Annotated in this window: 43 protein-coding genes, 3 tRNA genes, 1 other RNA gene and 1 pseudogene (2 of these 48 only partly in view); 35 read left to right on the top strand and 13 right to left on the bottom strand. The window is 41.1% G+C overall.

Going from position 1 to position 57,671, the window contains the following annotated elements:
• Nucleotides 1-118 (bottom strand): annotated as a pseudogene (locus HCR01_RS08825) (hypothetical protein) (its annotated part extends 128 nt beyond the left edge of the window); the annotation flags it as partial.
• Nucleotides 119-1,363: 1,245 nt separating this feature from the next.
• On the opposite strand from HCR01_RS08825, the gene HCR01_RS08820 reads away from it, so the two are divergent.
• The 4 genes from HCR01_RS08820 (at nt 1,364) to HCR01_RS08805 (ending at nt 5,532) form a co-directional block, all read left to right on the top strand.
• Nucleotides 1,364-1,687 carry a hypothetical protein gene (locus tag HCR01_RS08820; RefSeq protein ID WP_191759107.1) on the top strand — a complete coding sequence of 108 codons (324 nt, stop codon included), beginning with the start codon at nt 1,364-1,366 and terminating at the stop codon, nt 1,685-1,687.
• Between the two features lie 482 nt (nt 1,688-2,169).
• On the top strand, nt 2,170-3,363 hold the full coding sequence (locus tag HCR01_RS08815; RefSeq protein WP_193195840.1) for an ABC exporter membrane fusion protein: 1,194 nt from the start codon (nt 2,170-2,172) through the stop codon (nt 3,361-3,363).
• A 282-nt stretch (nt 3,364-3,645) separates the two neighbouring features.
• Entirely contained in the window at nt 3,646-4,818 is a 1,173-nt protein-coding gene (devC, locus tag HCR01_RS08810) for an ABC transporter permease DevC (RefSeq protein ID WP_193195839.1), read from the top strand.
• A 24-nt stretch (nt 4,819-4,842) separates the two neighbouring features.
• On the top strand, nt 4,843-5,532 hold the full coding sequence (locus HCR01_RS08805) for a DevA family ABC transporter ATP-binding protein (protein WP_226889210.1): 690 nt from the start codon (nt 4,843-4,845) through the stop codon (nt 5,530-5,532).
• 597 nt (nt 5,533-6,129) lie between these two features.
• Here the strand turns inward: HCR01_RS08805 and HCR01_RS08800 are convergent.
• Nucleotides 6,130-6,903 (bottom strand): glucosamine-6-phosphate deaminase, encoded by a 774-nt coding sequence (locus HCR01_RS08800; RefSeq protein WP_193195838.1) that lies wholly within the window; start codon nt 6,901-6,903, stop codon nt 6,130-6,132.
• A 378-nt stretch (nt 6,904-7,281) separates the two neighbouring features.
• Nucleotides 7,282-7,354: transfer RNA gene (locus HCR01_RS08795), tRNA-Ala, on the bottom strand.
• Between the two features lie 68 nt (nt 7,355-7,422).
• Here HCR01_RS08795 and HCR01_RS08790 point away from each other — a divergent pair.
• Nucleotides 7,423-8,340, top strand: coding sequence for a rhodanese-related sulfurtransferase (locus HCR01_RS08790; protein ID WP_193195837.1), 918 nt, complete (start codon nt 7,423-7,425; stop codon nt 8,338-8,340).
• A gap of 298 nt (nt 8,341-8,638) precedes the next feature.
• Here the strand turns inward: HCR01_RS08790 and HCR01_RS08785 are convergent, their stop codons facing one another.
• Nucleotides 8,639-9,301 (bottom strand): class I SAM-dependent methyltransferase, encoded by a 663-nt coding sequence (locus HCR01_RS08785; protein WP_193195836.1) that lies wholly within the window; start codon nt 9,299-9,301, stop codon nt 8,639-8,641.
• Nucleotides 9,302-9,548: 247 nt separating this feature from the next.
• Between HCR01_RS08785 and HCR01_RS08780 the strand changes: the two genes are divergently transcribed.
• On the top strand, nt 9,549-10,490 hold the full coding sequence (locus HCR01_RS08780) for a phosphoribulokinase (protein ID WP_193195835.1): 942 nt from the start codon (nt 9,549-9,551) through the stop codon (nt 10,488-10,490).
• A gap of 421 nt (nt 10,491-10,911) precedes the next feature.
• Here HCR01_RS08780 and HCR01_RS08775 read toward each other — a convergent pair whose 3' ends face one another.
• A complete protein-coding gene (locus HCR01_RS08775) occupies nt 10,912-11,445 on the bottom strand; it encodes a GNAT family N-acetyltransferase (protein WP_193195834.1) in 534 nt (177 codons plus the stop codon).
• A gap of 402 nt (nt 11,446-11,847) precedes the next feature.
• On the opposite strand from HCR01_RS08775, the gene radC reads away from it, so the two are divergent.
• Entirely contained in the window at nt 11,848-12,579 is a 732-nt protein-coding gene (radC, locus tag HCR01_RS08770) for a RadC family protein (protein WP_193195833.1), read from the top strand.
• Between the two features lie 94 nt (nt 12,580-12,673).
• Nucleotides 12,674-12,745 (top strand) — tRNA-Val (locus HCR01_RS08765).
• A 153-nt stretch (nt 12,746-12,898) separates the two neighbouring features.
• Here the strand turns inward: HCR01_RS08765 and HCR01_RS38565 are convergent.
• Genes HCR01_RS38565 through HCR01_RS08745 form a run of 3 tightly spaced genes read right to left on the bottom strand, consistent with a single transcriptional unit; the run spans nt 12,899 to nt 20,656 of the window.
• Complete coding sequence (locus HCR01_RS38565) at nt 12,899-15,871, bottom strand: RNaseH domain-containing protein (RefSeq protein ID WP_226889209.1); 2,973 nt, start codon at nt 15,869-15,871, stop codon at nt 12,899-12,901.
• A gap of 24 nt (nt 15,872-15,895) precedes the next feature.
• Nucleotides 15,896-19,522: a hypothetical protein gene (locus HCR01_RS08750; protein WP_193195832.1), complete on the bottom strand. Its 3,627-nt coding sequence runs from the start codon at nt 19,520-19,522 to the stop codon at nt 15,896-15,898.
• A gap of 3 nt (nt 19,523-19,525) precedes the next feature.
• The gene (locus HCR01_RS08745) at nt 19,526-20,656 is read right to left on the bottom strand and encodes a hypothetical protein (protein ID WP_193195831.1); all 1,131 of its coding nucleotides are present in this window, start codon (nt 20,654-20,656) and stop codon (nt 19,526-19,528) included.
• A gap of 141 nt (nt 20,657-20,797) precedes the next feature.
• Between HCR01_RS08745 and HCR01_RS08740 the strand changes: the two genes are divergently transcribed.
• Together HCR01_RS08740 and HCR01_RS08735 are read left to right on the top strand one after the other, a co-directional pair.
• Nucleotides 20,798-21,163, top strand: coding sequence for a helix-turn-helix domain-containing protein (locus tag HCR01_RS08740; RefSeq protein WP_193195830.1), 366 nt, complete (start codon nt 20,798-20,800; stop codon nt 21,161-21,163).
• A gap of 4 nt (nt 21,164-21,167) precedes the next feature.
• Nucleotides 21,168-21,713 (top strand): ImmA/IrrE family metallo-endopeptidase, encoded by a 546-nt coding sequence (locus tag HCR01_RS08735; protein WP_193195829.1) that lies wholly within the window; start codon nt 21,168-21,170, stop codon nt 21,711-21,713.
• Between the two features lie 302 nt (nt 21,714-22,015).
• Here the strand turns inward: HCR01_RS08735 and HCR01_RS08730 are convergent, their stop codons facing one another.
• Nucleotides 22,016-22,339 (bottom strand): hypothetical protein, encoded by a 324-nt coding sequence (locus HCR01_RS08730; protein WP_193195828.1) that lies wholly within the window; start codon nt 22,337-22,339, stop codon nt 22,016-22,018.
• Between the two features lie 470 nt (nt 22,340-22,809).
• On the opposite strand from HCR01_RS08730, the gene HCR01_RS08725 reads away from it, so the two are divergent.
• The 7 genes from HCR01_RS08725 (at nt 22,810) to HCR01_RS08695 (ending at nt 29,854) form a co-directional block, all read left to right on the top strand.
• The gene (locus HCR01_RS08725; protein ID WP_193195915.1) at nt 22,810-23,301 is read left to right on the top strand and encodes a pentapeptide repeat-containing protein; all 492 of its coding nucleotides are present in this window, start codon (nt 22,810-22,812) and stop codon (nt 23,299-23,301) included.
• Nucleotides 23,298-24,476: a 5-(carboxyamino)imidazole ribonucleotide synthase gene (locus HCR01_RS08720; protein WP_193195827.1), complete on the top strand. Its 1,179-nt coding sequence runs from the start codon at nt 23,298-23,300 to the stop codon at nt 24,474-24,476. The genes HCR01_RS08725 and HCR01_RS08720 overlap by 4 nt, the downstream gene beginning before the upstream one ends.
• Nucleotides 24,477-24,536: 60 nt before the next feature.
• A non-coding RNA gene (gene ssrS, locus HCR01_RS08715) (6S RNA) lies at nt 24,537-24,719 on the top strand.
• 302 nt (nt 24,720-25,021) lie between these two features.
• Complete coding sequence (locus HCR01_RS08710) at nt 25,022-26,263, top strand: M16 family metallopeptidase (protein ID WP_193195914.1); 1,242 nt, start codon at nt 25,022-25,024, stop codon at nt 26,261-26,263.
• A 109-nt stretch (nt 26,264-26,372) separates the two neighbouring features.
• Nucleotides 26,373-27,644 carry a M16 family metallopeptidase gene (locus HCR01_RS08705; RefSeq protein ID WP_193195826.1) on the top strand — a complete coding sequence of 424 codons (1,272 nt, stop codon included), beginning with the start codon at nt 26,373-26,375 and terminating at the stop codon, nt 27,642-27,644.
• A gap of 90 nt (nt 27,645-27,734) precedes the next feature.
• Nucleotides 27,735-28,895: a peptidoglycan-binding domain-containing protein gene (locus HCR01_RS08700; RefSeq protein WP_193195825.1), complete on the top strand. Its 1,161-nt coding sequence runs from the start codon at nt 27,735-27,737 to the stop codon at nt 28,893-28,895.
• 605 nt (nt 28,896-29,500) lie between these two features.
• Complete coding sequence (locus tag HCR01_RS08695) at nt 29,501-29,854, top strand: phage holin family protein (RefSeq protein ID WP_193195824.1); 354 nt, start codon at nt 29,501-29,503, stop codon at nt 29,852-29,854.
• A gap of 53 nt (nt 29,855-29,907) precedes the next feature.
• Here HCR01_RS08695 and HCR01_RS08690 read toward each other — a convergent pair whose 3' ends face one another.
• The 3 genes from HCR01_RS08690 to HCR01_RS08680 all read right to left on the bottom strand — a co-directional run bounded on the left by HCR01_RS08690 (nt 29,908) and on the right by HCR01_RS08680 (nt 33,235).
• Nucleotides 29,908-30,402 (bottom strand): cobalamin biosynthesis protein, encoded by a 495-nt coding sequence (locus tag HCR01_RS08690; RefSeq protein WP_193195823.1) that lies wholly within the window; start codon nt 30,400-30,402, stop codon nt 29,908-29,910.
• A 718-nt stretch (nt 30,403-31,120) separates the two neighbouring features.
• Nucleotides 31,121-32,236 carry an ABC transporter permease gene (locus HCR01_RS08685; RefSeq protein ID WP_193195822.1) on the bottom strand — a complete coding sequence of 372 codons (1,116 nt, stop codon included), beginning with the start codon at nt 32,234-32,236 and terminating at the stop codon, nt 31,121-31,123.
• A 123-nt stretch (nt 32,237-32,359) separates the two neighbouring features.
• Nucleotides 32,360-33,235 (bottom strand): Npun_R2479 family HD domain-containing metalloprotein, encoded by an 876-nt coding sequence (locus HCR01_RS08680; RefSeq protein WP_162397896.1) that lies wholly within the window; start codon nt 33,233-33,235, stop codon nt 32,360-32,362.
• 741 nt (nt 33,236-33,976) lie between these two features.
• Here HCR01_RS08680 and HCR01_RS08675 point away from each other — a divergent pair.
• A tRNA-Gly gene (locus HCR01_RS08675) sits at nt 33,977-34,048 on the top strand.
• 58 nt (nt 34,049-34,106) lie between these two features.
• Here HCR01_RS08675 and HCR01_RS08670 read toward each other — a convergent pair.
• Nucleotides 34,107-36,269, bottom strand: a complete 2,163-nt coding sequence (locus HCR01_RS08670) for a GumC family protein (protein ID WP_193195913.1) — start codon at nt 36,267-36,269, stop codon at nt 34,107-34,109.
• Nucleotides 36,270-38,313: 2,044 nt separating this feature from the next.
• Between HCR01_RS08670 and HCR01_RS08665 the strand changes: the two genes are divergently transcribed.
• The 17 genes from HCR01_RS08665 to HCR01_RS08585 all read left to right on the top strand — a co-directional run.
• Entirely contained in the window at nt 38,314-39,663 is a 1,350-nt protein-coding gene (locus HCR01_RS08665; RefSeq protein WP_193195821.1) for a glycosyltransferase family 4 protein, read from the top strand.
• Nucleotides 39,664-40,369: 706 nt separating this feature from the next.
• On the top strand, nt 40,370-40,804 hold the full coding sequence (locus HCR01_RS08660; RefSeq protein WP_193195820.1) for a hypothetical protein: 435 nt from the start codon (nt 40,370-40,372) through the stop codon (nt 40,802-40,804).
• A 32-nt stretch (nt 40,805-40,836) separates the two neighbouring features.
• On the top strand, nt 40,837-41,667 hold the full coding sequence (locus HCR01_RS08655; RefSeq protein ID WP_226889207.1) for an ABC transporter permease: 831 nt from the start codon (nt 40,837-40,839) through the stop codon (nt 41,665-41,667).
• Between the two features lie 15 nt (nt 41,668-41,682).
• Complete coding sequence (locus tag HCR01_RS08650) at nt 41,683-42,963, top strand: polysaccharide ABC transporter ATP-binding protein (protein WP_193195819.1); 1,281 nt, start codon at nt 41,683-41,685, stop codon at nt 42,961-42,963.
• A gap of 85 nt (nt 42,964-43,048) precedes the next feature.
• Nucleotides 43,049-43,588: an acyltransferase gene (locus HCR01_RS08645; protein ID WP_193195818.1), complete on the top strand. Its 540-nt coding sequence runs from the start codon at nt 43,049-43,051 to the stop codon at nt 43,586-43,588.
• A 228-nt stretch (nt 43,589-43,816) separates the two neighbouring features.
• Nucleotides 43,817-44,854 carry a Gfo/Idh/MocA family protein gene (locus HCR01_RS08640; RefSeq protein WP_193195817.1) on the top strand — a complete coding sequence of 346 codons (1,038 nt, stop codon included), beginning with the start codon at nt 43,817-43,819 and terminating at the stop codon, nt 44,852-44,854.
• A complete protein-coding gene (locus HCR01_RS08635; RefSeq protein ID WP_193195816.1) occupies nt 44,851-45,951 on the top strand; it encodes a DegT/DnrJ/EryC1/StrS family aminotransferase in 1,101 nt (366 codons plus the stop codon). Before HCR01_RS08640 ends, HCR01_RS08635 begins: the two co-directional genes overlap by 4 nt.
• Before the next feature lie 15 nt (nt 45,952-45,966).
• Nucleotides 45,967-46,662: an acyltransferase gene (locus HCR01_RS08630; RefSeq protein ID WP_193195815.1), complete on the top strand. Its 696-nt coding sequence runs from the start codon at nt 45,967-45,969 to the stop codon at nt 46,660-46,662.
• A gap of 5 nt (nt 46,663-46,667) precedes the next feature.
• Nucleotides 46,668-47,642 carry an NAD-dependent epimerase/dehydratase family protein gene (locus HCR01_RS08625; protein WP_193195814.1) on the top strand — a complete coding sequence of 325 codons (975 nt, stop codon included), beginning with the start codon at nt 46,668-46,670 and terminating at the stop codon, nt 47,640-47,642.
• The gene (locus HCR01_RS08620) at nt 47,635-48,831 is read left to right on the top strand and encodes a DegT/DnrJ/EryC1/StrS family aminotransferase (RefSeq protein WP_193195813.1); all 1,197 of its coding nucleotides are present in this window, start codon (nt 47,635-47,637) and stop codon (nt 48,829-48,831) included. Before HCR01_RS08625 ends, HCR01_RS08620 begins: the two co-directional genes overlap by 8 nt.
• A 146-nt stretch (nt 48,832-48,977) precedes the next feature.
• The gene (locus HCR01_RS08615) at nt 48,978-51,998 is read left to right on the top strand and encodes a N,N-dimethylformamidase beta subunit family domain-containing protein (protein WP_193195812.1); all 3,021 of its coding nucleotides are present in this window, start codon (nt 48,978-48,980) and stop codon (nt 51,996-51,998) included.
• A gap of 23 nt (nt 51,999-52,021) precedes the next feature.
• A complete protein-coding gene (locus HCR01_RS08610; protein ID WP_193195811.1) occupies nt 52,022-53,014 on the top strand; it encodes a hypothetical protein in 993 nt (330 codons plus the stop codon).
• A gap of 107 nt (nt 53,015-53,121) precedes the next feature.
• On the top strand, nt 53,122-55,053 hold the full coding sequence (locus HCR01_RS08605) for a glycosyltransferase (protein ID WP_226889206.1): 1,932 nt from the start codon (nt 53,122-53,124) through the stop codon (nt 55,051-55,053).
• A gap of 26 nt (nt 55,054-55,079) precedes the next feature.
• Entirely contained in the window at nt 55,080-55,808 is a 729-nt protein-coding gene (locus tag HCR01_RS08600) for a hypothetical protein (protein ID WP_226889205.1), read from the top strand.
• A gap of 71 nt (nt 55,809-55,879) precedes the next feature.
• Nucleotides 55,880-56,755 carry a hypothetical protein gene (locus HCR01_RS08595; protein ID WP_193195809.1) on the top strand — a complete coding sequence of 292 codons (876 nt, stop codon included), beginning with the start codon at nt 55,880-55,882 and terminating at the stop codon, nt 56,753-56,755.
• Nucleotides 56,752-57,612, top strand: coding sequence for a glycosyltransferase family 2 protein (locus HCR01_RS08590; protein ID WP_193195808.1), 861 nt, complete (start codon nt 56,752-56,754; stop codon nt 57,610-57,612). The genes HCR01_RS08595 and HCR01_RS08590 overlap by 4 nt, the downstream gene beginning before the upstream one ends.
• Before the next feature lie 51 nt (nt 57,613-57,663).
• A protein-coding gene (locus HCR01_RS08585) for a class I SAM-dependent methyltransferase (RefSeq protein WP_193195807.1) crosses the window boundary here: on the top strand, nt 57,664-57,671 show its beginning. It continues 805 nt past the right edge of the window; 8 of the gene's 813 nt are visible here — the first part of the coding sequence; the start codon lies at nt 57,664-57,666; its stop codon lies beyond the right edge, outside the window.

Raw genomic sequence — 57,671 nt, 5'->3', positions numbered from 1 at the left:
AATCATGATAATTGAGCCATTCATGCACTGCAAGGCGGGCCATCTCAGCTTTGCGAAGAGTCTGGCGGGCTGCATGAAAAATGAGCCGCTGGTTATCAAAGCTTGGCAATGAGAGCATGAATCGCTGTAGTTTCATTTTCTCTGAGGTCTTGGGGGCGATCGCTGTCACTCACATAGCTATAAAACTCTTAGTTATTAGTATGCCATACAGTAGTAATTAATCACAAAAGTTGCATACAAATTGCATCTATCTTAATTTATATCCTTATTATTAACTGTTGAAACTGCTAAGAAAATAATTCATGTCAAAGTAAGCTGATACTGCACATAATTTCTGTCACTCATCGGTGAACTACATAACTTATTTCTTAATCCATAAATGAAATTACGAGGTTCATCAGCTTAGTTTTGTTTAAATTGGCATTTTCAAACATTAGACCTCACGCATAAATGCTTAAATTGTCATGTTGAGCATTCGCGTAGCGTCTCGCAGAGAAGCGAAACATCTCGGAGATTCTTTCTTGCGGAACCAAGATGCTTTTGCGTTGGGGTACCCCCCATTACGTTCTGGTCAGAATGACACTAATAATTTTCAGATTTTTGCAAGAGGTCTATTCCCTAGCGATCCTTTATCTAAACTGCAACTGCTTGACTATTAAAAGTGTAATGTATAACAAGTTACACAAACTAAACTTTCATAAGCAGCTTTCGTAGAATATTAGACAAGTTGTATCTGATAATTAACTGTGTATAAGAAAGTATTAAGCAATAAAATGTCTCCTATTTACATCTATCCAAAAGTTGATTTATTTTAAACTTACATATATAGCAATCAATTGATTATTTTTTTTGGTAAAATTTTTATTTATAAAGAATACGATTTTGCAGCAATGTAAAGTTAGCCACTGGTAACTATATCTAAAGAATGACAAATAATATGACAAATCAAGTATGCATCATATCCTTTGTAGTCCAGATCAATCCTTTTGAGATGTTGGTTAATAGCGCGGACAAAATACGGTTAATTCCAATAGTATAAACTGATAAGCTATCATCACTAATTTAGAGAATTTACATCAATCATACTATTAGTTATTTGGCATCAAACTTGTTGCATATGGGTTGCAATTGAGTATCAAGCAGTTTATCGTATGTGATTAAATCAAGGAATTTCATACTGTTCGATTAGTATAGTGGAAAGATGCAAAGGTTAGAAGAATAAAAATCTTAAATTCATCTGATTACTTCATCACTTCCTACATTATTAACCGCACAGTATGCGATACGAACTAATGCGATAAACCGTCTTGTAGAAAGCGTTCTGCATCATTTGATTTAAACGAAACTATAAGGGCTTGCTGGCATGAGACTATCTGAGCTAGATCCACTCATCCCGCTAACTGAGTTAAGAAATGAACTCCTTAAGTTGCCAAAAGGCTACTCGTTTTATGAAGAAGAACTGGTAGACTTTTTATCTCGACGAAGATGGCCTGAGAGCAATCGCCGCATTGACCGGACAACTTTCTGGCGGTGGAGAAATGACAATGGAATTGAGCATCAAAAAGTATTCAGCAGATTAGATATCTTGAAACTCTGCCAAATTTGCGATCACTATCGCATAGATGGAACTCGCAATGAATACTTAGCGATCATGAAAAAGAGCAAAGAGGTAGTATTAAACAAGTAAAGATACATCTGATTGGATGGATAAAGTACCAAATGGCTCTACTAAAAGCTGATTTTGCTAACGGATTGATGGATACTTTTGCGATAGTTCCATCTTCCTAGCTTTTTCTTTGCTAACAATTTAGACCCGACGTTATCAGGCAATGCTATAAAGTGTACTTTATCTTCTGTCTTACTTGAAACTCTACTTTCATCCTGCGTTGTCAAAGCAGTTTATAGGCATCTCATGCATAAAGTGAGAGATCCCCCCTTATCAGTGTCATTCAAGTTGCTTTAAATCATTCAAACAACGCAGTCAGTAATTCAAAACTCCCGCTTCAAAATACAAAAACCTAATGGTGAGCAGTATTCTGGCTGCTTGCTGCATGTAAATTAAATGCACGAGTGGCGTAGATGCAAAAAGAAGTCTAATCGCTAGGAATTGGTGATTAAAACTTTAAAAGCAGCTTGTTGTTAGACATCGCTAACTTGGAAGACATGATTATGGTACACAAACAAAAGCAATCATTTATAAAACCAGCAGGTTGGCCGTCGATAATTTTGGCAGTTGCGCTGGCTGTAGCAACTGGTGCAGTTTCTATTTATAGCTTTTCACGATTTCAAAACTCTATATTGAACCCTCCGGCACCTACCCCAAGCAGTCTTCCTACTATGGCTGCTGTTGCTGCTTTAGGACGTTTAGAACCGCAAGGGGAAGTTATTCGTCTTTCAGCCCCCGATTCCCAAGCGGGCGTTCGAGTTGCAAAACTCCTGGTAAATAAAGGCGACAGAGTACGTCGAGGGCAAATAGTTGCAATTCTTGATAGTTACGAGACTCGGCTTGCAGCCTTAGAAAAAGCCCGAAAACAAGTCTTAGTTGCCCAAGCTAATCTCAACCAAGTAAAAGCGGGAGCAAAAGCTGGAGATATCTCTGCACAACAAGCAACAATTGCTCGTTTAGAAGCTGAGTTAAATGGTGAAATTTCTGCACAACAAGCAACCATCGCTCGTATAGCGGCGGAATTGCGTAATGCTGAAAGCGAAAATCAGCGATATCAGCAGTTATATAAAGAAGGTGCAATTTCATCTTCCGACTCAGACACTAGGCGTTTGCGAGTCGAGACTGTTCAACAACAACTCAATGAAGCTAAAGCTTCCCTCAACCGTACCGTTGAAACTATTCAAAAGCAGTTAAGCGAAGCCAAAGCCAAGCTTAAGAGTATTGCTGAAATCCGTCCTACAGATATACAAGCAGCACAAGCTGATGTAGACAGTGCGATCGCCTCAGTGAAACAGGCTCAAGCAGACTGGGATTTAAGTGTTGTGCGATCGCCTCTAGCAGGACAAATCTTAAAAATTAACTCTTGGCCCGGAGAAATTATTGGTAGTACGGGAATAGCTAACTTAGGTCGCACACAGCAGATGTATGTAGTAGCAGAAGTCTATGAAACTGATATCCAAAAAGTGCGTATAGGTCAGTCTGCTACCATTACTAGCGATGCTTTTTCAGGAAAATTAAAAGGAACAGTCACAGATATCGGCTTACAAGTTGGTAAACAAAATATCTTCAGTAACAATCTACAATCAGACACAGATAATAAAGTTGTTGACGTAAAAATTCGCATCAACAACTTAGCAGATAACGAACAAGTTGCTGCTCTTACTGAATTACAGGTACAGGTACTCATTGATATATAAACTCCTGGAATAACTTTATAGTGTGGGAAAAAGCTAAAGGATAAATTTCAGCCTTTCCCCTTTTCCTTTTCCCCCTCAACCCAAATGTGGGTAATGACATTCAACTTTACTCAACATAACAATTCAAGTATTTTGACTCGCTCTCCCTAGCGCTATCAAACCCCGTACTCTTGTGGTCGGGGTCAATCCAAAATCGTTCGACTGAGCGTAGTCGAAGTCCAAAATTTAAAATCCAAAATCGATTGGCCAACAGTCTAATCTGCATCACTTGAGGTTTACAAGATGATTCTCAATATACCTCTAGCTTGGCTACAACTATCACAACAAAAAGCTCGCTTTCTTGTAGCTTTAGCTGGTATCGCTTTTGTCGCAGTTTTGATGTTTATGCAAATTGGTTTCCAAGATGCCCTTTATGCTAGTGCTACAAAGCTGCATAAAAATCTTCAAGGAGATTTATTTATTATCAGCGCCCAATATAAATCTTTGACATCTAATCAAAGCTTTCCTCGTTGGCGTTTGTATCAGGCGTTAGGTGTTGATGGCGTAGAATCAGTTAGCCCTTTATACATGCAATTTGCTAAGCTGAAAAATCCAGTTAGTGGTCTAAAGTTTCCACTATATGTGATTGGGTTTGATCCAGTTAAATCAGTTTTTAACTCTCCAGATGTTCAGCAAAATTATAAGTTATTACAAAACCCTAGGATAGTTTTATTCGACCGTGCTTCTAGACCTGAATTTGGAGCGATCACTCAAGATTTTGAGCAGGGAAAAAATGTAAATATTGAAATATTCAGCTATGCTGCATTAGTTGGCTATAAAGTTAAAGTTGGAGGCTTATTCAGCCTAGGGCCTTCCTTTGGGGTTGATGGCAATTTGATTGTTAGTTCCTCAGCTTTCCTCCGAATATTCCAAGATCGTTCGGTACAAAATATAGATATAGGATTAATTCAACTAAAACCTGATGCTGATCCCAAAAAAGTTTTAGCAACTTTATCAGCTAGCTTACCCAAAGATGTTATGGTTGTGACTCGCAAGGATTTTATTACATTTGAAAAAAACTATTGGACTCTCAGAACGCCTATTGGATTTGTATTTAATCTAATGGTAATTATGGGGTTTGTTGTTGGTGTAATAGTCGTCTATCAAATCCTTTATAGTAATATTTCTACTCACTTAGCTGAATATGCAACATTAAAAGCAATGGGCTTTAAAAACAAATATCTACTGAGTGTAGTTTTTCAACAAGCTTTAATCTTAGCATCTCTAGGTTATATTCCAGGTTTTGCTATATCTATAGCTCTGTATGATGTGGCCAAAAATGCTACTCAATTGCCAGTTAGCATGAGTTCAGACAAAGCAGCTATAGTATTGATTTCTGCAATTACAATGTGCTTAACTTCGGGATTTTTATCTACAAATAAACTCCGAAAGGTAGACCCAGCAGATATTTTCTAACTTAATGTTTATCTTCATAAAATAATGAAACCAAAATTTATTGTTGACATCAAAAATCTTAATCAATACTTTGGCAAAAGAACATTACGCAGTCAGATCCTCTTTGATATTAATTTTAGGATCAAATATGGAGAAATTGTAATTATGACTGGGCCATCAGGCTCAGGAAAAACGACTTTACTAACTTTAATTGGCGGGTTACGTTCTGTCCAAGAGGGAAGTCTAGAATTTTTAGGTCAGGAGCTTTATGGAGCCAGTGATGAGCAATTAGTAAAAGTACGCCGCCATATCGGTTATATTTTCCAAGCTCACAACTTGCTGGATTTCTTAACAGCCCGACAGAATGTCCAAATGTCTCTTGAATTACATAAAGGTATTTCCGAATTGGAAGCTTGTAGTAAGTCAGAAGCGATGCTTAATGCTGTTAAATTGGATAATCGAGTTAATTACTACCCACATGATCTCTCAGGAGGACAAAAGCAACGGGTAGCTATTGCCCGTGCCTTAGTAAGTCATCCTAAGTTAGTATTAGCTGATGAACCTACTGCTGCTTTAGATAGCAAGTCAGGTCGAGATGTTGTTAACTTAATGCAGCAATTAGCTAAAGAACAGAATTGCGCCATTTTAATGGTTACTCACGACAACCGAATTTTAGATGTTGCCGATCGCATAATTCACATGGAAGATGGCCATCTGATTAAAGAAGTTTTGTAATGTCTAAATAGGATGATACTAGAATGTGTATTACACTTGTATCTAGGGTAACAACCTAATTATAATAAGGAGCCAGAGAAAAGTCTAAGGGTCGGCTATCACGGTAGACGCGGCTCAAGATTTTCTTGGCAATGCACTGGCTCCTGCTAACTTCTGAATTTATCTTTTTCAATAAAAATATTCCTTAAGTCTAAGGTAGAACACATCTGGAGTATGAGGCTATGTCTTCACGGGTAATAGAAAATATAAAAATGTTAATACGCAATTTCAATATAGAAATCTAGTTAAATCAAGCGATCGCTCATGTTTATCAATAATTCAAACCCCGTAAATATCGTATAATATGGTAAAAGATTTTGTTTTCTGCCTCCAAGAAGCAGCTTTATCTCTGATATTTAAAAAGTCTTGGATACCTAAAGAACCTTCAGAATGTTATGTGAATCCTCCCTGTGGATGTAATAATCCAGGAAAAAACCTCAAGTGTGAGGATTGTCCCTATCTTGAGGCTTGCCTATCTAATTGCAGGCTTGAAACAATTTATAGAAAGTAATTTTCAAGCATCCCTGTGAGTTTCTTGTTTAAGTAATTGGGAGTACTTTAAGACAGCAGTCCGGCAGAATTAACATCCAGAAATAACGTTGCTTGGGGTTGCTGACGCAAAATAGAAGCTGGATAATCTGTGCTTATAGACCTCTGTAATATCTCCTTGACCACATGTGCTTTACGTTTTTCTGGCGCTAAGCAGATAATTTTTTTTGCTGAACAAATCATCGGGATTGTTAGAGTAAAAGCGTATTGCGGCACAGTTTCTAGATTCGGGAAATGACCTGTACTTACCTGTTGCTGACGATTCACAGTATCCAGTTTCACTAGCTTTACGCTATAAGGATCTTGAAAATTCGCTACAGATGGATCGTTAAAAGCCAAATGCCCATTTTCGCCAATACCGAGACAGCATAAGTCAATTGGTTGTGCTTGTAATAGCTTAGTGTAGCGATCGCATTCTGCCACAGGTTGCAATGTATCACCTTCTATATAGTGAAATTGCTTCGGATCAACTCGCTTCTCCACACGTTCTCGCATATATCGCCGGAAACTTGCAGAATGTTCAGCAGCAATTCCTAAATATTCATCTAGATGAAACAAGGTAATCCGTGACCAATCTACACCACCCAATGCAATCAAAGCATCAAGGAATTTGAGTTGAGAGTTACCTGTTGCTAACAATACGGCGGCTGTATCCTGTTGCGTGAGAACGTCCTTTAAATAACTTTGGGCAATTTCGGCAACGTTCTGCGCCATTTCGACTTCAGAGTTGTAAATCTGCACAAATAGATCATCGACGCGAAAAAAGTTTGTGGCGGCTAGCATGTGCTTACACAGAAGGTTGTCAACTTAATTCGTAATTCGTAATTACTACTTTTACAAGGAAATAACTTGAGGATCGGTACTTGTCCGCTCATCAACTCACTATTTACTAGAGGTTTTAGGATTTAGCAGTTTCAGTTAACCTATGACCAGTTTAAAACAATCTCCTGTTCTTTAGCAGGTTCGTTTAATTCTCATGTTTGACTGCTTACACTATCATCTGTCCCCGCGTCCGCCAGAGATTAAAATCTCAGGCTAATAGCTAAAGTCGTCTCAAGACGACTAGTCAGGAGTTTGAGTCCACTGGAGTAGACTTCTGCTACTAGCCTGGAAATTTATTTCCAAGCGATCGAGGATACTAATTCAGTGTGTACAGGAGAATGGAGGTTAGCGGACTCGAACCGCTGACATCCTGCTTGCAAAGCAGGCGCTCTACCAACTGAGCTAAACCCCCATAAAATTAAAAAGGCAGACTTTGTTTGCCCTCGTTATTTTAACTTATATTGTTCCTTTGTCAAAGAGATGAAGTCAGAAAACACCCAAGTTGTTGCAGCACTGTATAAATTTGTTAAATTGCCAGATTTTGCCCAAAAACGAGATTCTTTGTTGTCTTACTGCCAAGCGCAAGGTGTTAAGGGAACAATTTTGCTTGCAGCAGAAGGCATTAACGGGACGATCGCAGGTTCGCGTCAAGCGGTTGACTCTGTTATCTGTTTTCTGCGTTCTGACCTCCGTTTTGCAGACCTAGAATACAAAGAATCCTATACTGATACCCCGCCATTTGAGCGGATGAAAGTACGGTTGAAACCAGAAATTGTCACTCTGGGATTGCCTGAAGTTGACCCGAATGAGCAAGTTGGTACTTATGTCAATCCCCAAGAATGGAATGATTTAATTTCCGATCCAGAAGTAACCGTGATTGACACCCGCAATGATTATGAAGTGAATATCGGCACTTTCCAAGGAGCGCAAAATCCGCAGACTGACTCATTTAAGGAATTTCCAGAATACGTTCGCCAGCATCTTGATCCAACTAAACACAAAAAGGTTGCCCTCTTTTGTACTGGGGGCATTCGCTGTGAAAAAGCTTCATCCTTTATGCTTGCCCAAGGATTTGCAGAAGTCTATCACCTCAAAGGCGGCATTCTCAAGTATTTGGAAGAAGTCTCAGCAGCAGAAAGTTTGTGGCAAGGGGAATGTTTTGTTTTTGATGAGCGAGTAGCCGTCAGTCATGGGTTAGAAGAAGGGAGTTATGAATTGTGTCTCAGTTGTGGACGTCCAATTTCTGAAGAAGATAAGATGTCTGCCAAGTATGAAGAAGGCATTTCCTGTGCCTATTGTTTTGATAGTTTAACCGAGGAGAAAAGAGCGCGTCAGCAAGAAAAATGGCGACAGATACAGTTAAAGGGCAATACAGTTCAGTTAAGCCCAAAAAATTAAATTATGTAGGTTGGGTTGAGGAACGAAACCCAACGTTTGCAGGCCTTTGTTGGGTTTCACTGCGTTCAACCCAACCTACAATTATTCTTAACTGAACCGTATTGAGTTAAAGGGGACTGGGGACTAGGGACACTTCGACATATCTCGACTATGCTCGATAACCAAGCTCAGTGCATCGCTGGGGACTGGGGGCTAGAAACTCTCTAGAGGGAGAAAGCTTAAAGAGTAAGGGGATGATTTTTCCCTTTCCCCTTTACCCCTTTCCCTTTGCCCAATCCCATACCCTATGCCAAAAAATCTAATTCTTTAACGCTAGGGTTAAACCATCTGCAATAGGTATCAAGCTAAGACTAACTCTCACGTCTTGGTGCAACTTCTGATTGAAAGCGCGGATCTTTTTGGTTCGATTGTCCTGCACTTGAGGATCTGCAACTCTTCCTGACCAAAGAACATTATCGATCGCAATCAGTCCACCCGGACGCACTAGTTGCAGCGATCGCTCATAGTAGTCATCATACTTGCTCTTATCGGCATCGATGAAAGCAAAATCAAAAGTTTCTGCTTCTCCGGCGACTAGCAATTTATCTAAAGTTTCCATTGCTGGGGCGATGCACAGATGAATTTTATCAGCCACTCCTGCTTGCTGCCAATATCGCCGAGCGATCGCTGTAAACTCCTCACTCACATCACAGGCTACAACTTTCCCTTCTGGCGGTAACGCTAATGCTATCACCAAGGAACTATAACCTGTAAATACTCCCAATTCCAAAGTTTTCTTGGCTTCTAACAACTGCACTAGCAATGCTAAAAACTGCCCCTGTTCGGGAGCAATCTGCATTTTCCCCATTGGATGCTGCGCTGTTTCTTGCCTCAATTGGGTTAAGATGTCCGACTCCCGCAGAGAAACTGACAGTAAATACTCATATAAGTTTTGTTTGAGTCCTAGTGTTTGAGTTGTCATAACCTCGTGCATGTCTCTTTTGACTATAGCTATTTCATAGAAAGCAACAGGAGAACCTTCCTTGATACTTATCAACGAGGATAATCAAGTAGGGAGCTAGTTTTACAACACGCGATCGCTTAGATAATATATGTGTAGAGATGTTGCAGACAAACACTTAGTTTGAGTTACTTGCCTAATCCCTTTTAATATTAAAAAATATTGTCTGAAAAATTTATTACTATTGCTTATATCAGGGGGAGTATCAATGAGCCGTCCAATAATTCTTGGTATTGTCGGTGATAGCGCCGCTGGAAAAACAACACTAACTAAAGGCATCGCTCAGGTACTTGGCCCTGAAAACGTTACGCTCATCTGCACAGATGATTACCACCGCTACGATCGCCAACAACGTGCAGAAATCGGCATCACTGCCCTCCACCCCGACTGCAACCATCTAGATATTATGCAGCAGCACCTATCGCTGCTACGCACAGGACAGGCAATCCTCAAGCCAGTTTACAGCCACAAAACCGGCACCTTTGAGCCGCCGCAGTACATCAAACCCAATAAATTCGTGATTATTGAGGGATTACTCGGTTATTCTACCCGTGCCGCCCGCGAAGCTTATGATGTTAAAGTTTATCTTGCGCCTCCTGAAGAATTACGCGCCAAGTGGAAGGTCAAACGGGATACACAAAAGCGGGGTTATACGGCTGAGCAAGTGCTGGCGGAACTAGAAAAGCGCGAACCAGACTCAGAGCAATTTATCCGTCCACAGCGACAGTGGTCTGATATAGTAATTAGTTTCTACCCGCCTACAGAAGAAGAGGATGAAACCAATGGACACTTGAATGTCCGCCTGGTACTGCGTCCAACAATTCCCCACCCAGATTTTACCCAGATTGTCCAATCCTACGATATTAATTCCCTGTCAGCGATCCGCCTTGGGCTAGACCGGGATATGAGTAAACCCGTAGATGTCTTAGAAGTTGACGGTCATGCCACCTTGGAACAGGTAAACAAGCTAGAGCATATTATATGTTCCGATATGCCGCATTTACGAAATATATGCGATCGCGAAAGTAACCCAGAACTAGGCAAAATTGCTGGTACAACTGGGGAAACACTCCAAAGTTACCCTCTTGCCCTGACTCAGTTGATCATTACCTACCACATGCTCAAAGCAACGCAAATGTACCAGTTATAAGCCAATACAGTTCAGTTAAGCCCAAAAAATTAAATTATGTAGGTTGGGTTGAGGAACGAAACCCAACGTTTGCAGGCCTGGGGAAACACTCCAAAGTTACCCTCTTGCCCTGACTCAGTTGATCATTACCTACCACATGCTCAAAGTAACGCAAATGTACCAGTTATAAGCCAAGGTGAATGAGTTTAACTTGTGATCAATGCATCCGGTAAAGTGCAGTTTTGAGCTAGTGTTTATGCGATACACATTTTGCTGACACCGACTTAACCCGTCGGGACTGATTCTGTGTTCGTTCACTTCAAAGCATTGACTTCACTGATAAACTTGCAGTCTGGCGGTGGAGTTCAGTTACCACATATCTCACCAAAATGAAGCAGAAAGGTCATCAGCCCGTCCGCTGCACCGAGATTTTAGGCTGCTGTCACTCGCCTTTAAGCAAACCATAAGCGAGAGTATTGAAAATACCGTTTCGAGTTCTCGTATGTTGCCTTAAGCACCCTTCTAGCTTAAATATGTTTCTCTCTAAAACCTTCGCTGAAGCAGTATTGAAATCAAGAACATGAGCAGTTAGGCGAGTCACTTCGAGATTATCAAACGCATACTGAACAAAAATACGTAGCGCATCAGTAGCTAATCCTTGCCCACGATATGCTTTAGCTAGCCAGTAGCCAATCTCTGCTCTATGCACTCTCCCAACTTTTAAGTCATCAATACCAAATGAACCAATTAAATAACCTTCAGAATTGCGAAGTGCAAAAGATATTTCTCTTCCAGTTTCTCTCAAAAACTCAAGCCTACGCTGTATCCACCAATCGGCGGTAGCTTCTGTATATGGATAAGGGATGACAGGAATTGCATCGGAAATACTTCTATCGTTGAGATGTTTCAAGTAAGCAGTTTTATCTGTGAGGTAAATACTGGTCAAATGAAAACCGTCACGAACGTCTAGTTTCATATCGGAGATATATGACAAATTATTGAACTACATCGAGTAAACTAACACTGAATCTAATCTCAATTACCACACTTATAACGCCACATTATAGCTAGCTTCACAGATAACCTCATACTAACTTGACGCTAAACACCAATAGCTAACCTTCAGATTGCCGTCCTGATGAGAAATAAAGCTGCTTAACCGTAGATGTAATACCAATTTAAAAAAGAATGTGACAGATAGACCATGTAGAGACGTTGCATTGCAACGTCTCTACTATTATTTCTCTGACAGCAAGATGTGTAAAAAAGAGAAAATTTGCCAAGATTAAAGATTTTCGTAAATAAAGATGATTATGAGAGCAAACAAGGGATAACTAAAGATAGTTCCAGCTAAGGTGACTATTCTCTTAGTTCTTCTATGACTTATTGCCTCAGAATTGCCGATATACCCACAAATGAGCGTCCGCGTGAGCGGCTAATGACTCATGGCCCCAAAATTTTAGCTACAGCAGAATTAATTGCAATTCTTCTAGGTACTGGTCAAGGGCCAGGAAAACTGTCAGCGGTAGGTTTGGGACAATATATCTTAACCGAATTAGGTAAACACCAACGTGATCCCTTGGCAGTTCTCCGAGAAGTTACCCCCGCCGAGTTAATGCAAATACCTGGTATTGGCCCAGCCAAGGCGACAACTATCCTAGCGGCTATTGAATTAGGCAAACGCGCCTTTCAATCCCGTCCCTTAGACCGCACAGCAATTGATAGCCCAGTTGTGGCTGCTGCTGCTCTCAGCCAAGATTTAATGTGGCAGACACAAGAACGTTTTGCAGTGCTGCTGTTAGATATCAAAAATCGCTTGCTAGGCACACAAGTGATTACTATTGGCACAGCTACCGAAACCCTAGCTTCCCCTCGTGAAATTTTTCGGGAAGTTATTCGTCAAGGCGCAACGCGGGCAATAGTTGCCCACAACCATCCTTCTGGTAATATTGAACCCAGCCCGCAAGATATAGAATTGACGCGCCAGTTGTTAGCAGGGGCGCAGTTTTTAGATATTCCGCTGCTAGATCACCTCATTTTGGGGAATGGCAATCACCAGAGTTTGCGGGAGACGACAACCTTATGGAATGAGTATCCCCAAGGTGATTAATACAATTTTCGTTTGGGAATTCTCCTAGATACCTTATTCTTCCTGTTCTTGATTGTTACTGTTGTGCGTTAACCGTGATATAATCAGGAGCCTTGGGCGATTAGCACAGTGGTAGCGCACATCCTTCACACGGATGGGGTCACTGGTTCAAATCCAGTATCGCCCATTTTATATTTTTTAATGGGTTAATTACTCAGACTGCGAGAACAAGGATAAGTTGTCAATTGTCGCTTAGGGATGAAAAGCAAGAAGAAAGAGACCCTAATTCTGAAGATTCAACGCAATATATCGAATTTTCTTACCGATGGTTCTCATTGATTCAGGCTTCTACACCAAGGATGCATAAGTGATCGTTTATTAGTTGTTTGCCTAAATGCATTGGATATGGTAAGAGAATATTACCCATAGACCATGCTGGCGAGAGTCGTAAGTAGTGTGGTACTCGGCAAAGCGCTTTTAGGCTTTCTTCTGTTTTTTGAAAATCTGGATGAACGAAAAAGGGTACGATTTCTAACATCTGCTGGTGCTTGAATGCAGTATTGGCACCGTATTCGTCATTTTGTGAGTCGAGCATGTAAAGTTCGCGTGCTGTTGAGCTATCTTGTGCTTTCTGTGTTTCCGGTAATCTTCCAATAGAAAAATAATGTAGTAACTCAGGTATCGAGGTATCGTAAAAGCCACTTAAGCGAATTAGATCTCGTGCTGGAGAATTCTCATTCCAAGTTTGTCGATTGGTGATGTATTGGGTTGTTTCGTCGCCAGTGCGGAAGCGAATGATTCCAAGCAAGTTCCTAAGTTGGTTATGGTCACGAGGATATACACAAGCATGACCTGGAACATGTTGAAAGTCTAAGATATCCCGTTTTGCAAGGAGATTTTCATTTTTTAACTGGAACCAAGCTTGACCTCCATTTTCCTCGCCACGTTCATTACGCCATACATCTGCTTCAATTAAAACAAGAGTAGGATGATCGCCCACTTGTGTTAGTACATCCGCCGCAAATTTTGCAAGTTCTATTCCTTTTAACTGAACTGTTTTAAGAGAATTGCGATCGCAGCGTACCCGTGAGAAAATCTGTCCCAGTTCAATCCCCGCCTGTGCATAAGGAATCCAATAGTTGCGATCGGGAAATAACACATCGACTGCACCCGTTGCCCGCAGACGAACAGCCAAGGCATAGTGAATATTATCTTGACCTTGATTGGTTTTTCGGCGACAAAGGGCAATTACATCTAAATTCTGTGCAATTTCCTTCGGTATCCCTGTTTGCTCGTAGACTTCTGAAGGCAGTCCATAAAGTGCCCCAACCTGGCGTAGCGTTATATCCAGTACAGCATTTAGAATACGTCCTTGTGTCTTCTTGCTGTAAGATAGCGATGTATCTGTGCTTTGATTTTCTTTGTCAGATGATTTTGGTTTAACCGTTTGCACCATTTGAGAACTGATTTTTTCTAACACGCAAGCTTCACGAACTGCTCTATAAATACTTTGTTTAGGATGAACTCCTTTCTTTTTTGTTTGTCCAATCTCAACGATCGCAAAACAGTAAGGCTTAGTAGTAGAGTCAATTGAAGCAATAACCTTATGTTTCAAAAAATCGCGCCATGCATCAAGTTTTATTTGATGCTGCTTGCGAATCTGTTTGTCAAACTCTTGACCATCTTTAGGTGCAAGTCCGGCTGTGTCGAGTGGTTTCAAGAAATTTGGCTCGTTAATCCATACAGATGATACTTTGACATGCTCTGGAAAATCTTCTCCTTCATTGAGCAGGAAAGCATCACGCAATGCCTGGCAAGTTACATCATAGGTATCTCGTTCGCGCCACAGAATAAAAAGATGTATGAGTTTTCCTTGCAACGCCCGCTCAATAGCATCAGCAATGATCGTTTGTCTTTCTTGACGACGGTTATCTACACGTTGCTTAATTTCTTTTTCAGTCAGCTTTTCTTTTTGTTGTTTTGTAAAACTTGAAGGTTGAGAAATATATTCGTAATCGCGCATAGCCAAGGGTGTTTTTTGACCAGATGGAGCAGGAATATCAGATTGCATTGGAGTATCTGATATTAAAACACTGTCTAGAAGCTCTAAGACTTGAGCAACAATATCACCGCGTTCCTGTAAACTAAATCCTGGTTTAATACTATGTCCTCTTTTATGATTTTCATGTTCATACTTATATCCTTCAGCATGAACTAAATAATATTCATCTCTATTCCAGTTAGAACGATTATCTAAATTGCCGTATCTAGAAGGGTTGCAACGAATATTATCGGTTGTTTCAAGGGGACGTGCTTTGAATGCAGCTAGCAGATTTGGTAATTGAAATTTCCACAGATTACTATCCTCTCTTCCATTGTTATCAATGGTAAGACGTATCAAAGTTGAATCTACTTCGTGACCAGATAGACGTTCCTCATTCATCCCCATCAGGACAGAGATATCACGGCCATAATTAGTTTCAATTAATGGCTCATGAGCATATCGTTGGCAACTTAAATGCAAAAAAATCCACGGTTGAAGTTTGCCATTTTGGTTGAATCGCCCTGCTTGAGTCTGAACGCGAAAATCCAAGCGATAGACAAAATAACCTTCCCTTTCTTTGCCATAGTCATCTGTGTACAGTGCCGGAAATGCTTGACTGACTAGGAATAGTCCAGTACGACCTGAGCCATCGCCTTGTACCTTGCGCCACTGGATTTCTTGCTCTCTTTGCCCAGAGCGAATGATACATTTTTTTCCATGCAGCAATGTTGCCAAGAAACTAGGAATGGCTTGGTATCCCAGTCCTTTTTCGGCATTGATGTTTTGAATGAGCGTTTCTGGAGTAATAGGTTGCCAATTCCAATTAGTAGGAACTATGACCATGTTTTTAAGGAAGCGATCGCAAACACTATTCACCTGATCTGCTTTACCCTTACCATCAAATTGCTTTGTCCACTCCTGCGCCCAAATAATCACTAACTCATGTATTTGCTCAGGTGTTGGAACTCGCAACGGATTTTCAACCGTTCCCACAGCTAATGCTCGATAATCGCCTGTATCAAAGTATTCAAAACTATGTGTCAATGTTGATGCACAGGCAAGCAATCCATTGTTTAACTGTCGATATGGTATCCAGATATTTTTCTTACGATTAGTCGATAAAACTTCTTCCATACTGTTACGAAATTTATCAACAATTTCTGTAAATGGAAATGAAAGTAGTTCAATTTTTAAACCTGCGAGTGCATCTTCCGCAAGATTCATTCTGGCAGGTAAGAGAATAGGAGGCCGCACGTCTTTTTTAGGCATTATGAATTCATTAATACAGCAAAGTTACCAATGCAGGTCTTCGATTCTTTCCAGTGCATTGGCAAGAGGCTTGTAAAGTGCATTTCCCACAGTGTTTTCCTCGCTGGCGTAGTCGCAGATTCGTAGAAGCGTGGCAACCAGAAGACTTGTCTGCTCTGTGTCAGGTTCAGAGAGTTCTGGATCAGCTTTCCTCACAGCACTCTTGGGCGCCCAAGCTGCATCGACAAAATAACCACGAAATGGGACACCTCCACGCAAAAGACGACCAACGGCTTGAATAACTAACCCGGCAGTAGTAGCAGTGAGGTCAAATCGTGGAAAAGCAAGTAATTCCTGATTATCACGCAGGGTTTTATAGTAGGAACGCTGTTCAACAGATCGCCAGTAACGCGCGGCTAGTTGGCGCACCTTTTCAGCACGTTGTACAATTCCGTCTCCTTGTTGCCATGCTAGAAAGTCTGCTTTATCCGCCCAGTCTAAAGCGCGACGGTTCATTTCTTGGGCGATCGCTTGTGTATCATGTGGGTGTGGATATGGTCGAGTCAGAAAGTAAACAGCACCAAACGCAGCTTTACCGTTTGCATTCAAAATATTGAAACCACGCCCGATCGCATTCATCGGAGCAACAAGAATCTTTCCGTTAATTTGCCCAAAAGTTTCAATATCTGCACGATTGAACGCACCCTTATCAGGTGGTTTGGCAAATTTTGCTAGCTCATCAAAGTCATCTTCCGTGTAAGTGTCTATATTGTCAGGGACTAGGTGATAAACAACGTCCTGCATACTTGACCAGCAATTGCGAATTTCGTTTGCTGCCCAACGAGCTTGATCGTATGAGTTGACTAGTAAAAGAAGGCGATCGCGATCCTTCCAATCGTTGCTTAAATCATTTTCGCCAAGATGTTTTAATTCCCTAAGTTCTTGCCCTAAATGCCCTGTACCGTTACTACCAACGAGCGATCGCGCTATTTCCTGAAACAAGCTCATTTTCTGTTGTTCCGGGCTACCAGAAATACGGAGGGGTTTTTTCTTTTGGTCAAATTGGGGAAGAAATTTGAAAGAGCTTTGAGCGATCGCCTCTCTCGCCTCTTGTTCTGGCATTAAAACACCCTGCGGATTACCAACATGAAAGCTGGTGGAATCCGGTAAGTAGGATGTTCCAGAAAGTGCCAGCACATTGGGGCCACGTTGACCATTGAAATCTGTGAATAAACGATGAAAGTTTAAAATGTAGCAGCGTCCAATATTGGTGTAGGCAAACAACGTCAATGCATTATTGCTGCCATTTCTGGAGCTTTTATTGTCATCATTTCCTCTGGAGTAATAAGTGCCGAACTGTCGTCCTGTGGGAGGCAATGGCAAAATATTCAACATTGCAGCAGGCATTCGACGATGGGGTGATTCGTCGTTGATTGATGTCGGTCGATTATGCCATTCATAAAAGACAATACAAGTGTGCCGATCCAAAAGGGCGATCGTCAACGCAAATTGGAGGCGATAAGCCAACGTTTCAACAGTATCAACATCTTGCTCATCCCCGTTCGGTGAACGTCGCTGTTGTTGAGAACTTTGATTACGATTCTCCAATTCTGTTCGCAGTCGCGCTAAACGCCGTTCTGTATTTGAGAAAAATTCGATAATCCAGGCTCTACAAGCCCTGTAAATGCGATCATCTGAAGCACTTTCTCCAGTACTATTGATCTCTTGCATAAGACGCGCAAGGCGAAAGACTGGATCTCGGTTTGGGTTAGATGAAGGCTGCATCCGTAAAGGATCATCCTCGTTAAGCAGTGCATCAAAATAACGCACAATTGGCTGAACAAGTCGAGTGTTTGCTCTTGAAACTGCCTCAGATGTATCAGAAGGTTCAAATTCTTCTAATCCAGCAAGACGACGCGCAAATTTGAACAGAAGGGAGTTAGGTGTAAAGTAACCTCGTTTGATCCAATTTCGGAGAACTTGATGTCCAACCTGTTTATCGAGTAGGGTTAGTGTTGCTGTAATTGCTTTTTGTGCATCACGTTCTGCACCAGTCCATCGTTGTGTTGATGGGGGCATAACACGGTTAGTTTTTGAGAATTGTTCTGTTTTTACGCCAATATCATCAAAAACGCCGCTATTACCACCGTCAGTCAGAACCACCTCCTCAGCATAAGTGTCATCAAACCACTTGATGATTGTTTCTATCTCATCAAAGACAACAAAATCTGATTGTTCATTGACGAGTTCACCGATTTTGATAGGGCGCAACTCTAAATGACGTGGTAATCCTGCCATTGCCATTGTGCCAGGAGTTGTAATCCAAATGCGGGCATTTGGCATATCACGATAAACTTGTTGGGATGGGCATTTGTCGAAGAATGGACATAAATAGAATGAACCTCGGCTTTTACGTCGCTGCTGGCGATCGCTTTTAGGCATTTCTTGGAGAGAATAACAAGGTTCAGTTCCCGGTTTGAGTGCTTTGTTATTTAAGAATTGACGAACAAAATTCTGATTGAGCCGACCTTGGAGAGGGCAAGCTGTACCTAGCCAACGCTCGCCCCAGTGAGGCTGTCCGCGTTGTCGATGTTCCTGATAATCTTTTGAGGCGGAGAAACTCCGCAGATGTGCATCCCGTGTAGTACGCCCCAAGATTGGCACTGCTACCGGATCATCATTCTCTGGATCGTTACAGAACCACCAGTTAATCTGATTTGCTAGTTTAATCGCTGATTGCACATCACTAACGACTAACGTAATGCGGCGATCGCAATGATGCCGCACAATGTTAACACTGAACAACTGCGAAACCGTAGTTTTTCCAGAGGCAACCATGCCTGCAATATTTGTGAAGCCATCCAACTCAAGAATTTGCTCCTCTTGCGGAAACAGTGTTCCGTTTTCCTGAACTTTGTGGAAGTTAATTTTGCGAAAGCGATCAACCCAATGCCCTTTGGCAGTTTCATCCCAGCCATATTGACGCGCTAAGGCTTCTTCTCGCTCATCAATCCATGCTGCATCTAGCTCTAAATCTGAAATGCGAAGCGAAAACGGACTACGAGAAAGATTTGTAGCAAACCAGGCTAGAGGCTGTACCCCTACATTTCGTACCTGCTGCTGCGTAAATCTGACTGGTACTATAACCGTCTCTTCTCCTGTCTTTGCCTCAAATTGATAAGTGATTTCGGCTTCTACTCGTTTAACTTGGCGATGCCGGAAACCTAAATTGGCAATCAGACACCGTTCGTACACATCTTGATTAGCTGGATGCCGGAGGTTTTTAGCAGCATTGATAATATAGCTATCCCAGTTTTGCGGAGTGAAGTCGCCATAATTACGCTGATCTAGAGGAATCCTTAGATAAGAACGCAGTGCGCCTAACCAGGCGAAACGGGCAGAAAATGGAACAAGTTGGCGAGTGTTGGCGATCGCTCGACGTTCCATCTCATTCAAGTTCTGTAAGCGTGGATGTCTCAAAGGCATTCCACTCAAAATTGCCCAAGGTGCGGTGACTGGCTCATCATCAACTTCCAAATGCTCCATGAGAGCAAAGCCAAGCTCTACCTGAAGCAACAATTCAGCTTGAGTACGCTCCAAACCTGCTTCCTGCAACTGTTTGAGGCGGTCTTTAAACTCTGTCGGTAGCTCAAATAGAGTCATCTGGCTCATTGACTATTCCCTCAAGCACTCAATTTTATTGATAACCCGTTCCTCAAATACAGCATCACTCAAAAGGTGGGTACTGCTTGGAAGCTTTATAGCCTGTTCGCGGAGAATTTCGATATAGTCCTCTCGTTGTTGCAGGCGTTGGATGGGAATGACATAAAAGCTTTCGTCATAACGTAGCTCGCCTTCGCCGAATAGAGGTGTCAGCTTTGGTGCTAAATTGTAGGGACTTCGGTAATCTTTAATATCCACAGCCCAAGTTGATTTGTCACAGAAGCATAGCTGTAAGTCATAGCGATCAATGCCAGGATAAAGATGGATGGCACAAAGCTGATCTGAGTATTTGCTTTGAAGTTCTTTCAACACATTAAATAAGCGCATCTCAGGAATACCAGGTAAACAAATACGCCAGTGAATGCCAAACTTTAGACGACGCAGCCCTTGTTTCCATGTAATCTGTCGAATAAACGGCAAATTTTGGCGATGGTCGTTACAAGCACTGGGTTTAATACCACGTAACTTTCCATACTTTTTAAACAAAGGGCCGCAGCGATCGCAATTCCAGCAAGCCTCCTCTTCTTGGCACTCTTCGTAGAGGTCGCCAACTTCTTGAATATCAATATGTCGAGTTTTGGAAAATACTTTGCGAAGCTGCGCCGGAGTTGTGTACCCATTCTCAATCAAAAATCGACGTAGCAAAACATATTCCTGTTGAACGCGCTCAAAATCGCTATCGTTGCTGTACAGTTCTTGCAAACGTTCCAAAATTTTCTTAAACGGAAAATTCTCTATTGCCATCTGCTTAGTTGAAGCAGTTGCAAACTCCGGTAACTTAGCTCGATCAAGCAATTCCTCATATAAGTATCGACTTGCTTCTTCACTCAATACCCCTTCGTAGAGCAAACCAAAATCTGAGTCAAACTCTTTTGGCAGTAAACGCCTTGGATACCAAGTTTTCACGGGTTTTTCGAGTAAAGCTAAAAGACCTGTTAAAGTCCGTGGGTATGTTACAGCCGTTACCTCTAGAGCTAGTTTATTGAGGGCATAACGCAGTAGTTCCGGATATGGATACCTGTCATCTCGCCGGATAAACTCTGCTAAACCAAGGACAAGATTATCAAATTCATTACTTCCCATTAGAGGTAATCCTTCTTTTAGAGGATTTACTCAACAACACGATTTTTCATCCGTGATACATTTGTTGCATATACCGTACAACATTATTTAGGGTGTGTCAATCAAGAAACGATTTATTCTTTCGTAACACAAAACAGGAGAATGGGAACTTATCTAGATATAGAACGGTTGGCAAGTCTAGTCCGCAAGAAACGCGGTAGTAGAGGGCTGCGCGAAACGGCCGCAGATATTGGTAATGTTAGTCCATCTACTCTTTCAAGGGTAGAGAGCGGCAAAATGCCGGACATGGAAACCTTTCTAGCACTTTGTAACTGGCTACAAGTGCCACCTGCGGAGTTGTTTAGAACTACAGAAGAAGATCAACTGGATACACCTGAAGCGATCGCTATTCAACTACGAGCTGATAAAAACCTTGATCCAGCGATCGCCAATGCTCTGGCATCCCTAGTCAAAGCAGCGTATCGCGATCTCTCTCAAAATGATGGCGAATTGAAGCAAGATCCTTAAAGATATGCCATTAATTCAAAGTTTATCGCCGGAATTTAGGCAACGCTGTGAAGCGATCGCAACTGAACAACGAAGCTTACTTCGAGTGCGATCATTTGAACCGTTACCCGCAGACACTCTAGCAGCAAAGTTAGGAGCAACACTTTTTACACCCGATCAGGTTCCAAATTTAGAGCCAGAACAAGTAGCAGTATTACTTGCTAGCGATGAATGGTCAGGAGCGATTATAAGCGATCGCCCACTCTGGATTGTATACAACCCGCATCATGCACCAACACGGCACGAATCAAATTTGATGCATGAGATAGCTCATGTATTGCTGGATCATAAACCTGTTGGTTTTGATCCTGTAACCGGATTACCAAAACGTAAACAAAACAACGAAGATGAAGCAACTTATCTGGGAGGATGTCTTCAAATTCCCAAACGTGGTTTACTATGGGCAACACAACGAAAGATGCTGTTGCCTCAAATTGCAGTACATTTTGGTGCGAGTGAAGCTATGGTGCAGTTTCGCAGCAATGTGACTGATGTGTCTGTCAAATCCTAATACTATGTGATCTGTCAATGAACAGAATTTTTTTAATACTTATCGATAATTGTTTTTGTCAAACTAATTAAACAAGAACAACTGCGTATATATGGTTTGGTTCCTTATCAATTGAACGTGATTCTGAACTACATCAGGTATTTCGTATACTAAAACGCTTGTGTCAACTGATGAGTGAAAACCAAGTTTATCTATTAACTGAAACTTTGTTGATTTTGAATCTTTACTCTTAAACTAAAAACTGCTCTTGCTAAGATTAACAGACAAGAGCAGTTTTTAATAACAATGCCCAAACTAAGAATTTAGGCATCCTCAAGTTCAAATTGAGCCACTGTAACGGCGTTAAAAGCGAAAGCCAAAACTAACGGCATCGGAGACTGGAACCAAAAGGTAGAAATAACAGCTAGGATTGTCCCAATTACTGCTGACATCGACCACAAGCGTTCCTCAAAAGTTAATCCTTTTTCGGCTTTAATTGTTCTGAGAACTTGAGAGGGAATTGGTTCAGGCATTACTCCACCCGGAGGAAAAGCCCAGAAGTTGTTACGCCGCTCGACAAACAAATCTGTCCAGCCATTTTCTTGGCACCATGCCTCGATCCATTGAAGAGAGTAATGATTCATCATCGTCGGGGTTGTGAGTTTGGCTTGTTGAATTTGTATAGTTCGCGAAATATAAATATCTTGGAGATTCCTGATAAATTAGATGAGCGCTATTAAAGTGAATATAAAATTATTCTGCTTTGTCAAGCACATAAGCCACATTTAATTACGCTCAAATATTGCTTTCCTTAATTAAAAGGCTAACAGTCGATAGTGACTATTTAAAGTAAAAGACAATAAACTTTACTTCCAAGGTATAAAGTAAAGTATTGTAAATGAATCAGCGTCAGCGTAGCCCCTCGTAAACATCGCTTGCTGAAATTAATACAATTCTGTGCATATCCTAAAAAGCAAATTATAAAATCAATAATTGTAAACATATCAATAAACGATTGCTTTTGATTGTTAACTCATTGTGAATTCTGAAACTTAAGTTAATATTCAAATGCGATAAGCTAAAAATGCAGCGATAGGATACAAAATTGGCTAGCGATATGTTTTTGCGGCGAGGGTTGGCGTTACTGCTGGGGATTATAATATGGTGCGCGGCTCATCCCGCACTGGCGGTAGACTGGACTCATCCACTGTCATTTAGCAATGCAGAGTTGACAAGACACGATTTTTCTGGTGAAAGTTTGCAAGCTGCGGAGTTTTCTAACGCCAATATGGATCTGGCTAATTTTGCGGATGCTGACTTGCGGGGAGCAGTATTAAGTGCTTCGGTGATGACACAAGCGAATCTGCACGGAGCGGATTTAACTAACGCAATGGTTGATCAGGTAAACTTAACTAAAGCTGATTTGAGCGATGCAGTTTTCAAAGAAGCTCTTTTGCTCCGCGCCATCTTTACTGATGTAAATATAGACGGTGCAGATTTCACCGATGCAGTTTTAGATAAGGTGCAAATCAAAGAACTGTGCGGTAAAGCCAGCGGTGTGAATTCTAAAACTGGCGTGAAAACTAGTTATTCTCTGGGATGTCAATGAAGCGTGTTGGTATAATTGGTGGCGGGCAGCTTGCCTGGATGATGGGAGACGCAGCAAAGAAGCTAGGTGTAGAATTGGTAGTGCAAACTCCTGGTAAAGATGATCCAGCTGTTTCAATTGCCCAAGAAATTATTTTCGCCCCAGTTGATGACGCTAGCGCTACAGAAATATTAGCAACAAAATGCGATGTCATCACTTTTGAAAACGAATTTGTTGACTTAGACGCTTTATCCCTGCTAGCACTACAAGGTGTTTGCTTCCGCCCTAGATTAGAAGCCTTGGCTCCCCTTTTAGATAAATATCATCAGCGTTGCTATTTGCGTGATTTGGGATTACCTGTCCCCCAGTTTTTTGCCCTCGACGAGCTAGAGCATCTCAAATCCAAAATGAGATATCAAAGCTTTCCCATAGTCCTCAAATCCCGACGCCACGGATATGATGGTCAAGGTACTTTCATAATTCCAGATTTGGTGACTTTGGAAGAAAAAGCGAATGAAAGCGTCACCAATAAGAGGTTAAGTCAACCACTTTTCTTATTAGAAGAATTTGTACCCTTTGAAAGAGAATTAGCAATAATTGCAGCTCGTTCTTTAGATGGGAAGGTTGTAACCTATCCAGTAGTAGAAACCCAACAAGAACAACAGGTTTGTCGGCGGGTGATTGCTCCAGCCCAGATTACGCCTAATCAAGCAGCGGAAATAGAGGCGATCGCACACACTCTACTAAATAGCTTACAAGTGGTAGGAGTTTTTGGAATTGAGCTATTTCTCGCTGCTGATGGCAAAATTCTGGTCAATGAAATCGCCCCCCGCACCCACAACTCTGGACATTTTTCCCTTGATGCTTGTGAAACTTCTCAATTTGAGCAGCACCTCCGAGCAGTTTGTGGTTTACCTTTGGGTAATCCTGCTTTGCAGTGCGCCAGGGCTGTGATGGTCAACCTACTAGGGTACGAAAATTCTCAAAGCGACTACCAAAGCAAGCGCCAACAATTAGCCAAGATTCCCCAAGCCCACGTTCATTGGTACGGGAAGACTGAATCGCGTCCTGGGCGAAAGTTGGGACACGTTACCGTTTTACTTGATAATCAGCACCGGGATAGGTTGAGTGCGATCGCCAACGGCGTCGGCGCAGCCATCGCCCAAACCATAGAATCCATCTGGTATCCCAGTTAAATTTTCTAGAAAATTCCGATATGGAATACACAGCATCTTTTAGAAGGCTATAATGAGTTAGTTGCACTACGACGTTGGTGACTGCCATCAAGTTTTTTGATCTATGCCTTTAAAGACAAGGGAATCAACTGTTCTCGTGGCAGTAGACCGGGCATGTACCCGGAAACTTTAAACGAGGAATTAAGGTTCCCACCTGGTTAAACCAGGTCATAAACTTAGGTAAAACGGCGTCGCGGTGAACTTAAAATTATTAGCTCCCAAAGTTAATTAAAACTTGGGAGCTTTAATTATTTAAATTAGTATAACTTATAAGACAAATAAGAAATTAAAAACAGAAAATATCAAATGAGGCGTAGTAAGCATTTTAGCCATATCAATCAAACAAATTTAATCTTCTGTAACTTAAAAGTTAGTAACGCCTGTTTATGAAAACAAAATCTGTATAAATTGATTCTAATTTAGGCATCGTTCAGAGTTAAGATGACGAAATTGCTTCAAATTGTGGTTAAAGCTACAAAAAATTGTCACAACAACTAACTACTACCGTGTTTCCAGCCTCGGTTTTCCGACTCGACAATGGTTTAACATTTATTCATCAAGAAATTTCCACTACCCCTGTAGTTGTGGCAGATGTTTGGGTGCGGGCAGGAGCTACCCTAGAGCCAGAACCGTGGTTTGGGATGGCACACTTTTTAGAACACATGATTTTTAAAGGTACGGCCACGTTACCGCCTGGAATGTTCGATCACAATGTTGAAAACAGGGGTGGCGTGAGTAATGCCGCTACGAGCTATGATTATGCTCATTACTCCCTCACCACAGCAGCCCCTTACCTAAAAGATACTTTGCCCCACTTGGGGGAATTATTGTTGAATGCAGCAATTCCAGAAGATGAATTTATCCGCGAACGGGATGTAGTGCTAGAAGAAATTCGCGCTTGCCAAGATGATTCTGACTGGATAGGATTTCAATCTCTCATTACAAGCATCTATCAACAACACCCTTATGGACGTTCAGTATTAGGTAGTGAGTACGACTTGATGCAGCAGTCACCAGAAGCAATGCGCTGTTTTCACCGCGCTCACTATCAGCCGGAAAATATGACAGTGGTGATTGTCGGGGGTATTGACCAGCAGCCAGCTTGGGAAATAGTAAATCGCTCATTTTCTGATTTTGCCAAACGTCCTGATTGCCCACAGTCTAAAAAAGTGGCCGAGCCAGCAATAACCAAAATCCGCCGTCAAGAACTGTGTCTACCACGCATAGAACAAGCGCGGTTGCTGATGGCGTGGCTAGTACCAGGAGTAGAGGAACTCCGCACCGCTTATGGTTTAGATTTGTTGTCAGTGTTATTGGCAGAAGGGCGGACTTCGCGCTTGGTACGTGATTTGCGGGAGGATATGCAATTAGTCCAGGGAATTTGCAGTAATTTTTCCCTACAACGAGAATCGAGTTTATTTACAATTACTGCCTGGTTAGAACCAGAAAATCTGGAGCAAGTTGAGTCTTTGATTTGCACTCATTTGGATGATTTGCAAACTATCGGAATTAGCGAACAGGAACTTGCTCGTACAAGCAGGCTGCTGTGTAATGAGTATGCGTTTTCTACCGAAACGCCAAATCAGCTTACGGGGCTTTATGGCTACTACAATACCATCGCTCAAGCTGAATTAGCAGTGACGTATCCTCAGCAGATTCAGTCGTTTGATACCCAAGAACTGCAAGAATTAGCTAAACAGTATCTTTCACCGCATAATTACGCAGTTACCGTACTTAAGCCTTATTAGTCATTAGTCATTGGTCATTGGTCATTGGTCATTAGTCATTAGTCATTGGTCATTGGTCACTAGACAACTGACAACTGACAACTAACAATTGACAAAGGACAAATGACAAATGACAACCTTGCTGCAAAACTCCCCTATCCATCGCACCGTGTTGAACAATGGCATTGTAGTGCTGGTGGCAGAAAATCCTGCTGCGGATATTATTGCGGCGCGAGTCTTTGTGCGTGCTGGTAGTTGTTGCGAAAACCGTGAACAGGCGGGGTTAGCACATTTGCTATCAGCAGTTATGACAAAGGGATGCGATGGACTTTCTAGCTTAGAAATTGCCGAAAAAGTAGAGTCTGTGGGAGCGAGTTTAAGTACAGATAGCTCTACTGATTATTTTTTGCTGTCTTTGAAGACGGTAACATCTGATTTTGCTGAAATTTTAGCATTAGCAGGGCTGATTTTGCGATCGCCCACATTTCCCGAAACCCAAGTTGAACTAGAACGGCGTCTGGCACTACAAGACATTCGCTCACAAAAAGAACAACCGTTTACTGTCGCCTTTGAGCAAATGCGGCAGGTAATGTACCAAAATCATCCCTATGCTATGTCGGTGCTAGGAGATGAAACAACAATGGGCAGTATAACTCGTGCAGACTTAGTTCAGTATCATCAAACTTATTTTCGTCCAGATAATGTGGTAATTAGTATTGCTGGTCGAGTCACACCAACAGATGCAGTTGATTTGGTGAAAAAAGTTTTTGGTGATTGGCAAGTTCCAACACAAGGGTTACCTGTATTGAATTTGCCTGAAATTAAGGTAGAACCGCAGCCAAGGCTCAAGCCTATACATACACAACAATCAATTGTGATGCTAGGTTATTTAGGCCCATCGGTGAGTTCTCCTGACTACGCCCCACTCAAGTTACTTTCTACCTACTTGGGTAATGGGCTTTCTAGCCGCTTGTTTGTCGAATTGCGGGAAAAGCGAGGCTTAGCTTACGAGGTATCTGCATTTTACCCAACAAGACTGTTTCCAGCGTCATTTTTGGTTTACATGGGCACGGCGGCGGAGAATACCAGTATAGCTCTAGAAGGACTACGGACAGAAGTAGATTTATTAACTACCACAGAAGTATCAGAAAGCGTACTGCAATCAGCCAAAAACAAGATATTGGGGCAGTATGCTTTGGGTAAACAAACGAACGGACAAATTGCTCAGATATACGGTTGGTATGAAATTTTGGGCTTAGGGATTGATTTTGATAAAAAGTTTCAAGAGTTGGTTATAGCTGTAAGTGTTAAAGATGCCATTGCTGCCGCTGGTAAATACTTAAAGGAACCTTATTTGTCTTTAGTTGGTCAAGAAGAAGCAATTAATAGTGCGATCGCCTAGGGTAAATTATATGCGATCGCAGTATTATCAGCTGTTTTCTCAATCAAGCGGCTGTACTATATAGCATCAGAAGTTTCCGGTGGAAATTCCATGAAAGGCAGCCTGAAAGCAAGTATCTTGAACTACTTACGCGCACTAGAAACCACTGTAATTTGCCGTACAAGAAAAGACGGGCAACAAGACAGGTGGACAAAGAGGTCTAGATTTCTATCAAAGATTGAAATAATCCTGTTCTCTTGTACGCCCCTGCTCATTAGCTCAACGGCAGTTGCTCTTGGAGGAAACCCCCTTCTCTACGAGACGCTCCGCGAAGGCGCAACCGACGCAAGAGAAGACCGCACTGCCTTCTTTGCTGTAGTGTCAATTGCAGCGCCACAAAAAATTGCCCAAGTCAGTTCTGGAGATAGCATCAACCGCCCTACCCTCAAAGTTGGTAGCCAAGGAGAACGTGTGTCTGAACTTCAGGCTGCTCTTAAACTTTTGGGCTTTTACTCAGGTGCAGTAGATGGCATCTATAACGATAATACGGCTAGCGCTGTTTCCCGGTTTAAGCAAGCAGCTGGCTTGAGTCCAGATGGTGTTGTTGATGCCAGCACTTGGCAAAAACTTTTCCCTAACGAATCAATAGTGACATCAACTACCTCTTCACCTCAGCCAGCATTTAACTCAGCGACAAATTTTCCCGTTCCAACCCAGCCTAGCAACGTCACCAGGGTTGTAAATTCCAACCCTAACCCCCCAAGACAACCTACAAGTCAAATTGTAAATTCTAGCCCAAAGCCAAAACCTACTAACCCAAGTCAAAGTACAACTCCAAAGCCACAGAAACCACCGCGTCGTACTACATCTACTACTGTAAATTCTAGCTCGGAGCCAAGACCTGCCAATCCCAGACAAAGTACAACTCCAAGACCACAGAAACCGTCATCTCGCACTACGTCTACTACCCGAACTCAGTCAGCCAGACGTACTGGGCAGACTACGCCAATTCAGCCAACCCCAAATAATAAGCGAACCCCAGGTATTCAATACACCTCAGAAGGATGGCCAATTTTACGTGTAGGAATGCGTGGTTCTGAAGTTACTAAGTTGCAAGAAAGATTGCAAAAGCTTGGTTTCCTGGATGGTGGTATCGATGGAGATTTTGGCGAGACAACCGAGGCGGCGGTGAAAGCCGCACAAAAGCGCTATGGTTTAGAAGCTGACGGCGTAGTTGGTGGCTCCACCTGGGAGAATCTTTTGCGGCGTTAGCTGTTGGCGTAGCCTCAACCACAGGAGGAAGTAAGCCTTTCGTAGAAGAGTCATCGAAAGCGACAGGAAAACTTTCCTTGTGGCGTTGTCCTCAAGACACTCGGACGTATGGAACATAGGGCATTGAAAAGAGTCTCCAAGGGTGGGGTGCTGCTCTTGCAAAGGAGAAAACTCTTCTTTCTTGCTTCTTTTCCATGCCAAAAACGTAGTTTTTTATTTTATGGTACATCCTACAATACGATAAAGATACCCCGATTAAGAAGTATCACCCAGTGCCAGTGCTGAAAAGTTACATTACTTTTGGGCTGACAAAAGAGGACGGCAACTATCGGAGTCGTAAACGGCGATGTTTGTAAGACTTACGCATTAACAGAGACAATCAAGTAAGCAATGTGGATTTATCAGATGTTAAAGTTTTATTTTTGCATTCTTAGCAAGCAATGTCTAAGAACAAGGCTACCTATGTGATTGTAGTCGCCAATAATCTGAACACACATGATGGTTGATCTTCTGTATAGTGCGTAAGTCTTAGCCTGAGAGTGTTTCACCCCACACCAGGCAATAATCAAAGTAATTAAACTACTGTTAATTTATCTAAAAGTCTTATGCAGCACTTTTTATTCACTTGGCTCGGTACTGCGGTGGCGTTATTGATCACTGCTAATATCGTTCCAGGATTTATTGTCAAGACTTTTGTGGCCGCTCTTGTCGCCGCTATTGTTATAGGTCTAGTTAATGCATTTGTTCGACCAATTTTACGTATTTTAGCGTTTCCAATTACCTTACTCACTTTTGGTTTATTTACATTTGTACTCAACGCCTTGACTCTTTGGCTGGCAAGTGTTCTGACTCCTGGTTCTGGTTTTGAAATTAAGGGTTTTTTACCTGCTTTGTTGGGTTCAATCGTGCTAGCGATTGTCTCCAGTATCATCAACTATGTTCTGAGAGTGGTTGATTAGGAAAAAGTAAAAGGGAGTAGGACGCAGTAAGGACGTAGACGCCATACTCGTCTCTACAAACTTAGTCCTTTATCTAATTCTTGGGCAACAGCTACCGTTACCGCGCCTAGTTGCCCTTGCAACCGGAAAATTTGTTTAGGAACTAAGCAAGTAACCCTCAATACCTCTGTGCTCGCAAAGAAAGGAAATGTTGAGGACGGGGTAAGTTGAGAAGCTGCCAGAATAGCAGCTGCTTCTGCTACGCTAGATGTTCCCACTGCTTGGTCGATGATTGTGGCAGGGTTGGGGACAGAGACGGTGCGAAGGATTTCCGCAGAGAAGGTTTTTAAAGTCCAATTGCGTAGGCGGCAAATTTCCAATAAGCCAACTTCTGAGGCTTTAGTGTTTATGGTAGCAATACCTGCGATCGCACTTTGAGAAAGTTGGTTATCTTGAAATATTTGCCCAATTGCCTTATCAATCAATTGTCCAGAGGTTCCTCGTTGACAACCAATTCCTACCCACACAAGCTGTTGATGTAACTGCACTCGGTGCAATTTCTCATTCACTACAGCGTTTCTACTAAATTTAATTTTTTATTTATTGTTTTTTTGAATATTCACAACAATCCTGGAAACAGCCTCAAATCAACCTTTTTTGAGAACTTGCTTATGTTTAGCGTTCAGTATGATACATAAAAACTGATCTTTAGAATACTTTTCCCTCCAAGTAAAAACTATATTTTGTACATAGCACAGTAGGAAACGCCAAGGGGGAGACAAGGCACAAGGTAAAAGGTAATTTCCTTCTAAGTTTTTTATCCCTATTTATCCTTGTGGCGCAAGCATTTTGCCTGCTCTCTTTTGGTATTCCAATTTTTATTCTCTCCGTCGCAGCAAGCTCACAACAGCTACGACGGAGTTTTGCTATCTTCATGCCTCACTTTTGGACTCAGATCTCTTTTACCTCCTTGGTATTTAAGTTAATAACTTTCATTTGACGATTTGTCAAGATGTTTTTGAAAAAAATTGAGCAGATTTTTCTTCAAAAAAACATTTCAGTATACCTTTATTTATTGCTGCAAAGTTATTCCAATGATACTACATTTAAGTTACAAAATAATTTTAAGCCTGACTATCCAGGAATTGAGGTTTATACTAAAATACCTATGTAAATATTCTGCACTAAAGTGATAGGTGATCGCTCTACCTAAATACAGACCAAAAATTACTCGAATAGGTTTTAGGCATTACCTATTCAAGAAATTTGTCTAAATCTTGGTCAAGCCTATCTTCGCAAGCTACGGGGGTCTAGTGCATCTCTCAACCCATCACCGAGTAAGTTAAATGCTAGTACCGTGAGGATAATTAGCACTGCTGGCGGCCAGATTAGCCAAGGTTGCAGCACCAAAATAGAAGCATTGCTTGCCAAAGAAAGCATATTACCCCAAGAAGGGTCTGGTTGCTGAATGCCCAAGCCGATGAGACTTAGTATTGCTTCTGCGCCAATAAAACTAGGAATCGCAAGAGTAGCAGAGATAACTATATAAGTAGCTGTTTGCGGTAAAACGTGGCGGAGGATGATATAAATTGGGTTTCCACCCATTGCACGTGCCGCTTGGACAAATTCTCGCTCTTTTATTGATAATACCTGTCCACGAATTACTCTTGCTAAGCCAGCCCAGCCAATAACCGAAGTAATTACCACAATCAGCAAAAAGCGCTGGGTGCTACTTAAACCAGCTGGTAAGACTGCTCCCAAGGTAACTAAAAGATAAATACTGGGGAAAGTCATTAGCACTTCTGCCAAGCGCATGATGATGCTATCGGTTACACCTCCAAAGTAGCCGGAAATTCCACCGATCAGCAAACCAAGGGGATAGGTAATGATAATACCAAAAATTCCTATAAACATACTGATGCGACCACCATGCAGCAGGCGACTAAATTGGTCACGACCTTGCTCATCAGTCCCCAAAAGGTTAATTTTTGCTATGCCTATTGCGCCAAACAAATGCCAGTTCAAGGGAATACCGGGAATGATTGTGACTTCATCCCAGCTGGGAGGTAATGGCAAACTCACTTGCAACAAACGGTATTCTGGGCCAGAGACAAACAAACGCAAAGGTGAGGGCTTTGTAAAGTCTACAATCAGTTTGCGATCGCCTGTTTCTAGGTTTGTGTCTCCCTGAGTCGTCGGATAAATATGAGGCCCGATAAACTGCCCTGACTGAGAAGCCCAGTATACCCTAGTTGGTGGCAGCAGCGAACCATTGGGTTGAGAGACATAAGGGTCGTATGGGGCCACGAAATCAGCCGCAATTACTGCCAAATAGAAAACTAACAGTAAAATTGCCCCAAATCGTGCTAGAGGATTTTTCTTGAGTCGTCGCCACCAGTCCATAATTTTGAGTCAATAATTAAGGGTCAAAGGTCAGGGGTCAAGAGTCAATCAACTGGCTTAGTGTAGATTTTAAATTTTTGACTTTGGACTGTTGACTTTGGACTCTTGACTCTTGACTAATATTTAAGCATGTAGCTGCTCAACTAAATACCGCTGTTCTTCCTGTTGTTTTTCGTGTTCTACAACAAACACATTTGAGTATAAATTAGCAAGAATTTGTTTTCCTTGCTGTGTTAGAGATAAGTAATGTAGTCCATCTTTGATATAAGGATAGACACCATGCCAGTAAAACTTGGCATAGTTATAGCGTAAATCGGCAGGGGTTTGATAACCTAAAACTTTATTCATACCTGTTTCTTCAAACTCGTAGAATAAAGAAGTAATTTTCTTTAAGTAACGCGGATCACTTAATTGCCCAATCAAATCCGCAGCACGTACTAACCCTGCAAAACTATTTGTATCTTGATGATCCTCTGCTCTAGGTACGGGAAACCGAGTCCATTCAATATTGCTCTTAATTACCTCACCATCTATCAATTTGTGACCGCCAAAACGTTCATCAATAAACAGCTTTGCCCTGTCTACATGATACGGTGTCAGACTGGCATCAGAAGCGCCGGGAGTCAGAGAAATCATTCTGCCATTTTTGCCTGTGGCATACAAGCCTGATGCCTCCCGGTCTTGTCGGCAAACTCCTTTAACATAGCCAATATCATGGCATACTAAAGAAATGATAAAGTGCAACCAGTCTTCACTAGATACACCACCTTCTCTGATGTGTTTGCCACGTAAAATTTCTTGACCTACAAGGGTGACTAGTACAGTGTGTTCAACATTGTGATAAAGGGCATCACTATTAGCAATATTTTCCAAAGCCATGTTACCAGCCCAAGCTATAATATCCTCATATTCGTTTTTTAAGCAGCCATAGGTGCGACGATAACCTTCACGAATTTGATTTACAAAGGCGTCAATTAAAATTTCAGTGGCATTGAACATATCTGTTTACTCAAGTAGATAGTAATTGTTTAGTGATTTGATTGACTCATTTCAAAATTGCATAACTTAGGGTGACCCTTACTGGAATTTAAGACAATACAGATTGCTCATTTGTAACTCAGGTATAGGTGTGAACGCTAGTTTTATGTATACTTAGATTAAATAATAGGCTTGTTTTCCTTGTAGCGCAAAGGTTTAAAAGGGATTGTGGGGTGAGTAAGTTCAATAGAATGCTAGTATAGAAAAATACATTAATGCTATATTACTCCCATTGCATAAATGTACATTAGCTTAATCAGCTTAATCAGTTTTTCATATTTAATCACTGGTTGACGGTGATCTAGATACACATGGCGTGTGACTTAGAAAGGGTAGACGAGGCGACCAGGTTATTTATATAAATAAATTATCGGTTTTAGTATAAACAAGTACTTATATTTGAATTAAAAACCTCGATTTGAGTCATGGTATATACTTAAGCTGAAAGTATCAGCGATCGCTTTTGACAGAATGGGTGTATCAACTAAGCTCATTCATTTATTAAAGCATCGTGCTTAATTGAGTTTTTTCAGCTACCATCGTCAGCACAATCAAGCTTTGGCAGTAAACTACCAAACTTATTGCTACCGAGAATGAAGTTATCAATCTACCGCCTACCAGCGAAAAACCTGCTTCTTAAATCAGTAAGTTCACAAATAGTGATATGATAATCATCGGTTTAAATAAAGCCAACAACTATCTGCGGGTGTAATTCAGTGGTAGAATGTCACCTTCCCAAGGTGAACGTCGTGGGTTCGAGTCCCATCACCCGCTTTGCCGAAAAGCTTTATCTAATGGGCCATTCAAGTTTTTTACCCGCTTTAGAAAGCTCTTAATCATTAAAATTGTTTTGTCCGTTACCAACAATACCTAAGACATTCATCGGGGAAATTTTCAGGTGGTCTAAAGCTTGTTGTATTTTGGAAGAATCTGTTTTATCAATCCTTACTACTAATAAAATCCCATCAGTATTTGGTGCCAACAAGCTAGCATCAGCTAGTCCGAGTAGGGGTGGTGTGTCATAAATCACTAAGTCAAAGCTATTATGAAAATCTGCCATCAGGCGCTTCATTTTTTCGGACGAGAGCAATTTTGTGGGATCAGGGGGTATGGGCCCAGATGTGATCACAGATAATTGGTTCATAGAAGGAAACTTCCGAATTACTTCCCCTGGTGGCAAATTTGTAGAAATTAAATTACTCAATCCCCATAGGTTGTTTAACTCTGAAAGGGTATGAATTACAGGTTGACGCAGATTTGCATCTATCAGTAGCACTCTTTGCCCCATTGCTGTAGCTATTTGAGCCAGATGGAAGGCAACTGTAGACTTACCATCACCAGGCATAGCTGAGCTAATAATGAACGAACGTATTTGGCGATCGCAACTGAGAAGTTGAATGTTTGTATAAAGTAACCGTAAAGCTTCCAAAAACTTTACAGAATGGTTGCTGTAGTCTTGATCCGCTATAACCGCCAATTCAGGATTCCTGTCATATGGCAAATCTGAGATTCGTACTAGAGGAATATTTCCTTTGGAAGTAGAGGATTTACTAATTTGGAGTTGCTTTTCAAATGGGATATTTCCCAACAATGGTAATTTCAGCTTGTCCTTGAAATCATTAACACTATGATATGTATTGTCAAGTTTTTCAATCAGTAAGGCGATACCGATTGCCAATACTAAACTTGTGACCAATCCTACTAATAAATTTCGTTTGATGTCAGAAGAAGTTACAGGTTTTTCAGGCTGAATCGCCTTTTTAAGCAACTGCCATCCTAGTTCTGTCTGGGATACTTGAATTTGGAGGTTTTCGCGAGTAGATAAAAACCTATTTAGGCTCTCTGTAGTAATCTGTAACTTTTGCTGTAGTGTTTTATATTGTCTTGCTAATGCTGGCAATCTTTTGCGTTTTTGTTCAAGCCTTTGTATAGTTTTATCTATCTCTTGTATTTGCACTACTAGAGTTTGAACTTGAGCACCTGTCTCTGAAAGTTTTACATCCAAAAAGCGCTGCGCTTCATTCTGTAGCAAAGGCAATAAGCTTGCGCGTTTTTCTTTCAATGTTTGGATAGTGGGATTGTCTTCTTGTAGACGTGCTGACTCCTGAGCAATCTGAGAATCTAATTGACGAATCTGGGTGAGTAACTGCTGATATAACACAGCATTATTCAGTACAGCTGAGGCTCCATCTTTTCCCTTTAAAATATCAACATTGGAGCGAGTTTGCCCCAACTGCATATCAACCTTTTCTCGTTGCTCAGACAAAGTAGCTATTTGCTCATCAATCTGTTTGGCCTCGGCTTCTGGATCGTTAAATTTATAATTTAGCCGAAAATTTTGCAATTCTCTTTGGATCTGATCAACTCGATTTTGCAGAAAGGGCAGTTGTTTTTCAACGTAATGAATGCCCTGACGTAATTTAGTTTGCCGTCTTTCCTGGCTATAGTCTATGTATTCGCTAGAAATTTTGTCTAAAACTACTTTAATCTTCTTGGGATCGTTACTACGATACCTTACCTCTATAATCTTGGTTTCACCTAAACGATTAATCTGCAAAGTATTGATTAAATCATCATAATTTATGTCTGGATAGGATACTTGCAACTGTTGAATAAGGCTATCCATCAGTTCAGGACTTTTGAGAACCTGAATTTGGCTATCATAATCTAGACCACTAGTGGTAGTTGAGTTAGTGTCTTTGACAACATCTACTACTTTGCTGTCATCATTCACAGGTTCTACTAATAGCTGAAAACTGCTTTCATATTCTGGTTGCTTTTGGTTCAACTTCAAATTAACGACAAAAGTTACCATTACAACAGTAGTTACCCCAGCAATTAGTAGGCCTCGTCGTCTCATAAGACCAAGAAATTCACGAAAGCTCCAGTTATTTCCCGAATCTTCACTTCCCGGAAAAGGTTGTGGCTGGAGAGATGTCGGCACAGAGTTACTATTGCGGTCATAACCGGAAAATTGATAAGAATTATTCTCCATCATTTATACTTATTAATTAGTATTAAGACTGGGTAATTAGTCATCTTAAATTAGGATAATCATTTGAAAAAATATTTAATATACAACGATTCAAAGCTTAGTTAAACATTATACTTCAAACGATTGAGATTTAAGCTTTCGTAAAACGGTAATAACTTTATCAAAGTATTGATTTTAATCCCATAACATTTAGTTTCTTTTCGTTATTAATATATATGTGAAGCAACTATTTTTAATGTATCGAGTAGTTAAAAACACTTGAACATACGGGCATGTTTGTTAGCGATTCCTGCGGTGTACGTAGCCATTGCCGTTCAGAAAACACTTGTTAGTTTACTGATTTATAGATAAATCATACTTCACTACTATCTAAATTAATACATTAGTTTTATAAGTCTCATGACAAATGTCAGAAACATAGATAAGTTTGATAGAGCGATTGTGATATTACGGTTACTACGAATTATTCTTAATAGTTTTAGTATTTAATGTTGCTAAAACTTCAGTATGATGTTGAAATCTACGTTACTATATGGCATTTAAAAAAGGCAAGTTCCACAAATATAAATCAGTGGTATTAAAATATAAGTAATTTTTCATACAAAAATATTCTTTTTTTGTAAAGAAAATATATCAATAGAAGTATGACCTTTTTATAAAGATTATATGTAAGGATTTTTATAGAACATGAATTTATGATGAAGCACGCGAGTAAATTGGAAACATGGTATTCTAATTAAGAATCAGATAAAATAAGCAATTAAGAACATAAAGCTCTTAAGGTTTTGTAAATGTTTGTTAATTGTTAATGACGCCAAAAACGTAATTTCTACAGATGTAATTGTCGTTTGTAAACAATCTTGGAGTCGAAATTGTATTTACGAAAGGAGGTAAAAATTTAAAGCCTTGCCCCTGTCTTGAAAATTTTCCTAGGTTGGAAAACTCGTTTATAAAACTTTTCACTTGTGGGCAAAAAAATCGTTGTATTGAGGAGCAGATTGAAGCCTTGCCCAGTAATCGGCTTAGCTAACGTACTGCTAACGTGAAGAAGGCAGAAAACAAGAGGCAGAAGGTTGCAATAAGTGTAAGCTGTCGTTTGTGCTCGCCCACTTCGCCAACAATCCTACACTGATTGCACTCCAAGTTAAGATATTTGGATTCGGGCTTCAAACCTTGTGTACAAATGGTCACTGCAAAAGGGAGAGTGCAGCATTTATCCTGATTTCTGCCTCTCTAGCTAACGTGGGTAACCTACTGTTCCCTGTCTTTCATGGGCAGATTTTTTAGATAGACCTATTTTTTGAGTTTTAGAACCACAATGCTCGTCTGGAAACTTAAAACTACGTCCAATAATTGAGAATGTTCCCAGTTATTTTTTGGCAACCTAAATACCTACCCTTGAAAGCTGTTCTCTGTTCCTCCCCTTTTATTCAAAAATAATCAGCAGAGACTAATGATGTGAATAAATAAAACAAAATTAAAATTTAATTTGCAATTGCTGTATATATATTAATCTGGTAAGTAATTGCCTTTAAAAGTCTAGAAAAGTAAGGAGCGAAATAGAATAAACTGCATTCCTAGCAAAGATTTTTTTGTGAATAAACAGAATTTTCCTACTCCAAATTTATTCTTTGATTTAGGATTCGTTTTTTTGCTATAGAACTCTTATTTGATTTTTGAAAAAACTCAGTATACATTTCTTCCCTTCTTTGGTGTTCCCTGTATCCTCACTACGTAAGTAATTTCATCAATCAAATCAGATTGCTATAGGAAATTTAGTAAATAATTTTCTCAACCTACCTCTTTGGAAACGTAAGTAGAGTGTAATTATTTTCTTCGCATATTTTTTTGTGCTAATTGTGGGGTTTTAATCACATAGCTCGAAGATATACTTGTATGTGTATGCGTAGATATTTTTACACCTGTTAATTAATACACTAACCTGGAGCGGATTGACAATAGTTATCAAACCAGGCGGGTTTGTCCGTGAATTAATAGCTTTAGTAGCCCCTCAAGATAAGATTTATACTGTAGGATACAACCGATGAGACTTAATGAATGGATTAATCAAAAATTGTTTCTATCCATTTCTACTCAATTAGAAGCCAGGGATCAACATTCTTTCAAGACTCAGAAGTCCTTGAAATTGTCTGTGATCACTCAGTTTTTTCCCCCAGACTATGCAGCTACGGGACAGTTAATCGAAGAACTAGTGAGGCATTTAGACCAACAAGGAATAGATGTTGAGGTTTTTACCAGTCAACCTGGGTATGCGTTTAAGTCAGCTAATGCTCCATCTGTTGAACGTTTGGGTAGAGTCCGAATTCAGCGATCGCGCACAGCTCAACTTTGGCCTGGACGAATTCGTGGTAAAGCTATCAATGGTGTCTTATATACTTTGCGTGCAGCACTATATCTAATTAGAAACTGGCGTCGCAGTAATCTATTGTTGTTGACTACAGCTCCTCCATTTTTACCAGTCATCGGCTATCTAGCTTATATCTTTTTCCGACTTCCCTATGTCTGTATACTCTATGATCTATATCCAGATATTGCGATCGCCCTAGGGGTCATCTCAAAACATAATTGGATGACGCGATTCTGGCAAAAACTCAATAAACAGATTTGGCTCAACGCCAAGGGGATCATAGTTCTGAGTCCTGGTATGAAGCAACAAGTGGTCGCAAATTGTCCACAGATAGCCGATAAAGTGTCTGTGATTCACAGTTGGGCAGACCCGGAATGGATTATGCCAATTGCCAAGCATAAAAACTGGTTTGCTTGGAAGTATAACCTCGTTAAAAAATTTACCGTACTATACTCCGGCAATATGGGTCGCTGTCATGATATCGGTACTATCCTGGAAGCAGCTCAATATCTGCAAGATGAGCCAGTTCAGTTTGTGTGCATTGGCGGTGGAGCAAAGCGCAGCGAGTTGATTGAGCAAGTGAAGCTATTGGGATTGAGCAACTTCTTGTTTTTACCGTATCAAGATCAGCAAGTGCTTCCCTATTCCCTAACTGCTTGCGATCTATCACTAGTAAGTGTGGATGCATCTACAGAGAGTTTGGTCGTTCCTAGCAAGTTGTACTCAGCTTTAGCATCAGGACGGCCAATAGCAGTGATTTGTTCACAGGATTCATTCTTAAGAGAAATGATTGCAGAAGCAAACTGTGGCGGCACATTTGACAATGGAGATGGTCAGAGTTTAGCTCAATTTATTCGCTTGCTCCGTAATGATCGGCAACTAGGGGATCGGATGGGTAGGGCGGGTCGTCAATATTTGCGATCGCATTTCACACCAAAAATTATTTCTAAACAATACCTTGATGTTTTGCAAAAAGCGATATTGACTGAAGGTACGGTAACTATGTCAGAAAGCCATACAAAGTAAAAGTTTGGATTTTCCAAAATTAGGTAATTCAATCAGCTTTTATTTATTACTAGCTGAATATAAATATTTTCTGCTGTCGTACTCACTTTATTTTTAACCGAAAATTGGGAATCTAATATCTTTGCCTATCCAGAACATTTTAAATATAAGCTTGCTACATACTAGTTCAATCTAAAGGAGAATCACTGAGCATTCCAAATACCCAAAAGCATAATTCATCAACTGTTTGACTTTTAATATCTAAGTTTTGACCTGCGTACAATAGCACTAGCTATAGTTACGTTAAAGTATTTACACAAGGACGTTTTAAATGCCAATTAGATTAAAATTAAGTTCTAAAATAAGCATTTTAGAGCTTGCTATTGATTAGCAAAATTCAGTGGAATATTTTATGTTAAAAATTATGCATTAATCTTGGGAAAATATGTTATATTCATGTATGTTGTAAGTAGGTAAATATCATTATGTTATAAAAAATAAAAAAATATTTAGTATCAACAACTAAGTTTATTTAAAAAAGCTAATTAAAATTTGCTCAAATTGATTTGATCAAATTGATTTACATAATTTATCAGCTAAGTAAGTCTGATAACAAAACAATTGAATAATTTATTTTTTATTTGGGAGATGGGCTTTGATGGTCTTATTGATCTCAGTCCCTCCGATATAACCTTTTTTCATCGTCTATTTGATGTGGGAGGTCAAATTGCAGAGAAGGTGTGATCGAAATCGGAAACGTTCAAAACGACGTGATATCTACTGTCCATATCACAGTTGCTATATGAATAGCGTAAGTCAAAAATATCAACTGTTTGCCAATCAACCAGGACAGTTGCAGCAACGAGGTATAAGTCGGCGGAATGCTTTGATATTAGTATCCAATCAAAGTAGCGTACCGCTAGAAGGAGAATGGTTAGAGGCTTTTTGGTGTGATCATTGCCAGCAAACAAAGTGGTATCACGTTCATAGGTGCGATGAGCGTAGCTATAAACTTTCATTAGCACCACGAGAACTTTGGCAGCAAGTAAAAGGAGTAATTAATCCTGAAGGAAACCCTTCTGTAGGAGAGTTTACTCGCAGACAAGCAAGAATACTTAGCTATAAAAGCATTCAGGATTTCCATCTTTTGGGTCAACATTAAAAGTCTTCAATCAATACTTAATAACTAGTCAAATGACAGATTCTCAGCCGGAATTACTGATTGAAGCTGGACGTACAGAGCAGCAATATTGGAAAGACCTGTGGCGCTATCGCGAGCTATTATACTTTCTTGCTTGGCGTGATATTTTGGTGCGTTACAAACAAACCTTTGTTGGTATCGCCTGGGCACTTATCCGACCATTTTTGACGATGGTGGTGTTCACAGTAGTGTTTGGCAATTTAGCGAAATTACCTTCAAAAGACGCACCATATCCAATTTTGGTGTTTGCTGCTATGCTACCTTGGCAATTTTTTTCCAATGCCTTGGGTGAGTGCAGTAACAGTCTGATTAGTAATGCCAATTTGATATCTAAGGTCTACTTTCCACGTCTGATTGTACCTATAAGTGCAGTAACCGTCAGCTTTGTTGACTTTATGATTTCTGGCATGATTATGCTAGGGTTGATGATTTGGTATAATTTTGTGCCTAGTTGGCAGATACTAACACTGCCGTTATTTATTTTTATTGCCTTTGCTGCTTCTATGGCAGTAGGGTTGTGGCTAGCAGCATTAAATGTAGAATACCGAGACTTCCGGTATATTGTGCCATTTATTATGCAATTTGGTTTGTATATATCACCAGTAGGCTTTAGTAGTAGCGTTGTACCAGAAAAGTGGCGTCTACTTTATTCTTTGAACCCAATGGTAGGGGTAATTGATGGTTTTCGCTGGGCAATTATAGGTGGAGATTCACAAATTTACTGGCCGGGATTTATATTATCCATGGGATTGGTTGCCTTTTTACTAATAAGTGGTATCTGGTATTTCCGCAAAATGGAACGGACGTTTGCTGACGTAATTTAGGAAGGAGCAAAGCAGATGTCTGATACTGTAATTCATGTATACAATCTAGGTAAAAAATATATTATTAGTCATCAGCAGGATAGTTCTGGCCGCTATCGCTATAAGGCTTTGCGTGATGTAATTGCTGATGGAGCTAAATCTCTCACGCAAAAATTTATCAAGCCTGCTGGTAAAAAAGTACCCAATCCCAGTCGGGAAGAATTCTGGGCATTGAACGATGTTTCTTTTGAAATTAAACAAGGTGAAGCCATTGGTGTTATTGGACGTAATGGTGCTGGGAAATCGACGCTCTTAAAAGTTTTGAGCCGTATCACCGAACCGACGACGGGACGCATTGCCATTAAAGGGCGAGTGGCAAGCCTATTAGAAGTAGGTACGGGATTTCACCCAGAACTAACTGGGCGAGAGAACATCTACCTCAACGGTTCTGTTCTAGGGATGAGTGGGGTCGAAATTCGGAAGAAATTTGATGAAATAGTTGCTTTTGCTGAGGTAGAGAAGTTTTTAGATACACCAGTAAAACGCTATTCTTCTGGAATGTATGTGCGCCTTGCTTTTTCCGTAGCGGCTCATTTAGAGCCAGAGATTTTAATTGTCGATGAAGTTTTAGCTGTGGGCGATTCTGCTTTTCAAAAGAAATGCTTAGGAAAAATGGGGGATGTAGCAACCAAAGAAGGACGCACAGTCTTATTCGTTAGTCATAGTATGCAGGCGATCGCCCAACTAACAAAACGTTGTATCCTACTTTCCAAAGGTCAGATTCAGTTTGATGGCAATACTAGCAAAGCTGTGCAACTATATCTAGCTGGGCATAAAGATGATGCAATACAATCTGCGTTTTATCAAGCACCCGCCAACAAAACTGGTAACTACGTAGCTTGGGCAAAGGTAGATACCTCGGAGGGACAAGGTATTCACTGCTGGGGAAAACCAATTACTTTTGAGTTCGCTTTTCACATCGAAAAACCTCATGAAAGTCTGCGTTTTTCATTTCAAATAGTCAGCGCCTTGCAACAGCCTATTGGGATTTTCTGGTTTTTTGAACAAGATGCCCCGTTGTTCCGAGAAGCAGGAACTCATATTCTCCGCTGTGAAATTCCTAAATTGCGACTTTACATGGGTTCTTATAGCTTAACAACATGGTTTTCCGAGCGTCGCAGCGAAACGCTATTAGAAAATCTCAGAGAAATTTGTCAGTTTGAAGTTAGTATGCACCAGCTTGAGAGACTAGATTATCCTTGGCAAGCTGATGAGTGTACCTATTTAGAAGATGCGATATGGAAAACTATCCAATAAGTTTATTAGCATCCCGATTACAAATGCAGTCCTACAAGATTTTATAAAAGATATTTATTAGCAAAAAAATATCAGCAGGTTGATTATGCCAGTAAATGATGATGTAAAAATAGGCAGTAACGTCAAGATTTTCCATCCTAATTTAGTGAATCTTTACGGCTGTGAAATTGGTGATGAGACAAAGATTGGTAGCTTTGTAGAAATCCAAAAAAATGTCATTATCGGTAGTCGGTGTAAGATTTCATCACACAGCTTTCTTTGTGAAGGCGTCATCATTGAAGATGAAGTATTTATCGGTCATGGAGTGATGTTTACCAATGATCTTTACCCCCATGCCGCTAATGAAGATGGTAGTTTGAAAACCGATGCCGACTGGTATGTACTCAAAACCCAAGTCAAACGCCGTGCTTCTATTGGTAGCAATGCTACCATCCTGCCAGGGGTGACTATTGGAGAAAAAGCCATTATTGGGGCTGGAGCAGTAGTTACTCGTGATATCCCTGATTATGCCATTGCAGTGGGAGTACCTGCTCGTGTGATTGGCGATGTCCGCGATGGAACAAAGCTCCCGCATGAAGCAACTCGCAGTTCAATCTTAGAAATACCAACTACCAGTCTAAGTTAAACTACTAAAGCTACTTTCCTGTCTGTCAAAGTTAGGAACCTAAGTAAATAACAAAGAATTTAAAATTTTTAGGTCATTTCAACTTATAAACTAACTAAATTCAAGCTTGGTGAAAACTAAAATTTTGTCAGGTTAAAGCCTAATATTATTAAATTAAAAACCCATCGCTATTGTTTAATAGCAGCACTTCGTAGTTAACGAAAAATAGATTTTGATTAGTTAAAACCAATGGAAAGTAATATTAATATCGGTGTAATCGGCTATGGTTACTGGGGCCCGAATTTGGTAAGAAATTTCTCAGAAATTCCAGGAACGCAGGTCAAAACAGTCAGCGATTTTAAACCAGAACTATTGGCAAAGGTGCAAGCTCGGTATCCCGCTATCCAAGTTACTAAAGATTGTCGAGACATATTTACAGATCCCAAAATTGACGCTGTAGCGATCGCTACACCTGTTTCGACTCACTTTGACTTGGCCTTAGCTGCATTGCAGGCTGGTAAACATGTGTTGGTAGAGAAGCCAATGACAACTACCTCTGATCAGGCAATGCGGCTGATTGAAGAGGCAGAAAAACGCAACCTAGTGTTAATGGTCGATCACACCTTTGTCTATACGGGTGCTGTACGCAAGATGCACGATTTGATCGCCACTAATTCCTTGGGTGATATTTACTACTATGATTCTGTACGCGTTAACCTTGGACTTTTTCAGCATGATGTCAATGTCATCTGGGATTTGGCAGTCCACGACCTATCGATCATGAGCTACGTATTGCCATTCCAGCCTTATGCTGTCTCGGCTACAGGTATCAGCCATGTTCCTAGAGAACCAGAAAATATTGCCTACTTGACCTTATTCTTTGAAAATAATCTAATTGCTCACATCAATGTGAATTGGCTAGCACCGGTGAAAGTGCGTCGCACGCTGATTGGTGGTAGTCAACGCATGATTGTTTACGACGACTTAGAACCAAGCGAAAAAGTTAAGATTTACGACAAGGGAATTACTGTTAATGGCAATTCTGAAAGTGTTTACCAGATGCTAATTGGTTATCGCACAGGGGATATGTGGTCGCCCAAATTAGACATGACAGAGGCACTGTGGACAGAAGGATTGCATTTTATTAATTGTATTCAACAAAGCGATCGCCCAATTACCGATGGGAAAGCAGGACTGCATGTAGTGAGAATTCTAGAAGCTGCAACCCAGTCATTAAAGAAGCAAGGTCGATTAATTGAACTGAATATAGCAGAGGTAGCAGCATGATTCCATTTGTAGACCTCAAAGCTCAGTACTTGAGTATCAAAGATGAAATTGATAGTGCCGTTTTGCAATTACTAGCAAGTACCCAATTCGTCTTAGGGAATGAAGTTAAATCTTTAGAAGAGGAGTTTGCAAATTACTGCAATGCTGATTATGGCATAGCTGTCAATACAGGTACTAGCGCCCTTCATTTAGCATTACTAGCTGTTGGTATCGGTGCTGGTGACGAAGTGATTACCGTGCCTTTTACCTTCGTTGCTACCACCGCAGCAATTTGTTATACCGGAGCCACCCCTGTTTTTGTAGATATTGACCCTGTTTCTTACACGATAGATATCAACCAAATTGAAAAAGCCATAACCGATCACACAAAAGCCATTTTGCCTGTACATTTGTACGGTCAACCAGCAGATATGGAACCTATTCTGGAAATTGCTCGCCGTTATGGTTTGACTGTAATTGAAGATGCAGCCCAAGCTCATGGGGCTGAGTACAAAGGACAGCGAGTAGGTAGCATCGGCGACATTGGTTGCTTTAGTTTTTATCCAGGTAAGAACTTAGGAGCCTACGGTGAAGGCGGGATGGCAGTTACCAACAATCCTGAATATGCTCGTACCATGCAGATGTTACGCGACTGGGGTCAAGAACGCAGGTATCACCATGTCCTGAAAGGCTATAACTATCGCATGGATGGCATTCAGGGAGCGATTTTACGGGTGAAATTGCGCTACATCGAAGCGTGGACAGAGGCAAGGAGGGCATATGCAGCCAATTACGATCAACTCCTGGCAGAATCTAGTTTAACTTTGCCTAGGGTGATGCCTTATAGCCGTCACGTTTACCATGTTTATGCAGTGCGAGTGCCTTCACAACAACGAGATGCCCTGCAACAGAGCCTACAAGAGCAGGAAATTCAGACAGGTATTCATTACCCAATTCCTGTCCACCTCCAGCCAGCTTATGCTGATTTGGGTTATAAACTCGGAGATTTTCCGCACTCAGAAGCAGCATCTAGGGAAGTGTTATCTCTACCGATGTATGCAGAACTCACAACCCAAGCACAAACCCAAGTTGCAAAGGCAGTAATTACCTCATTATGATCGCTGAGGAAATCAATGTCTGATCCAGCTATGACTAAGATCATCAAAGCTGTCCACGGGTTAAAGGAATTGAAGCTAGACCCTGACTTTGAAATTCAACTAGCAGCATATCTCAATACTCAGTATGAACTGCAACCATTAATCGAATTGTATGGACGCTTTGCCATCAGTGATGGAGAATTTGATGCGCTGATGCGGCGAACCATTTGGCGTGCAGTAGCACGTAAATTCGGTCATGGAGTTCGCATTGGGAGTGGTGTAGGCTTTAAGCATCCCGAAACATTTGAAATTGGGAATCAAGTATTTATTGGTTCCCAAAGCTACATTCAAGGGCGGTTCGATGGCACTTATATCATTGGTAACAACGTTTGGATTGGCCCGCAGAGTTACTTCGATGCCCGTGATTTAATTATTGAAGATTATGTGGGATGGGGCCCTGGAGCAAAAGTACTGGGTTCAACACATACCGGATTGCCAATTGACGTTCCAATCATCCAAACAGACCTAGAGATTCAATCAGTAAAAATTGAAACTGGAGCTGATATCGGCATGAACGCAGTTATCCTGCCTGGGGTAACAATTGGTCAAGGAAGCATTGTTGGCGCTGGAGCCGTTGTCACCAAAGATGTACCAGCATTTGCGATCGTCGCTGGTGTCCCTGCCAAGTTTTTACGCTGGCGGGAAGGATATGAACCATCAAAAAACACATAATAAATATGCAAAATAAGCGAATTTTAATCACGGGTGGTGCAGGTTTAGTTGGCTCCCATATTGCCGATTTATTGGTAAAGGAAAAAGTTTCTGAGATTATCATTCTTGATAACTTCACTCGTGGACAACTGAAAAACCTCGCTTGGGCAAAAGAGCACGGCCCTTTAGTAGTTGTAGAAGGCGATATCCGGGATCAAAAACTTCTTGGGGAAGTCATGCAAGGCGTGGATATAGTCTTTCATCAGGCAGCAATCCGCATTACTCAATGTGCTGAAGAACCGCGTCTGGCATTGGAAGTTTTGGCTGATGGTACTTTCAATGTTTTAGAAGCAGCAGTAAAAGCTGAAGTAAAAAAGGTAGTTGCTGCTTCATCAGCATCAATATATGGTATGGCGGAGGAGTTCCCCACCACTGAAGCCCACCACCCTTACAACAACCGTACTATTTACGGTGCAGCCAAGACCTTTAATGAAGGCTTATTACGTAGTTTTTATGATATGTATGGGCTGGACTATGTAGGGTTGCGCTACTTCAACGTCTACGGCCCGCGTATGGATATTTACGGTGTCTACACTGAGGTGTTAATTCGTTGGATGGAGCGCATCGTCGCTGGACAACCACCATTGATTTTTGGCGATGGCAAACAGACAATGGACTTTGTATATATCGAAGACATTGCTAGAGCCAATATTTTGGCAGCAAAAGCAGATGTCACTGATGAGATTTTTAATATTGCTAGTAGTGTAGAAACCAGTTTAAATGACTTAGCCTATAGTTTGGCTAAGGTGATGGAATCAGACTTGCAACCAGAATACGGCCCAGAGCGCAAAGTCAACGCCGTGCAGCGGCGGCTTGCTAATGTGAGTAAAGCTCAGAAATTGCTGGGTTTTGAGACAGAAGTGTCGTTAGAAGAAGGATTGCGTCGGTTGGTTACATGGTGGCGCGAACAAAAGCTGACAAAGGAAGCAAGCAATGTCTGAGAAAATCCCCTATGTCCCGATCGCCAAACCCTGCATAGGTGAACCCGAAGCTGAAGCAGCCAAGCGGGCTATTATGTCAGGCTGGGTTACACAAGGGCCAGAAGTCGCTGCTTTTGAGCAGGAATTTGCGGCTTATGTAGGAGCAGACTATGCTTGCGCTGTCTCCAATTGCACCACAGCATTACACTTAGCGCTGTTAGCCGTAGGTGTGCAACCTGGGGATCAGGTAATTACTGTTAGCCATTCTTATATTGCTACTGCTAACAGTATCCGTTACTGTGGGGCGATACCTGTGTTTGTGGATATTGAACCTCAAACATATAATATCAACCCCTTGTTAATTGCAGATGTGATTAGCGAACGCACCCGCGCCATTCTCGTCGTCCACCAAATGGGGATGCCTTGCGACCTCAAAGCCATTTTAGATGTTGCCCATCAACATAATCTACCAGTAATTGAAGATGCAGCTTGTGCGATCGGCAGTGAAATTCTCTGGAATGGTGAGTGGGAGAAAATCGGCAAGCCACACGGGGATATTGCTTGTTTTTCCTTTCATCCCCGCAAAGTGATTACCACTGGTGATGGTGGAATGCTTACTACCAACAACCCTGAATGGGACAAACAATTTCGCCTCTGGCGACAACATGGGATGAGCGTTCCCGACACCGTACGCCACGGGGCCAAACAAGTCATCTTCGAGTCTTACCCGATGTTGGGCTACAACTACCGGATGACCGACATCCAAGCAGCAGTTGGAAGAGAACAACTCAAACGCCTACCGGAAATTACTGAACGCCGACGTTACTTGGCACAGCAATATCAGCAAATGCTGGCAGATATACCAGGCTTAAAATTGCCGACAGAGCCAGATTGGGTAAAAAGTAACTGGCAAAGTTACTGTGTACGCCTACCAGAAAAATGCGACCAACGGCAAGTCATGCAAGTGATGTTAGATGCTGGGGTTGCCACAAGACGAGGAATTATGTGCGCTCACCGGGAACCTGCTTATCAAATTGAAGCTTGGTTGTGTGGGAGCAGAGAATGCCAGTGTGAAAAAGCAACTTGCGATCGCCTTTCTGAGAGTGAGCAAGCACAAGATTGTACTGTCCTACTACCCTTGTTTCATCAGATGACTCAACACGAACAGGACTATGTAGTGAAAGTTTTAAAAATGGCTTGTCAGGTTTAAAGAAAATAATTCCTTTCGTGGAAATTGCTTCTAGCGAAGTTCATCAAGTATTCGTCGAGCAGCTTATTCAAAGGCTACTCAGTGTTCCTAATTAGAGAAGTGACTTTTGATGGCCCGTAGTAATTAAACTTTATAGGAAATAGCTTATGACTATCCTCTTTACCAATCAAGCACCGAGCATTGCAAATTTCACTGATAGCGTTCCCTACGAATTAGGCATGAAATTCAGTAGCGCTACAGGGGGACAGATTACCGCCATTCGCTTCTGGAAAGCTCCTAGCGAGACAGGAACTCATACTGGCAAGCTTTGGACGGCAACGGGAACCTTATTGGCGAGCGTTACCTTCTCTAATGAAACAGCTTCCGGCTGGCAGGAGCAGCTTCTAGCAACACCAATTAACATTCAAGCGAATACGACCTATGTAGTCTCTGTCAACGTAAATGCCTATTATGTCGCCACTTATGATCAACTGGTCAGCCCCATAGTTAATGGCGATCTTAGCTCAGTGGCAGACGGTAATAATGGGGTGTTTAATGGGACTCCGGGAGCTTTCCCAACCGGTTCTTACCGAAATACTAACTATTTTCGTGACATCAACTTTGTTGCTGTTGCCCTACCGACTATTACTAAACTTAGCGGTGGCAATCAGACTGGTGCAGCCGGAACTCCCTTACCTAACCCCTTGGTTGTTGAGGTCAAAGACAGTGCTGGTAATCCCCAATCTGGGATCACGGTAAACTTTGCCGTTACCAGTGGCGGCGGGTCAGTCTCGCCCGCTAGTGCAGTCACTAATACTAGCGGTCAAGCTAGTACCAGCTTAACGCTGGGAGCTAGTCCTGGTGCCACAAGTCCTGTAACTAATAGTGTAAGTGCCACGGCAAGCGGAATAGGTAGCGTTACCTTCTCAGCCACCGCTAACCCATTAGGAAATACACAAACAGTTCTAACAACTCAAGTACCGAGCCTTGCAAATTTCACTGATAGTGTTTCCTATGAATTAGGCATGAAATTCCGCAGTAGCAGAGGGGGACAGATTACCGCGATTCGCTTTTGGAAAGCCGCTAGCGAGACAGGAACTCATATTGGCAAGCTTTGGACAGCAACGGGAACCCTATTAGAAAGCGTAACTTTTACTAACGAGACGGCTTCTGGTTGGCAAGAACAGCTTCTAGAAACACCAGTAAACATCTCATCCAATACAACTTATGTGGTCTCTGTCAACGCAAATAGCTATTATGTTGCAACCCAAGATGAACTAGGCAGTTCCATTGTCCAGGGGGATCTTAGCTCAGTGGCAGACGGCAACAATGGAGTATACAATGTAAACCCTAATTATTTCCCAAGCAGTTCTTACCGGAATACTAACTATTATCGCGACATCGCCTTTGTTGTTGGCAGTAGCTTGATTAAAGTCAGTGGCGACAATCAGAGTGGCGAAACGGGAGCAACTCTTCCCAACCCCCTAGTCGTGCGAGTCGTAAACGCCCAAAATAATCCTCAGTCAGGGGTAACGGTAAACTTTGTCGTTACTAGTGGCGGCGGTTCAGTCTCACCCGTTAGTGTAGTAACTAATGCTAGCGGTCAAGCAAGTACAACCTTGACCTTGGGACCGGTTCCTAGCGGTACTGAAGGAGTGGTAGTAACAGCAACGGTAGCAGGTATCGGCAGTATAGCCTTCTCAGCTTCAGCAACTCCGGCGAACCCTAATCCCATCTATTTTGAAAACCTAAATCCTGGCACAACAAACTGGAAGCTTGTCAATCGTGGTGATGGCGAGATCGCCGGCTATGCCTCGGCAACCAGTGTCAATAAAGGGGAATCGTTGGACATTAAGGTTTCTCTTGGACAAGCCGGACAGTTTACCATCGACGTATACCGCTTGGGCTACTATGGTGGCACAGGAGGAAGGCTAATGGCGAGCAGCGGGTCGCTTACTGGCGGGCCCCAGTCACCCTGTAGCATTGATAACGATACCCGCTTGGTCGAGTGTAACTGGACAACTTCTTACGTCCTACAGGTAGGCAATAACTGGACTAGTGGTCTTTATGTAGCCAAGCTGACTAACCAGGCAGGTATAGTGGCGCATGTGTGGTTTGTCGTCCGTGATGATAGCAGCACTGCTGATATCCTATTCCAAAGTAGCGTTTCTACTGTCCTGGCCTATAACGCGACAGGGGGTTACAGCGTGTATAATTCTCACAGCATTGGCGAAAATCGTGCTTATAAGGTTTCCTACGATCGCCCCTTCTCCCAGGCAACCTCTGCATTCGACAACCAGGCCGGCACACCCCTGCGATGGGAATACAATATGGTGCGCTGGCTGGAATCTCAAGGTTACGATGTGACCTACACCGACAATATGCGGGTTCACACTCACGGACAAAGTCTGCTCAATCACAAAGTATTTCTATCTGTGGGTCACGATGAGTACTGGTCTAAGGAAATACGCGATGCCGTCGAGGCTGCTCGCAATGGCGGAACTAATTTGGGATTTTTCTCTGCTAATACTTGCTATTGGCGAGTGAGGTTTGAAAGCTCCACTCCTGCTGCCGGGCAAGTGAGGCCCAACCGGGTGATGGCGTGCTACAAACAAGCTTGGGATTTAGATCCTGTCGCCATACAGCAGGGGCCATCAGCAGCCACTAATAAATTCCGCAGCATCCAAAACCAGCGACCTGAAAATGCCTTATTAGGAGTCATGTACGGTAGTGACTTTCCAGAGACCTACGGCGGTGCTAATTTTGTTGTCACCAATAGCGGCGATCCTTACTATGCAAACACGGGGCTCCAAAACGGGGATCAGCTGACTCTGCTAGTGGGCTATGAATGGGATTTTATCGTAAATAATGGCTCTGCTCCTCCTGGTCTTGTCACCTTGTCCCAGTCGCCAGTCACTCCCTCTGCCTTATTGCCAAACTTTGACGAACCGCCTGGAGAACAAGCCCTCCCTGCCAACCAGGATTTTACCAAATCTCACTCAGCCCGCTACACGATTGGTGGGGCTAAAGTCTTTGCCTCTGGCAGCATTCAGTGGGCGTGGGGGCTAGACAGTGCCGATGTCAATCCAACTCGGGAAGATATTCGCGTCAAGCAAATAACTGTCAACATCTTAGCAGATATGGGAGCTAAGCCTGTGACACCAAATGCAAACCTCATTGTTCCTTAAAGCATCCCACAAGGAGTACAAGAATGACACCACTGCAACGCCGACAATTTGCCAAGTTAGTAGCAGCCAGTTTCACTACGACTGTTGTTGCCGACCTCTCTAGTAAGGCGCTTGCTCAAAAGAGTGAGCCAAGTAAGGAGGTTCTTTATGGAATAAATCTCCTTAAGACATCTAATAATCGAAACCGGGAAGACCAAACTCCGTCAGTAGAACTGAACACTGCCGATCTGACGATAGGAAAAGTTATCTCTGCTGATCTGTCAGATTTGAAGATTCTTTCTAAAGTAAATTTGCCAGTTCTGTCCGTTGAGAATCTATCACCTGTACCGAAAAAACCTCGGGCTTTCTTTTTACCTGACTCTGATCGGGTTACGAAAGCGATAGTGCTTGGAGATAAGACTGTTGTGATTTCTACGGTTTCTAGTACGAGAAATGGTTATTTCAGTCATCTCATTTCTGTTATCGGTGGTGCTACTAACCGTCAATTTAGAGCGAAAAAAATTCTCGGCTTAGAGAGATCTAATCAGACTGTTGAAAGTTTGCTCAGCCTTCCCAATAATCAAATTCTGTGCCTGGTAGGAAATGAGGGCATCCCACCCTTTGCTTTCAAAACACTCGATTACAGAACAGGTAAAATTATTTCTAAAGATGAACTGGCCCTACCCCCACTACCACTCACTCATCGATTCGCTAACCTATGCCAAGATCTGAAGGGAAATATTTTCGCAACTGAGATGGGATCAGAAAACGTCCCCATTTTAATCACAATGAACTTGCAAGAGAAGGCCATAGTGACCGGCAAAGTCAAAATTAAGAGATTGGCCCCACTGAGCTTTGAGGGACGCCCGCTCTTCAACGATGTTAAAGACTTGGCTTGCTCTTCCTCTGGCCAATTGTATGCGCTTGCTACTGACAAAAATGGCAAAAACAATGCCTTGTTTACCGTGGACGTAAAAAATGGCAAAATGGGGCTAGTTAAGAGCTTTGCAGCGGAAAAGTTTACGTTTTCTCTCTAGTATTACAACGAAGATTTGAACAATCTCCTGCTGTACATTCTTCCATGCTCATGTGGAAAATAGGTGAAATTCAGAAGCATCAACTTCTGAATGAGAGATGTAGCTAGATGCGATCGCACGAATCAAAACCGTCGCGCGATCGCTTTGAATATTGCCTTTTTTTACAAACAGACTTTTTAAAAGCTATAACACTTTATATGGATAAAATAACTAAACCAAAACTTGTATTTTTCCAATTTAAACATGATAAAAACTTAGCGGAATTTGTATTATTACATAGACAACAACACGTAAAATGTCTATCAGAGTTTTTTGAAGTCATTGTAATTAATAAAGATTGCGACTATAAGCAGATTTGCGATCTATATCAGCCAGACATAGCACTTTTTGAAAGTGGAGTAAACTACAGTGCTTGTCATAGACTTAAAATTGAAAATACCTCTGCTTACCCAGAGATACTGAAGATTGGGTTTCACAACGGAGACCCTTGGTGTGATTGCCGCTCTATTTTTCTTGCCGATATGGATAATTGGGGTATAGACACCTTTTTTTCGATTGGAACTACTGCAACTGAGTATATGCCGGAGATTGCCGAGCACTTGTTTATATGGCCAAATTTTATAGATGCTGACTTATATCGAGATTATGGTGAATCAAAAATTATACCGATACTGTTTACTGGAAATATAACTCCCCTCTATCCTTGGAGACAACGGATTAAAAATATCATTGAGGGACATTATCCATCAGAATTATGCCCTCACAAAGGATGGGCAGGTAAGGCTACTGCACAAATGCTCTATGGTGAACAATATGCCAGAAAGATAAATGCTTCATGGTTTGTTCCGACTTGTGGAACTATGGCTAAGATAATAGTTCGTAAACATTTTGAAATTCCAGCATCTAAATCCTGTTTGATTGCGGAAAGAACTCCTTCAGTTGAAGCTGCTGGATTTGTTGATATGCAAAACTGTGTTTTGGCTGAGGATAATGATATTTTAGATAAACTTGATTATTTGTTTCAGAATTTGGATGAACTTGAGCAAATTATCGATGCTGGATATAAACTTGTTCACTCTCGACACACTCTCAAACAACGAGATCAGATATTTCAGTGGTTTAATCTAAAAAAAACACTAAAAGTCGGTCAAAAAATTATTCAGAAAAATCCATTTGAATCATTGATTATAGTAAATGAATTATTGGATCACAAAAATTCAACTATTGTTTTTAATGGATTAGATAGAATACTTTTACATCAAGGAGATGAAAAGCTATGGTCAAGTAAATATGATGAAGCAGAAGCTTTGTATCTCAAATGCCTAAACTATGCACAACCAATGCCAGAACCCAAACTAAGATTGGCACTGTGTAGCCTTTACAAAGGGAATGCATCTGTGGCACATAATTGGATTTTTCAACCAATTCAATGGACTCTTCAGTTTTTCAAAGCATCAGAACCAGATCCAGTAGAATGGGCTTATTTAATTATTTCTCTTTTATGTCAAGGAAGCTTAAAAGATGCGATACTGCGTGCTGAACAATTTCCATTGCTTCATCATGCTGAATTAGATCGTGTTCGTTGGATTATTAATATTTTGCAAAATCGAGTTGATGAAAGTTCTTTACCTGAGTTTGATATATCAAAATACCGTTATAGTATTCATCAATTGCCTCCAAGAAATTTTTATGATTGGTTTAATGAATTACTTATTATGCTTCAAGCTTGTCAACAATTTACTTTATTAGAATATTTAAGTATTTCAATTAATCCAGAAAAAAAATACTTAATGGAGCAAAAGAATCTTCTTGGAATAACCGTAGCAAGAGAAGTTAAATACTTTATTAAGCTTCGTATAATTGGGCTAAAAATCTTGAAAATTTTGTTTGAAAAACTATCTATTTACGATCCAGACTCAAATTTACCTCCAATCTCAGAAATTGGATACATCATTTTGCTAGCCAGATGGTTTCGATTAAATAGACTAAAAAGCTTTTTTTTAAAACTTAATACAGCGATCATTTTGAAAATAAAATAAGAATTATGGACTATTGTTTTTGCACCTTGGCTCTTCGTTCTCCTTACCGTCTTCATGCTAAGAATCTTGCGGAAGATTTAAACAAATATGCTCCTAAAAAAACTCTCATAATTTTCTCAGATGAACCCGATGATTTCAAAAACTATCCAAATATTTTAGCCTTTAAACACCACCAAAAAGGTATTCCTCATTGTTGGAATGACAGGCGTTTTGTAGTTGAGAAAGCTTTATCAATATGTCCTGTTGTGATACACATTGATGCAGACACAAGAATCTTAGCTAGTATACCAGAGAATATTGAATGGCAGCCTGGTATTACTGCAATGCACGGCGATCTCCTTGAACAAGCGAATAAATGGATGTTTCCACCAGATATCAAATTGATGCAAAAATGGGCATCTAAATTAGATATATCATTAGAAAAAGCCAGCTGGATTAAAGAATCTTTATATATTATTACCAAAGATGAAGGTAGAGAAATAGAATTTTTAAAACAATGGGATATTATAACAAGAACTTTAGAATTAAAAGGATACACTAGTTCAGATGGATATTGTATGGGAATGGCTGCTCAAAAGGTGGGATGGACTGTCAAAGACAATGGTTGGGACACACTTGATAAGATAACAGACCATTTTTATGCTTCTGGGCAAGCAATAAAACCTAGATATTTTTGGAATAAATTGCAAAGAAAGCTCAATTATTACTATCGGCTCATTCAAGGATGGCTAATTGCATTGAATGACCCGATTTAAGATTTAAAAAACTGAAAGATTCTCATCTTTATTGCTTATTAAAGATGGGCATAATAAAAACTCTGATTTTAATGAAAATTGATAAGATTATATCCCTAGCTAATAATAAGGCAAGATTGCGTTTTCTAGCAATGGAGCGTTCCTTACGCGCAACAGGTTGCCAACTGCCACTTTTAGTAATTCCTTACGATGACAATCTCTTTGAATTACCCAAGGGATCTACTTGGTGGGAAATACCTGAAATTATCAGTTGGTTAAAAATTGAGAAAACCCACCCAATGATGCGAAAGTATCAATGCTTGACAGTGAGAAATTACCAATATGTAGATTCAGATATTTGCTTTTTGAGGAACCCAGAAGAAGTATTAGAGCCTTATTCTGGGTTTATTACCTCATGTGGTCACTGGCACAATCCAGGCGGAACATACACAGAAAAATCACTGCAATTAATGTCGAGTAAAAGCACTCTTTGGCAAAGAGATGTATTTAATGCGGGTCAATTTGCTTGCGATCGCCCTCTATTCACAATTGAATCACTCAAAGCGATCGCCACGCAACCTGATTTTATAGAAACCTGTCTTCGTTTCCCTTTTCACGATCAGCCAGGACTGAACTTGCTTGTGTGGCAATCTGAAATTGAAATTTTAAATCTTACCTTACCTCCGATTCGCATGGAATCAACATGGGCAGGAGACTATCCAGATGAATTTGAGCATTACTGGGCTGATTCCTCACGTCAACCGTATTTAATCCACTGGGCAGGTATACGTATGGATGTACCTCGACCAATTCATCAAATTTTCTATAACTTTTTGACCCAAGCAGAAAAAGCTGAATGGGATGAACAGGTTAGACAGTGGAGTTTGTCATATCAAAGAAATAATCGCTCCGTAAGGGGAATAGCTCGTCGATTTAAACGCGCCTTTCAAACTGTTGTACAACAATGAAATCTAGTCCTTTATTTACAGTTATTATTCCAACTTATAATCGTAATGATTTGCTAGCAAAATGTTTGGATTGCCTAGTGCCTGGAATTCAGACTTTAGCAGACGAGCAATACGAGGTAATTGTGACAGATGATAGTCCTGAAACAACTGCCGAGGAGATGATTCAGGAACGCTATCCTTGGGTAAAGTGGGCAGCTGGCCCACGCACGGGCCCAGCGGCAAATCGTAACAATGGAGCTAGATATGCTCAAAGTGAATGGCTGGCTTTCACAGATGATGACTGCTTGCCAGATCCTCAATGGTTGGAAGGGTATGCTCAAGCTAGAATTACTCAACCCTCTGCTTTAGTCTTTGAGGGTAGAACTTATGTTGATCGTCCCAGAAAAACTTTAGGTGAAACATCCCCTATTAATGAGTCAGGAGGATTCTTATGGTCATGCAACTTTGCTATTCAAAGCAAACTTTTCGAGTCTTTAGGTGGTTTTGACGAGCGATTTCCCTACGCTGCTATGGAAGATGTAGATCTGAGGTTAAGACTCACAAAAATGGGAAACAAGTTTTTCTTTATTCAATCTGCTTCCGTATGTCATCCCTGGAGACATAATGGAGGCTGGAAAAAGTTGAGACAGCATCAAGAATCAACAATAATTTACTTATCCATTCATCCAGAAGAATTAGCTACAATCAACTATAAAACTTACCTTAGTTATACTCTGCGTGGGTTTATTAAAACTACAATTCCAGGATTATTAAAATTTAGGTACTCTGGTTTTAAAGAAGCTTTTTTAGAGCATATCTCATTTTTATATATGGCTTTTAAGTTATATTTTATATTTCATTTAAAGAATAAAGTTTGAAATAAATACTTTCTAGAACTTAAAAAAGATTAATTTTGTATAAATCCAGCCATGAAAAA

This window comes from Nostoc sp. MG11, assembly GCF_014904695.1.
Classification (GTDB): Bacteria; Cyanobacteriota; Cyanobacteriia; order Cyanobacteriales; family Nostocaceae; genus Komarekiella.
This window is presented reverse-complemented; position numbering and strand designations above follow the sequence as displayed.

Coding starts and splice junctions, on each gene's coding strand:
- HCR01_RS08820 (WP_191759107.1), top strand. CDS start 1,364: ATGAGACTATCTGAGCTAGATCCACTCATCCCGCTAACTGAGTTAAGA.
- HCR01_RS08815 (WP_193195840.1), top strand. CDS start 2,170: ATGGTACACAAACAAAAGCAATCATTTATAAAACCAGCAGGTTGGCCG.
- devC (WP_193195839.1), top strand. CDS start 3,646: ATGATTCTCAATATACCTCTAGCTTGGCTACAACTATCACAACAAAAA.
- HCR01_RS08805 (WP_226889210.1), top strand. CDS start 4,843: ATGAAACCAAAATTTATTGTTGACATCAAAAATCTTAATCAATACTTT.
- HCR01_RS08800 (WP_193195838.1), bottom strand. CDS start 6,903: ATGCTAGCCGCCACAAACTTTTTTCGCGTCGATGATCTATTTGTGCAG.
- HCR01_RS08790 (WP_193195837.1), top strand. CDS start 7,423: ATGAAGTCAGAAAACACCCAAGTTGTTGCAGCACTGTATAAATTTGTT.
- HCR01_RS08785 (WP_193195836.1), bottom strand. CDS start 9,301: ATGACAACTCAAACACTAGGACTCAAACAAAACTTATATGAGTATTTA.
- HCR01_RS08780 (WP_193195835.1), top strand. CDS start 9,549: ATGAGCCGTCCAATAATTCTTGGTATTGTCGGTGATAGCGCCGCTGGA.
- HCR01_RS08775 (WP_193195834.1), bottom strand. CDS start 11,445: ATGAAACTAGACGTTCGTGACGGTTTTCATTTGACCAGTATTTACCTC.
- radC (WP_193195833.1), top strand. CDS start 11,848: ATGACTTATTGCCTCAGAATTGCCGATATACCCACAAATGAGCGTCCG.
- HCR01_RS38565 (WP_226889209.1), bottom strand. CDS start 15,871: ATGCCTAAAAAAGACGTGCGGCCTCCTATTCTCTTACCTGCCAGAATG.
- HCR01_RS08750 (WP_193195832.1), bottom strand. CDS start 19,522: ATGAGCCAGATGACTCTATTTGAGCTACCGACAGAGTTTAAAGACCGC.
- HCR01_RS08745 (WP_193195831.1), bottom strand. CDS start 20,656: ATGGGAAGTAATGAATTTGATAATCTTGTCCTTGGTTTAGCAGAGTTT.
- HCR01_RS08740 (WP_193195830.1), top strand. CDS start 20,798: ATGGGAACTTATCTAGATATAGAACGGTTGGCAAGTCTAGTCCGCAAG.
- HCR01_RS08735 (WP_193195829.1), top strand. CDS start 21,168: ATGCCATTAATTCAAAGTTTATCGCCGGAATTTAGGCAACGCTGTGAA.
- HCR01_RS08730 (WP_193195828.1), bottom strand. CDS start 22,339: ATGATGAATCATTACTCTCTTCAATGGATCGAGGCATGGTGCCAAGAA.
- HCR01_RS08725 (WP_193195915.1), top strand. CDS start 22,810: ATGTTTTTGCGGCGAGGGTTGGCGTTACTGCTGGGGATTATAATATGG.
- HCR01_RS08720 (WP_193195827.1), top strand. CDS start 23,298: ATGAAGCGTGTTGGTATAATTGGTGGCGGGCAGCTTGCCTGGATGATG.
- HCR01_RS08705 (WP_193195826.1), top strand. CDS start 26,373: ATGACAACCTTGCTGCAAAACTCCCCTATCCATCGCACCGTGTTGAAC.
- HCR01_RS08700 (WP_193195825.1), top strand. CDS start 27,735: ATGAAAGGCAGCCTGAAAGCAAGTATCTTGAACTACTTACGCGCACTA.
- HCR01_RS08695 (WP_193195824.1), top strand. CDS start 29,501: ATGCAGCACTTTTTATTCACTTGGCTCGGTACTGCGGTGGCGTTATTG.
- HCR01_RS08685 (WP_193195822.1), bottom strand. CDS start 32,236: ATGGACTGGTGGCGACGACTCAAGAAAAATCCTCTAGCACGATTTGGG.
- HCR01_RS08680 (WP_162397896.1), bottom strand. CDS start 33,235: ATGTTCAATGCCACTGAAATTTTAATTGACGCCTTTGTAAATCAAATT.
- HCR01_RS08670 (WP_193195913.1), bottom strand. CDS start 36,269: ATGGAGAATAATTCTTATCAATTTTCCGGTTATGACCGCAATAGTAAC.
- HCR01_RS08665 (WP_193195821.1), top strand. CDS start 38,314: ATGAGACTTAATGAATGGATTAATCAAAAATTGTTTCTATCCATTTCT.
- HCR01_RS08655 (WP_226889207.1), top strand. CDS start 40,837: ATGACAGATTCTCAGCCGGAATTACTGATTGAAGCTGGACGTACAGAG.
- HCR01_RS08650 (WP_193195819.1), top strand. CDS start 41,683: ATGTCTGATACTGTAATTCATGTATACAATCTAGGTAAAAAATATATT.
- HCR01_RS08645 (WP_193195818.1), top strand. CDS start 43,049: ATGCCAGTAAATGATGATGTAAAAATAGGCAGTAACGTCAAGATTTTC.
- HCR01_RS08640 (WP_193195817.1), top strand. CDS start 43,817: ATGGAAAGTAATATTAATATCGGTGTAATCGGCTATGGTTACTGGGGC.
- HCR01_RS08635 (WP_193195816.1), top strand. CDS start 44,851: ATGATTCCATTTGTAGACCTCAAAGCTCAGTACTTGAGTATCAAAGAT.
- HCR01_RS08630 (WP_193195815.1), top strand. CDS start 45,967: ATGTCTGATCCAGCTATGACTAAGATCATCAAAGCTGTCCACGGGTTA.
- HCR01_RS08625 (WP_193195814.1), top strand. CDS start 46,668: ATGCAAAATAAGCGAATTTTAATCACGGGTGGTGCAGGTTTAGTTGGC.
- HCR01_RS08620 (WP_193195813.1), top strand. CDS start 47,635: ATGTCTGAGAAAATCCCCTATGTCCCGATCGCCAAACCCTGCATAGGT.
- HCR01_RS08615 (WP_193195812.1), top strand. CDS start 48,978: ATGACTATCCTCTTTACCAATCAAGCACCGAGCATTGCAAATTTCACT.
- HCR01_RS08610 (WP_193195811.1), top strand. CDS start 52,022: ATGACACCACTGCAACGCCGACAATTTGCCAAGTTAGTAGCAGCCAGT.
- HCR01_RS08605 (WP_226889206.1), top strand. CDS start 53,122: ATGCGATCGCACGAATCAAAACCGTCGCGCGATCGCTTTGAATATTGC.
- HCR01_RS08595 (WP_193195809.1), top strand. CDS start 55,880: ATGAAAATTGATAAGATTATATCCCTAGCTAATAATAAGGCAAGATTG.
- HCR01_RS08590 (WP_193195808.1), top strand. CDS start 56,752: ATGAAATCTAGTCCTTTATTTACAGTTATTATTCCAACTTATAATCGT.